Genomic DNA, 57,671 nt, shown 5'->3' with positions numbered 1-57,671 from the left:
ACGATCACGTTAAGCCCATCCGCCAGCGCTGGTTTGGCTGCGCCTGCTGCCCGCCGAACATCGCCCGCGTGCTCACCTCCCTTGGTCACTACATCTACACGCCGCGTGCGGATGCGCTGTACATCAATATGTACGTGGGTAACAGCATGGAAATACCGGTTGAAAATGGCGCGCTCAAACTGCGAATCAGCGGGAACTACCCGTGGCATGAGCAGGTGAAGATTGCCATCGACTCTGTGCAGCCGGTACGTCACACGCTGGCGCTACGTCTGCCGGACTGGTGCCCTGAGGCAAAAGTGACGCTCAACGGGCTGGAAGTGGAGCAGGATATTCGCAAAGGTTATCTGCATATCCGTCGGACCTGGCAGGAGGGCGATACGATAACCCTGACGCTGCCGATGCCGGTTCGCCGCGTGTATGGCAATCCGCTGGCGCGTCACGTCGCCGGTAAGGTCGCCATTCAGCGCGGGCCGCTGGTCTATTGCCTTGAGCAGGCCGATAACGGCGAAGAACTGCATAATCTGTGGCTACCGAAAGAGAGTGAATTCCGGGTCTTTGAGGGCAAAGGGCTTTTTGCGCATAAGATGCTGATTCAGGCTGAAGGCGAGAAGCAAAGCGCCCCAGATGCGCAGCATCAGGCGTTGTGGCACTACGATAACGCGCCGTCATCGCGCCAGCCGCAGACGCTAACCTTCATTCCGTGGTTTAGCTGGGCCAACCGTGGCGAGGGCGAAATGCGGATTTGGGTTAACGAGCGGTAATACTGTGCCGGATGGCGGCTGCGCCTTATCCGGCCTACAAGATTTGCAATATCAGTATATTGCGATGAATTTTTGTAGGCCCGATAAGCGCAGCGCCATCGGGCATTACCTCTTGCGTCAGAACAGCCCCAGCGGCTTATCGGAATAGCTCACCAGCAGGCACTTGGTTTGCTGGTAGTGTTCCAGCATCATCTTATGCGTTTCGCGCCCGATGCCCGACTGCTTATAGCCGCCGAACGCCGCATGTGCCGGATAGGCGTGATAGCAGTTGGTCCATACGCGCCCGGCCTGGATCCCGCGCCCCATTTTATACGCCAGCGATCCATTACGGCTCCAGACGCCAGCGCCCAGGCCGTATTGGGTATCGTTAGCGATTTCCAGCGCCTCCTCCATGGTTTTAAAGGTGGTTACCGCCAGCACCGGGCCAAAGATCTCCTCCTGAAAGACGCGCATATTGTTCTTACCAAACAGGATAGTAGGCTCAAGGTAATAGCCCTCTTTAAGTTCGCCATCCAGCTCCTTGCGTCGCCCACCGGTCAGAATATCGGCCCCCTCTTTTTTACCGATATCGATATAATTGAGGATAGTCTCAAGCTGGCCGTGGGAGACCTGCGCCCCCATCTGTGTACCGCTATCTAGCGGGTTCCCGCTGCGAATGCTCTCTACCCGGCGAATAGCGCGCTCCATAAAGCGCTCATAGATGGGCTCCTGGACCAGCGCACGGCTTGGACAGGTACACACCTCGCCCTGGTTAAAGGCAAACAGGGCAAATCCCTCCAGCGCTTTATCAAAGAACGCATCTTCCTCATCCATCACGTCGGCAAAGAAGATATTTGGCGATTTACCGCCTAACTCCAGCGTCACCGGAATAATATTCTGCGTGGCGTACTGCATGATCTGTTGACCCACTTCCGTCGAACCGGTAAACGCCACCTTCGCGATACGTTTCGAGGTCGCCAGATATTCACCGATCTCGCCGCCCGCGCCGTTCACGACGTTGACGACGCCCGGCGGTAACAGATCGCCAATGACTTCCATTAACAGCAGAACGGAAAGCGGCGTCAGGCGTGCCGGTTTAAGCACCACGCAGTTACCCGCCGCCAGCGCTGGCGCCATTTTCCAGCTTGCCATCAACAACGGAAAGTTCCACGGGATTATCTGCCCCACGACGCCAAGCGGTTCGTGAAAATGGTAGGCCACAGTTTCGCTATCAACTTCGCTGATCCCGCCCTCCTGCGCACGTATACAGGAGGCGAAATAGCGGAAATGATCGATCGCCAGCGGTACGTCGGCGGCGCTGGTTTCACGAATCGGTTTACCGTTATCCCAGGTTTCCGCTGTCGCCAACAGTTCGAGGTTTTGTTCCATCCGATCGGCGATCTTAAACAAGATAGCGGCACGGTCTTGTACTGACGTATGCGCCCACTTATCTTTCGCCTTATGCGCGGCGTCGAGCGCTAAATCGATATCTTTTTTACCGGAGGAAGCGACTTCACATAGCGGCTGGCCGGTCACTGGCGTCAGGTTTTGATAATATTCGCCGTCGGCGGGCGCAACCCAGTCACCGCCAATAAAATTGTCATAGCGGGCTTTTAACTTCAGTGGGTACCCGTATTCACCTGGCTGAATACGTGTTGAAGGGGGATTGTTCGTCATGACCAACTCCTTATTGTAAAGGTACTCCACAAGGGTAGACGGTACTGGTGAATTTTTCGCCAATGGTTTCCCGCTTTACGACAGCAATCACGAATTACTTTCCTTTACGTTTCTCCGTCTGGTTTTAGCCATACTAAACAGGTGCCTGTTTAACGTACGGAGAACACTATGCAGCAATATATCGGTATTGATGTGGGAGGAACTCACGTCAAATATGGCGTGATTAACAGTGACGGCGAAGAATTAACCCATCATCAATTCGATACGCCAGAGGACGCCTCCACGTTTACCCGCAAATGGCAGGATGTGGTGGCGCGTTGCCAACAGGACTATGACATTGCGGCAATCGGGGTCAGTTTCCCCGGCCATATTAATCCCCATAACGGTCATGCGGCAAAAGCGGGCGCGCTGGCTTACCTGGATGACGTCAACCTGATGGAGTTGTTCAGCGGGCTGACCGATCTGCCGCTGGTCGTGGAGAACGACGCGAACTGTGCGGCGCTGGGCGAAATGTGGCGAGGTGCCGGGCAGCATTATGACAATCTGGTCTGTATTACCATTGGAACCGGCATTGGCGGCGGTATTATCGTCGGACGAGAACTGTATCGCGGCGCGCATTTTCACGCCGGTGAATTCGGCGTCATGCCGGTCGGGAACAATGGCGAAAGTATGCATAAAATCGCGTCAACCAGCGGATTAATGGCGTCGTGCCGCCAGGCGCTGGCGCTGCCTGCCGAAGAGATGCCGCCTGCGGATGTGATCTTCGAACGAATGGCGACCGATGTTCATCTGCGTGAGGCGGTCAATGACTGGGCGCGTTATCTTTCACGCGGCGTTTACAGCGTGATCTCTATGTTTGATCCGGGCGTGGTGCTGATCGGCGGAGGAATAAGCGAACAGGAAAAGCTCTACCCGCTCCTGACGCGGCATCTTGAAACGTTTGAAATGTGGGAGGCGCTCCAGGTGCCGATTCAGCCCTGCCAACTGGGAAATCAGGCGGGCAGGCTGGGCGCCGTCTGGCTGGCGCAGCAAAAGCTCGCCCGAAGCTAACGAGTTACGCCTTATCCGGCCTGCATCGTCTACGCAGGCCCGGTAAGCGTCCGCACCACCGGGCAAAGGCGTTACATCGCCGCGCGATAAAGTTCCACAATCTCGTCGTGAGTCGCCTGAATAAGGCGCAAAGAATACGGGTGAAATTATCCTGATAACAGGTTCACGCTGGCTATTTTAAGAAGCCAGAAAAATAAAAAGCAACGCAATAATTGTATTGCTTCATTTGTTATTTAATTTAACCATTTCATTCTTTTTGCGGAAATAATAACGCATCACGTAATAAATGATCATTCCCACGACGTCGTGTAAATCCAATCCGGTCAAAATATTCAAGGATCTGAATGGCCAGTTTCCGCCCTACATTCAGCCTGTCGCGAAAATCCGCCGCACACGTTGATCCTCTCTCTTGATCCAGCTCGCGGATCATATTGGCGAAAGCGACAATCCGATCGTTACGATAGTACCGATCTTTTACGATCGCGGTAATGATGCCTTGCTGTGCCGCCTGCCGCAGCACCAGCCGCATAAATTGTTCTTCCGTTCCGGTCTCTTTCGCCAGATCGCGTACCCACCAGGGCTCATCGCCAAATAGCGGTTCAACTTTTTGCCAGACGGCCTGCTGCTCATCGCTAAATCCTGCTTTATGATCCGGCAGATGCAACCAACCGTGATGGCTATGAATCAGGCCGTCGTCGCGCATCCGCTCGATCAGCATCAGGACCAGCGCTTCATCTTCCATTGGCAGGGCCATGCGGCGTAAACGCTCGCGTCCCGGCCCCGGTTCATCGCGGTGCTGTTCGTGGTAGGTCGCCAGCGTATCAAGAATCTTACGCTGCCAGCGGGCGGCGACGGGCGCGCTTAACAGATTGTCTCCGGCCTGGATAAAACCATGTTGCTCAATAAGCTGACGCATACCGAGAGGATTAAGCTGACGCGCCCAACCGAAATCCGGCAGGTTGACGGCGCCGCGTTCCAGATGAATGGCCAACGCCGCGCTATCGTCCTGCGCGGCGGCAAGCGTTGAAAGCCAGTGCAAATAATCTGGCTTACGTTTACCGCGACGCGGCGCCTTAAGCGTCACCACGCGTGCGCCGGCAAGGGTGGCGCGTGCGGAAATATCACGCAGCACCAGTCTGTCATTATCGGCCAGCCACAACGGCGTATCAAAGATCAGCTCGGCCAGCCCGCCTTCCAGCAAAGAGACGCGACCGGTCACATGGCTGGCGGCATGGTGAATATGTAGCGGCTGCCATTGGGAAAGCGGCGCATGAAGCGCCAGAGAAACGATCACCCGGGAAAAAGCCTCCCCCACCGGCGCATCCGAAAGCAGCCAGTCGCCTCGGTTAAGCTGCTCCTTCTCCGCATCGCCCGCAATATTGAGCGCAATACGTTGCCCGGCATACGCATGGTCGGTGGGCTGATTTTGCGCGTGTAGACTTCGTACGCGCATCGGCGTATTAACGCCGGTCAACCATAGCGTATCGCCCACGTTTACCTCTCCGCTCAGCGCCGTTCCGGTCACCACCAGTCCCGCCCCTTTCACCGTAAACGCACGGTCGATAGCCAGACGGAAACGATGCTGCGCGGCGTGCAAACGTGCAGGAAGCTGCTGTAAATGAGCGCGAAGTTCTGCAATACCGCGTCCTTCATTGGCGGCGGTGACAAATAAAACGGTATCGGCGAAGCCATAGTTGTCGAGCGCCGCCAGTACCTCTTCACGTACTTCACCGATACGCGCCTCGTCCACGCGATCGGCTTTGGTCAGCGCGACGGTGAGCTGGAGATTGCCCGTCAGTTGCAGGATCTGTAAATGCTCGCGCGTTTGCGCCATGACGCCGTCATCACAGGCGACCACCAGCAAAGCGTGATCGATACCGCCTACGCCCGCCAGCATGTTAGAGAGGAATTTTTCATGTCCAGGCACATCGATAAAGCCCAGCACACGACCATCCGGCTGCGGCCAATAGGCGTAGCCCAGATCGATAGTCATCCCGCGTTTTTTCTCTTCCGGCAGGCGATCGGCATTGACTCCGGTAATCGCCTGGAGCAACGTCGTTTTACCGTGGTCTACGTGTCCGGCAGTTGCAATAATCATTTCAGCATCATCTCCATAAACCGGCTTTCGTCTTCAAGACAGCGCATATCCAGCCATAAACGGCCATCATAAATTCGGCCAATGACCGGTACAGGCAGCGTGCGCCAGCGGGCCGCCAGTGCCTCCAGCCGACTACCACGCCCGTCGTGCGGGGTAAAGGTCATGGCGGCGCTGGGAAGGCGGTCTACCGGTAATGAACCGCTGCCGATTTGCGACAGGCAGGGTTTAACCTCCAGCGCAAATTCATCGCCGTAACGTGCCGCCAGCCGCGCCTGTAACCGCTGCGCTTGCTCGCGAATCGACGCTTCACTGCGGGTTAACAGACGCAGGGTGGGTAATTTCTCCGCCAACGCTTCCGGGTGCAGATACAGACGTAACGTTGCCTCCAGCGCCGCCAGCGTCATTTTATCCGCGCGCAGAGCGCGTTTCAGCGGATGGCTTTGCAGTTGGGCAATCATCGCTTTTTTGCCGACGATGATCCCGGCCTGCGGCCCGCCCAGCAACTTATCGCCGGAGAAGCTTACCAGGCTGACGCCTGCGGCAATGAGCTGCTGTGGCATCGGCTCTTTGGGTAAGCCATATTGACTTAAATCCACCAGCGAACCGCTGCCCAGATCCGCCACCACCGGAATATCCAGCTCTCGCCCGATTTCCGCCAGTTCCGCTTCCTCTACCGTTTTGGTAAAGCCCTCAATGCTGTAATTACTGGTATGCACCTTCATCAACAGCCCGGTATTTTCATTTACCGCCTGACGGTAATCTTTCGCGTGCGTCCGGTTGGTGGTGCCTACTTCATGCAGCGTACAGCCCGCCTGGCGCATAACATCCGGAATACGAAACGCGCCACCGATTTCGACCAGCTCGCCACGCGAAACTACCACCTCTTTGCCGCTGGCGGTCGCCGCCAGCATCAGCAATACCGCCGCCGCATTGTTATTGACGATACAGGCGTCCTCCGCCCCGGTGATACGGCATAACAGCGTCGCCAGCGCCCGGTCGCGATGCCCCCGCCCGGCGCCATCTAAATCGTATTCCAGCGTCACCGGCGCGCGCATCGCCTGCGTTACCGCCTCAATCGCTTCTTGCGCCTGCAATGCGCGGCCAAGGTTGGTGTGCAGCACCGTCCCCGTCAGGTTAATCACCGGGCGCAGCGCGCTTTGCGCCGCATTTTCCAGCCGGAGTTTCGCCTCTTGCGCCCAGTCTGCGTACCAGTCGGGAAGCGTTTGCGTATTCCGTATGACGTCGCGCGCGTCGTCAAGCATCCGCCTAAGCAGATCAACCACCTGGGTATGGCCATACCGATCGCGCAGAGAAAGAAAAGCGCTATCGTGCAATAAGCGATCGATAGCAGGAAGCTGGCTGTAGAGTGTACGCGTTTCGCTTGTCATGAAAATGCCTGGCTGTTGGTGGCCCTCTCCTGGCGGGAGAGGGATATCGACATAAGGGGGATTGTAACGTGAGTTTGCTCAGGCGGACATAATGCGCGTCAAGCCTTTGGCGCTTCGGTGCGGGCAAAGCTTTCGCGTTGAAAAAGCGTTTCGACCAGTTTGACCAGGTGGGGGCGGCTAACACACCAGCCAGGCGCGACCCGGCGGAAGTTGAGATAGCCTACCGCACAGGCAATCGCGATAGTCGCCAGATTGACCGTATCCGTTTTTAGCGTCCCGTCGCTCAGATAACTTTCGAGCATATCCAGGCTGCGGTTGATTTTTTCCCGCTGGCGCAGCAGTTCCGTTTCCGATTGTTGCGCCGCCGGACGCGCCTGTTCGCGTACAGAAACCAACGCTGCATCCATAATGCCGTCAGCCAATGCTTCAAGCTGGCGAACTTTAAGCGCTGCCATCGGGTCACGCGGGAGCATCGCTGGCGCGATATCCAGCAGTTCAATATATTCCGCGATGATCGGCGAATCGAACCAATACTCGCCCGCATCGGTGACCAACGCGGGTACTTTACCTAACGGGTTATAGCGCGCCACCCCGCTATCCGCGTTGTAGGGAAGTTCATTCACAAATTCGAAGGTGATGCCCTTTTCCAGTAACAGAATCGAAATTTTACGCACAAAAGGGCTGGTATAGCTGCCAATGAGTTTCATGCCGGGTCCTTTTTGCCAACAAAAAAGCGGTGCCCAATGATAGTGGGGCACCGCTTAGTATGGCTCAGGTCACTGAAAATGGCAGGTGATGACCGTCTCAATGATCCAAATAAAGGTAATGCATCCAACTGGTCATGCGCAGCAGTACTTTACGCATTACCGACACGTGGGCGAAATGGTCGGAATAGACTGCGACCTGGGCATAGATACCGTCCGGCAGCGCATCCACATCGGCATTCGGATCCAGCTCAATCGTGGCCAGCACGCCATCGGTACCCGGCACCACCGTTAAGGACTGTAATGCGCCCTGCGCCTGATAAGAACCACCCGGAACGACAGGAAGAATACTGGTCAGCTTGCCGGTGAAAACCTGACCAGGCAGCGCGTTAAACACCACTTCCGCTTCATCGCCTGGTTTAAGGCGCAGCAGCGAGTTCTGGCGGAATTGCGCCACGATTTGCCGTTTTTGTTCAGGAATAAACACCATTACCGGACGCAAAGGTAATGCTGCTGCGTAAGTCCCCGGACGAATTAAAATCTGCGTGGCATAACCGTTGCTGGGGGCACGAACTACCGTCTGTTCAAGATTGTATTTAGCCTCGGCAAGCTGGGCACGTAGGGACGCAACCTGAGATTGCTCACCGTTGACCATACTGTCTAATTGGCTCTGAATCTGCGTCTGTTCTGCAACCGAGCCTTTGACCAGCGCATCCTGTGCCAGATAGTTTTGCCGAGCGTTATCGATATCGCTTTCAGAGAACGGGTTAACCTTCGCCTGACTGCCTTTCAAATAGCGTTGATAATCTTTATACAGACGGTCACGTTCAGCAGATACACGGGTGGTATTGGCGACCGCTTCCGACAACTGTGCTTTCAGGTTGTCGATGTTGTGCGTAGCGGTAACCAGATCAGCCTGCAGCCTGTCGACACGCGCCTGATACCGTACCGGATCGAGCTTAAACAGCACATCACCTTTTTTAATTAGCTGATTATTTTTATCTGTTACCTCACTAACAATTCCCGTGACTTGCGGAGTGACCGGAATTGAAATAACCGCTTTTTGCGCCGTAAAAGTATACGGGTGGTTATAGTTCATTAATAAAATCAATCCCGCAACAATGAACACCCCACCTAATGCAGCGGTAGCAAGTGTCCATTGGTTTACCGGAATACGGAATATTTTAAAGATGGCCCAGGCAAAGGCCACATAGGTCAGGACTATCAACAAATCCATGATTAAATCTCCGGAAAGGTGGAGCTATCGTTTTTTTTCTCCCCATCCAGTCTTTTTTCCAACTGGGTGATTCGCGCTGCCAGCGCGGCAATCTCAGGGTCTGACTCCTTTCCGGTCGGTGTGATGTGTGACTGCATTCCCCATCCCTTTTCAGGCTGGTAGAGCGTGGCCCAGATCCACAGGAACGGCCAAATAACATGAAGAGTGAACAGGCTCACCCATCCCGCAGTATGGATGGCATCGGCATGGGGATGGTTACGTTTTTTAGCCATGTTATAGGGAATATCGTGAATGGCGATGATTCCGTAAAACAGAACCAGAAAAACGAAGATCAGCACGCCCAACGCGAAATAATTTAGAAACATGCCTGCCTCGAATTCACGCTAATTAGAGTTTTTTATGCCGGCAGCCGTATGCACCCTGGCTGATGTTTTGAACATAACTGCAGTTTGGGGTTTTCGCCATACCACAAAATAAATATTTTTTCTGGTGAGAAGTTGCTTTGTTTTGCAATAAAAAATGTCGGGGGTAGAACCTGCCGCAGATCACATCTGCTCAAATCCAGATGAAAATAATTTGCGATCCACATCACAAAAATTCAACAAACAGCAAAACCAAAAATGTGAATCAGTTCACATTTAATCCTCATTTGCAGCGAATTATTGCACTGTGATGTTTTTTTGTACCGTTATTTTGTGATTAAAATCACATTAACTAACGCCATACACCCTATATTTACGTGACGAATATCACATAAAAGACCGTCGACTGGACAGTTGAACGATTCAGTGCCAGATTGCGCAGTATCTACACTACAGGGTCCGGCTACCTCTGCCGCTACATTAACAAACCTCGGGCTTTCAGCCTGCGCGACAGCAACATAAGAAGGGGTGTTTTTATGTCATCCGATATTAAGATCAAAGTGCAAAGCTTTGGTCGATTCCTCAGCAATATGGTGATGCCTAATATCGGCGCGTTTATCGCGTGGGGTATTATCACCGCATTATTTATTCCAACAGGGTGGTTGCCTAACGAAACGCTGGCGAAACTGGTTGGTCCGATGATCACCTACCTGCTGCCGCTGCTCATCGGTTATACCGGCGGTCGTCTGGTTGGCGGCGAACGCGGCGGCGTGGTGGGCGCTATCACTACCATGGGCGTTATTGTCGGCGCGGATATGCCGATGTTCCTCGGCTCAATGATCGCCGGTCCATTAGGCGGCTACTGCATTAAGAAATTCGACAGTTGGGTAGACGGTAAGATCAAATCCGGTTTTGAGATGCTGGTGAACAACTTCTCCGCTGGCATTATCGGTATGATCCTCGCCATCCTGGCGTTCCTCGGTATTGGTCCGGCGGTTGAAGTCCTGTCCAAAATTCTGGCGGCGGGCGTTAACTTCATGGTGGCGCACGATATGCTGCCGCTGGCGTCCATTTTTGTTGAACCGGCGAAAATCCTGTTCCTCAATAACGCGATTAACCACGGCATCTTCTCACCGCTGGGTATCCAGCAGTCCCATGAGATGGGTAAATCCATCTTCTTCCTGATTGAAGCTAACCCGGGTCCAGGGATGGGCGTCCTGCTGGCGTACATGTTCTTCGGTCGCGGCAGCGCTAAACAGTCTGCGGGCGGCGCGGCAATTATCCACTTCCTGGGCGGTATCCATGAGATCTACTTCCCGTACGTGCTGATGAACCCACGCCTGATTCTGGCGGTGATTCTCGGCGGTATGACCGGCGTATTCACCCTGACCATCCTGAACGGCGGTCTGGTTTCTCCGGCCTCTCCTGGCTCCATTCTGGCCGTACTGGCGATGACGCCAAAAGGCGCTTACTTCGCTAACATCGCTGCCATCGTGGCGGCAATGGCGGTCTCCTTCGTGGTTTCTGCAATTCTGCTGAAAACCAGCAAAGTGAAAGAAGAAGATGACATTGAAGCGGCCACCCGTCGTATGCATGACATGAAAGCGGAATCTAAAGGCGCCTCTCCGCTGGCGGCTGGCGACGTGACCAACGACCTGAGCCATGTGCGTAAAATCATCGTGGCTTGCGATGCCGGTATGGGTTCCAGCGCGATGGGCGCAGGGGTACTGCGTAAGAAAGTACAGGATGCGGGCCTGAGCCAGATCTCCGTCACCAACAGCGCCATTAACAATCTGCCGCCGGATGTGGATCTGGTCATTACTCACCGTGACCTTACCGAGCGCGCGATGCGTCAGGTACCGCAGGCGCAGCATATTTCGCTGACCAACTTCCTGGATAGCGGCCTGTACACCAGCCTGACCGAACGTCTGGTTGCTGCACAGCGCCACAATACTAATGAAGAGAAAGTACGCGACCATCTGAAAGACAGCTTTGAGGAGGGTGATAACAACCTGTTCAAACTGGGTGCGGAGAATATCTTCCTGGGCCGTAAAGCCGCTAACAAAGAAGAGGCGATTCGCTTTGCCGGTGAACAACTGGTGAAAGGCGGCTATGTTGAGCCGGAATACGTCGAGGCGATGCTGGACCGCGAAAAGCTGACGCCGACTTACCTCGGTGAATCCATCGCAGTACCGCACGGTACAGTGGAAGCGAAAGATCGCGTGCTGAAAACCGGCGTGGTGTTCTGCCAGTATCCGGAAGGCGTACGCTTCGGTGAAGAAGAAGACGATATTGCCCGTCTGGTCATTGGTATCGCCGCACGTAACAATGAGCACATCCAGGTCATCACCAGCCTGACCAACGCGCTGGATGATGAATCCGTGATCGAACGTCTGGCGCACACCACCAGCGTGGATGAAGTTCTGGAACTGCTGGCAGGTAAAAAAGCTTAACAGTTAAGTATCCCCAAAATAGTTCGAGCTGCAGGAAGGCGGCAACGCAGTGAATCCCCAGGAGCGTACATAAGTACGTGACTGGGGTGAGCGAGGAGAGCCAACGCATCTGCAGTTCGAAATATGAAGGCGATATCCTCTCCCTTGTGGAGAGGGTTAGGTTGAGGGGAAATCTATGCAGTCCCTCACCCCAGCCCTCTCGGGTAAAAACATTAATGAAGGTTAATACTATGAAAGCATTACATTTTGGCGCAGGTAATATCGGTCGTGGCTTTATCGGCAAACTGCTGGCTGACGCGGGGATACAACTGACGTTTGCGGATGTAAATCAGGTCGTACTCGATGCCCTGAATGCCCGTCATAGCTATCAGGTTCATGTTGTGGGTGAAAATGAGCAGGTTGATACGGTTTCCGGCGTCAACGCTGTCAGCAGCATCGGCGATGATGTTGTCGACCTGATTGCCCACGTTGATTTAATCACTACTGCCGTGGGTCCGGTTGTGCTTGAGCGTATCGCTCCGGCCATCGCTAAAGGGCTGGTAAAACGTAAGGCGCAGGGCGTGGATGCCCCGCTGAATATCATCGCCTGTGAAAATATGGTGCGCGGCACAACGCAGTTGAAAGGCCATGTGATGAATGCCCTACCGGAAGACGCCAAAGCATGGGTAGAAGAACATGTTGGCTTTGTCGATTCCGCCGTTGACCGCATCGTGCCGCCTTCTGCGTCGGCAACCAACGATCCGCTGGAAGTGACGGTAGAAACGTTCAGCGAGTGGATTGTTGATAAAACTCAGTTCAAAGGCACACTGCCAAACATTCCGGGGATGGAGTTAACGGATAACCTGATGGCATTTGTCGAACGTAAACTCTTCACGCTGAACACAGGTCATGCTATAACCGCGTACCTCGGCAAATTAGCCGGTCATCAAACCATTCGCGACGCCATTCTCGATGAGAGTATTCGTGCGGTGGTGAAAGGCGCGATGGAAGAAAGCGGCGCGGTGCTGATCAAACGCTACGGTTTTGATGCCGACAAACATGCGGCATACATTCAGAAAATCCTCGGTCGTTTTGAAAACCCGTATCTGAAAGATGACGTCGAACGCGTAGGTCGTCAGCCGCTACGCAAACTCAGCGCGGGCGACCGTCTGATCAAACCGCTGCTTGGCACCCTGGAATATGGTCTGCCGCATGTGAATCTGGTCAAAGGGATCGCGGCGGCGATGCATTTCCGTAGTGTTGAAGATCCGCAGGCGCAGGAGTTGGCGGCTCTGATTACCGAAAAAGGCCCGCAGGCCGCGCTGGCGCAAATTTCCGGGCTGGATGCCAATAGCGATGTGGTGGCGGAGGCGGTTAACGCATATAACGCGACCAAATGACGCAGAATCCGGCGCAGGTTAGCCTGCGCCCAAATAACAGATTGTCAGATATGCAGGCAATAATGGAACAAACCCAGGCCTTTGAAAATCGTGTGCTTGAGCGTCTGAATGCTGGCAAAACCGTACGGAGCTTCCTGATTACCGCCGTCGAGTTATTGACCGAGGCGGTGAATATTCTGGTGCTCCAGGTGTTTCGCAAAGACGACTATGCGGTGAAATACGCTGTGGAACCGTTGCTGGACGGCGACGGGCCGCTGGGCGATCTTTCGGTACGTCTGAAACTTATCTATGGTCTGGGCGTACTCAGCCGCACCGAATATGAAGATGCGGAGCTGTTAATGGCGCTGCGCGAAGAGCTGAATCACGACGGCAATGAGTACGCCTTTACCGACGATGAAATCCTCGGGCCGTTTGGCGAACTGCACTGCGTCATGGCGCTACCGCCGCCGCCGCATTTTGATACGTCCGACGCGGCGCTATACGCCATGCAAATTCAGCGCTACCAGCAGGCGGTGCGTTCGACGATGGTCCTCTCTCTGACCGAGCTGATTTCTAAAATCAGCTTAAAAAAGGCCTTTCAAAAGTAAATCCCGCCGTTAACCTCTTTCTTCTTCTTTTGGTCGGTACAGCCGTCGGTAATATTCCAGACGCTGCAAATAAATGGGCGCGCTCTCCGACGGCACTTCGGAAGGAACATAATCACGCGGCGGCGTTTTATTCAGGTATTCACGGAACGCCTGGCTGGACGCCATAAAATCGACGGCTTTATCAATAAGAAGTGGTACGTTCTCACCTATTTTTGCCATGATAGATCCTCCATGTGGGACCCGCGTCTGACTCCCGCGGTCGCTTATTTGAGTTTAGGATCAATTTAGCGTTGTCATTGAGGAAAATGTGCTTAATCGCTTTTCTTGCCGACAAAAGGGCGCTTCATCTTTTCTTTCGACAAAAAGGATTTTATTCTCAACGAGATAATTAAATAGTGAGCAGTGTAATACTTGCCATAATTGATTATCTTTACGTCATGAGTTGTGAAGAATCACTCACTGCGCGCATACTATAAGGTATCTATCCCATTTCTATCAGAAGCTATCCCATGAAAGAAGTCGAAAAAAACGAAATTAAACGCCTGAGCGATCGTCTTGACGCTATTCGCCACCAGCAGGCAGGTCTCTCTCTGGTTGAATCCGCCGATAAATACGCGGAGCTGGAAAAAGAAAAAGAGACGCTGGAAGCAGAAATTATCCGTCTGCGCGAAGTACACAGCCAAAAACTGAGTAAAGAAGCGCAGAAGCTGATGAACCTGCCGTTTCGCCGCGCGATCACTAAAAAAGAGCAGGCCGATATGGGCAAACTCAAAAAAAGCGTACGCGGCCTGATCGTGGTCCACCCGATGACGGCGCTGGGCCGGGAAATGGGGCTCAAAGAGATGACAGGCTTCGCGAAGAGCGAGTTCTAAACCTTCCGCATCCCAGGTTCTCAGGACACCCGTTGTACGGAGGGTGTCTTGAGAGCATCGGGCTATATTCCGAATTTTTCCTGGAAGTATTTACACCGCTTATATACAAGTTCATTTTTAACGGTAGTCCCTGCTTTTTCAGGATGAAAAATTCCACTATCATGCCTGTTTGTATTTATACAATGAATTTTTTTCATCCTCTTTTCTTATATCCCGCAGAATATGATTGACCCGCAAAATTAAATAACATTATCATCCCTGAAAAAAATCCCCATACATAAACATTATAATTATATTTTTATAAAGCATTGCTATGAGTAATTGATAAACAACGTCGGGTATTTGCACACTCCTATAGAAGCAATGAATGTTTTAATTATAACCATATATTATGGTTATTGGCAATGCTCGCAATATGATGAGTTAGCTGTATAAATAACAGGTTAACTATTTATATTATATAAATTATTAACAAGGATATTTTATATGCACAAAAATGGAAAATTTATCCCCCTGCTTGCTTTGGGATTCACATTCTTTTTATCTGGTTGTGACTACTTTGCAGATAAACACCTTGTTGAAGAGCTGAAAAAACAACAAAAAGAACAAGAAACAAAGATAAACCTGTTAGAAAAACAACAAAAAGAACAAGAAGCAAAGATGAATTTGCTAGAAAAACAACAAGCTACGGTTATCAACACGACTCAAAAGATCGCCGAAGTCGTTGGCCGCGTTGAACGCAAACAACGGCTATTCGACTATACAGAACTGGACCCATCACAAACGCACTATTTTATTATTAACAACGGCAATATCGGATTAGCCGGGCGTATTCTATCTATTGAGCCAATAGATAATGGAAGTGTTATTCATCTTGATTTAGTTAACTTACTCAGCATTCCCGTATCAAACCTTGCGTTTAATATGACATGGGGTACGAAAAAACCTTCCGAGGCAAAAGATCTGCCTCGATGGCGACAACTCCTGCTCAACACAAAAATGGATTCGACAATCGAACTCTTACCGGGAGCATGGACAAACGTCACGCTAACATTAAAAGGCGTATCGCCCAATAATCTTAAGTATCTAAAAATAGGTATTAATATGGAGAATGTCATATTCGACAGTATACAGCCTATTAATGATACGAAAAAGAAGCCAAAAAAATAATAGCCATTGATACAATTATTTTAGAAAAGGAAAGCACTTATTCATGAACAGAATATTTAGAGTCCTCTGGAATGCCGCTACGGGAACATTTGTTGTCACCAGCGAAACCGCAAAAAGCCGCGGCAAAAAAAGCGGCCGCAGAAAGCTGGCGGTTTCCGCACTCATCAGTCTTAGCAGCATTATGGTTTCTGCGGACGCACTGGCCAATGCCGGGAACGATACTGGCGACGGCGTTACTCCAACGGGTACCCAGACTGGAGGAAAAGGGTGGATTGCAATTGGTACCGATGCCACAGCCAATACTTACACTAACGTTGATGGCGCAAGCGCCGCTATGGGTTATAAAGCCTCCGCGATGGGGAAATGGAGTACCGCCATTGGTTCATACAGCCAGTCCACCGGCGACTCTTCGTTAGCGCTTGGCGTAAAATCGGTTTCTGCCGGTGACCGGGCCATTGCAATGGGCGCCTCATCCTCAGCCAGTGGAAGTTATTCAATGGCAATGGGCGTGTATGCCAATTCGAGCGGCGCAAAATCGGTTGCGTTAGGTTATAAATCTGTCGCGAGCGGAGCAACTTCCTCTGCATTAGGTTATCAAGCCACTGCGAGCGGCGACGACAGCGCTGCATTTGGTAATGGCGCAAAAGCGATAGGCACCAACTCAGTTGCCCTTGGCTCGGGCTCTATCGCCCAGGAAGACAATTCCGTCGCCGTGGGTAACAGCACCACTCAGCGGCAGATCACCTACGTTGCTAAAGGCGACATCAATTCCACCAGTACCGATGCCGTTACAGGTGCGCAAATCTATTCTTTAAGTCAATCCGTCGCCGACCGACTCGGCGGAGGGGCTTCCGTTAATAGTGATGGTACAGTGAATGCGCCCCTCTACGAGGTAGGCACAGGCATCTACAATAACGTAGGCAGTGCATTAAGCGCACTTAACACTTCTATCACTAACACAGAGGCCTCTGTCGCAGGATTAGCCGAAGACGCGCTGCTGTGGGATGACAGCACCAGCGCCTTTAGCGCTAGCCACACGGGAAACGCCAGCAAAATCACCAATCTGACGGCGGGTACCCTGGCTGCGGACAGCACCGACGCCGTTAACGGCTCTCAGTTGTTTGATACGAATGAAAAAGTAGATCAGAACACTGCTGATATCGCCACCAATACCGACAGCATCAACCAAAACACTGCCGATATTACCGCTAATACCGACAGCATTAACCAGAACACAACCGATATCGCCGCCAATACGACCAGCATCAATCAGAACACCACTGATATCGCCGCCAACACCACCAATATCAACAGCCTGAGCGACTCCGTCACCACGCTCACCGACGATGCCCTGCTTTGGGATGCAGCCTCTGGCGCATTCAGCGCTAAGCACAACGGAAGCGACAGTAAAATCACCAATCTGGCGGCGGGTACCCTGGCTGCTGACAGCACCGACGCCGTTAACGGCTCTCAGCTATTTGCCACCAACGAAAATGTGTCGCAGAACACAACCGATATCGCCGCTAATACGACCAGCATCACTCAGAACACCACTGATATCGCCACCAACACCACCAGTATCAACAGTCTGAGCGACTCCGTCACCACGCTCACCGATGATGCCCTGCTTTGGGATGCGACCTCTGGCGCATTCAGCGCTAACCACAACGGAAGCGACAGCAAAATCACCAATCTGGCGGCGGGTACCCTGGCTTCGGACAGCACCGACGCCGTTAACGGCTCACAATTGTTTGCCACCAATGAAAATGTGTCTCAGAACACCACTGATATCGCTGCCAATACAACCAGCATCAATCAGAACACCACTGATATCGCCACCAACACCACCAGTATCAACAACCTGAGCAACTCAGTTACCACGCTCACCGACGATGCACTGCTATGGGATGCAGTCTCTGGCGCATTCAGCGCTAACCGCAACGGAAGCGCCAGTAAAATCATCAATGTCGCCGCCGGGGACCTTTCTGAGGACAGTACAGACGCGGTGAACGGCTCCCAGTTGTATGAAACCAACCAGAGGGTGGATCAAAACACCTCTGCTATCGCAGATATTAATACGTCCATCACCAATCTTAGCTCTGACAACCTGAGCTGGAATGAGACAACGAGTTCGTTCTCTGCCAGCCACGGAAGTAGTACGACAAACAAAATCACCAACGTTGCTGCCGGAGAGCTGTCTGAAGAAAGTACCGACGCGGTTAACGGCTCGCAGCTGTTCGAAACCAATGAAAAAGTGGATCAGAACACGACCGATATCGCCGCCAATACCACTAACATCACTCAGAACAGCACCGCGATTGAGAACCTGAATACTTCTGTCTCCGACATTAATACGTCCATTACCGGCCTCACTGATAACGCTCTGTTATGGGACGAAGACATCGGCGCTTTCAGCGCAAACCACGGTGGAAGCACCAGTAAAATAACCAATGTCGCCGCCGGGGCGCTTTCTGAGGACAGTACAGACGCGGTAAACGGCTCACAGTTGTATGAAACCAACCAGAAGGTGGATCAAAACACCTCTGCTATCGCGGATATCAATACGTCCATCACCAATCTTGGTACCGATGCACTGAGCTGGGATGACGGAGAGGGTGCGTTCAGCGCCAGCCACGGTACCAGCGGTACCAATAAGATAACCAATGTAGCAGCAGGTGAAATCGCCAGTGACAGTACTGACGCCGTTAATGGCTCTCAGCTTTATGAAACTAACATGCTGATTTCTCAGTATAATGAATCTATTAGCCAACTAGCTGGCGATACCAGCGAAACCTATATCACGGAAAATGGTACCGGCGTGAAATACATCCGTACGAATGATAACGGGCTTGAAGGCCAGGATGCATACGCAACGGGTAACGGCGCAACGGCAGTAGGTTACGACGCCGTCGCCTCTGGCGCTGGCAGCCTGGCTCTTGGCCAAAACAGCAGCAGTAGCATTGAGGGCAGTATCGCTTTGGGCAGTGGCTCCACCTCTAACCGCGCTATTACAACCGGTATACGAGAAACGAGCGTAACAAGCGATGGCGTCGTCATTGGCTACAATACAACAGACAGAAAGTTGCTGGGCGCGTTGTCATTGGGGACGGATGGAGAAAGCTATCGTCAAATTACCAACGTTGCTGACGGCTCTGAAGCGCAAGATGCGGTAACAGTTCGTCAGTTACAAAATGCCATTGGTGCGGTCACTACTACACCGACCAAGTACTACCACGCAAACTCAACGGAAGAAGATTCACTGGCTGTCGGAACTGACTCACTGGCAATGGGTGCGAAGACCATCGTCAATGCTGATGCAGGTATTGGTATTGGTCTGAATACACTGGTGATGGCTGATGCCATCAACGGTATTGCTATCGGTTCTAACGCACGCGCCAATCATGCAAACAGTATTGCAATGGGTAATGGTTCTCAGACCACTCGCGGCGCACAGACTGACTACACCGCCTACAACATGGACACACCGCAGAACTCTGTCGGTGAGTTCTCTGTCGGCAGTGAAGACGGTCAACGTCAGATCACTAACGTCGCGGCGGGTTCGGCAGATACCGATGCCGTTAACGTTGGTCAATTGAAAGTCACCGACAGCCGTGTTGCCGCGAATACCGAAAGCATCAATAACCTGAACACGCAGGTGAGTAGTCTTGATACTCGCGTCACCAATATTGAAAACGGTATTGGCGATATCGTCACTACCGGTAGCACCAAGTACTTCAAGACCAACACCGATGGCGTAGATGCAAATGCCCAGGGTGCGGACAGCGTCGCGATTGGCTCTGGCTCTATTGCTGCCGCTGAAAACAGCGTGGCGTTAGGCACAAATTCCGTCGCAGATGAAGCTAATACTGTGTCTGTCGGCTCTTCTACTCAACAACGCCGTATTACCAACGTTGCCGCAGGGGTGAACAACACTGACGCGGTTAATGTGGCGCAACTGAAAGCCTCAGAAGCAGGCTCCGTGCGTTATGAAACCAATGCAGATGGCTCGGTTAACTATAGCGTGCTCAACCTGGGAGACGGGAGTGGCGGTACCACTCGGATCGGCAATGTTTCAGCGGCGGTGAATGATACGGATGCGGTTAACTATGCGCAATTGAAACGCAGCGTCGAAGAAGCAAACACCTATACCGACCAGAAAATGGGTGAAATGAACAGCAAAATCAAAGGTGTAGAAAACAAGATGAGCGGCGGTATCGCTTCAGCGATGGCGATGGCCGGTCTGCCACAAGCCTACACCCCGGGCGCCAACATGACCTCGATTGCTGGCGGTACGTTTAATGGTGAAAGTGCCGTCGCCATTGGTGTCTCCATGGTAAGTGAAAGCGGGGGCTGGGTGTATAAATTGCAAGGAACCAGCAACAGCCAGGGCGATTACTCTGCGGCCATTGGCGCGGGCTTCCAGTGGTAATGAAGTAACAACACTCCCGACATCAAAGGCAATGGCATAATGCCATTGCCTTTTCACTTCCCTTTGCTGTCCTCTCCCCTCAATTGGCCCTACCAATTTTAGCCCGTTACCACAGCCTACTCACATTTCACTAAATTAACTCTACAATACCGTTGCCAATAAATAACATCTGGTTAACTATTTGTTGTCATTATCCATACACAACAATATTGGCAGGACCACTTTTACACATAATGTGACTTCAACGAGATGAGCAAAGATTCATCCCATTATGCGTGTGGTTCTCAGGAGACCTGCAATGAACCTCTGGCAACAAAACTATGACCCGGCGGGTAATATCTGGCTTTCCAGCCTGATCGCATCGCTCCCAATCCTGTTCTTCTTTTTCGCCCTGATTAAACTCAAGCTGAAAGGCTATGTTGCCGCTTCGTGGACGGTGGTTATCGCGCTCGCCGTCGCGCTGCTGTTCTATAAAATGCCGGTCGATCACGCGCTGGCATCGGTCGTGTATGGCTTCTTCTACGGGCTATGGCCGATAGCCTGGATAATCATCGCCGCAGTCTTCGTCTATAAAATTTCGGTCAAGACCGGGCAGTTTGACATTATTCGCTCATCAATTCTGTCGATTACCCCCGACCAACGTCTGCAAATGCTGATTGTCGGCTTCTGCTTCGGCGCGTTCCTTGAAGGCGCGGCGGGTTTCGGCGCGCCGGTGGCGATAACCGCCGCGCTGCTGGTGGGTCTGGGCTTTAATCCGCTGTATGCGGCAGGGTTGTGCCTGATTGTAAACACCGCGCCAGTCGCCTTTGGCGCGATGGGGATCCCGATTCTGGTTGCCGGACAAGTCACGGGCCTGGACAGCTTTGAAATCGGTCAGATGGTCGGCCGCCAGTTGCCATTCCTGACCATTATCGTCCTGTTCTGGATTATGGCGATTATGGACGGCTGGCGCGGCGTGAAAGAAACCTGGCCTGCGGTGATGGTCTCTGGCGGTTCGTTTGCTATCGCCCAGTATCTCAGCTCCAACTTTATCGGGCCGGAACTGCCGGACATTATCTCTTCGCTTGTGTCTCTGGTGTGCCTGACGCTGTTCCTCAAACGTTGGCAGCCGGTGCGCATCTTCCGCTTCGGCGATATGGGCGCGTCACAGGTCGATCAGACGCTAGCCCGTACCCGCTATACGACAGGGCAAATTGTTCGTGCCTGGTCGCCGTTCCTGTTCCTGACCGCCACGGTCACTCTCTGGAGCATACCGCCGTTCAAAGCGCTGTTTGCCCCTGGCGGCGCGCTGTATGACTGGGTAATTAACGTTCCGGTACCGTATCTCGATAAACTGGTCGCCCGTATGCCGCCGGTCGTACACGAAGCGACCGCTTACGCGGCGGTGTATAAATTTGACTGGTTCTCCGCCACCGGCACGGCGATCCTGTTTGCGGCGCTGTTATCTATCGTCTGGCTGAAAATGAAACCCTCAGCCGCAATCCAGACCTTTGGCAGCACGCTGAAAGAGCTGGCGTTGCCGATTTACTCCATCGGCATGGTGCTGGCGTTCGCGTTTATCTCGAACTATTCCGGGCTTTCTTCTACGCTGGCGTTAGCGCTGGCGCACACCGGCAGCGCCTTCACGTTCTTCTCGCCGTTCCTCGGCTGGCTGGGGGTATTCCTGACCGGCTCGGATACCTCATCTAACGCGCTGTTTGCCTCTCTACAGGCTACCGCGGCGCAGCAAATCGGCGTCTCTGATGTGCTGATGGTGGCGGCGAATACCACTGGAGGCGTAACCGGGAAGATGATCTCGCCGCAGTCTATCGCCATCGCCTGCGCGGCGGTGGGACTGGTAGGGAAAGAGTCCGATCTGTTTCGTTTTACCGTCAAACACAGCCTGATCTTCACCTGTATGGTGGGCGTGATCACTACGCTTCAGGCCTATGTTTTAACCTGGATGATTCCGTGATTGTGATACCAAAACGCCTGTCAGACGAGATTGCCTCTCGCGTGCGGGCGCTGATTGAAGAACAAAACCTGGAAGCGGGCATGAAATTGCCCGCCGAGCGCCAGTTGGCTCTACAGCTTGGCGTATCACGCAACTCTTTACGCGAAGCGCTGGCGAAGCTGGTCAGCGAAGGCGTGCTGGTGAGCCGTCGCGGCGGCGGGACATTTGTCCGCTGGCAGCACGAAACCTGGTCTGAACAGAATATCGTACAACCGCTGAAAACCCTGCTGGCGGACGATCCGGACTACAGTTTCGACATTCTGGAAGCCCGCCACGCCATTGAAGCCAGTACGGCCTGGCACGCCGCCATGCGTGCCACCGCTGCCGACAAAGAGAAAATCAGACTCTGCTTTGATGCGACGCTCAGCGAAGACCCGGATCTCGCCTCCCAGGCCGACGTGCGCTTTCATCTGGCGATCGCGGAAGCCTCGCACAATGTGGTGCTGTTGCAAACCATGCGCGGTTTCTTCGACGTCCTGCAATCCTCCGTCAAACAGAGTCGCCAGCGTATGTATCTCGTTCCGCCCGTATTCTCAAAGCTGACGGAACAACACCAGGCAGTGATGGACGCCATTCTGGACGGTAACGCCGAGGGCGCGCGTAAAGCGATGATGGCGCACCTCAGTTTTGTCCACACCACGATTAAACGATTTGATGAAGACCAGGCCCGCCAGGCGCGTATTACCCGCCTGCCCGGCGACCATAATGAGATGACCAGGGAGAATAAATCATGATTATTTCAGCAGCCAGCGATTATCGCGCCGCAGCTCAGCGCACGTTGCCTCCTTTCCTCTTCCACTACATCGACGGCGGCGCGTATGCGGAATATACCCTGCGCCGAAATGTGGAAGACCTGTCGCAAGTCGCTCTGCGCCAGCGCGTGCTGAAAAATATGTCCGATTTAAGCCTGGAAACGACCCTGTTTAACGAAACGTTGTCGATGCCAGTGGCATTAGCGCCGGTAGGTCTGTGCGGCATGTACGCCCGTCGCGGCGAAGTACAGGCCGCCGCCGCCGCAGACGCAAAGGGCATTCCGTTCACCCTTTCCACCGTCTCCGTCTGTCCGATTGAAGAAGTTGCACCAACCATTAAGCGCCCGATGTGGTTCCAGCTTTATGTACTGCGAGACCGGGGCTTTATGCGCAACGCGCTTGAACGTGCGAAAGCGGCGGGCTGCTCCACGCTGGTCTTTACCGTGGATATGCCGACGCCGGGCGCGCGCTACCGTGACGCCCACTCCGGGATGAGCGGCCCAAACGCGGCCATGCGCCGTTACTGGCAGGCGGTGATGCACCCTAAATGGGCGTGGGATGTCGGCCTGAACGGTCGCCCGCATGATTTAGGCAATATTTCCGCCTATCTGGGTAAACCGACCGGCCTTGAGGACTATATCGGCTGGCTGGCAAATAACTTCGATCCGTCCATCTCCTGGAAAGATCTGGAGTGGATACGCGAATTCTGGGACGGCCCAATGGTGATCAAAGGGATCCTCGATCCAGAAGATGCCCGCGATGCGGTACGTTTCGGCGCTGACGGTATCGTGGTGTCGAATCACGGCGGCCGCCAGCTCGATGGCGTGCTCTCTTCCGCCCGCGCCCTGCCCGCCATTGCCGATGCGGTGAAAGGCGATATCGCCATTCTGGCGGATAGCGGGATTCGTAACGGGCTGGATGTCGTGCGTATGATTGCGTTGGGGGCCGATACCGTACTGCTGGGTCGGGCCTATCTCTACGCGCTGGCGACGGCAGGAAAAGCGGGTGTCGCCAATCTGCTGGACCTGATCGAGAAAGAGATGAAAGTCGCCATGACCCTGACCGGCGCGAAATCCATTAGCGAAATCAGTGGCGATTCACTGGTGCAGGAACTGGGGAAAAGTTTGCCCGCCGCGCTGGCGCCAATGAGCAAAGGCGATGCCGCCTGAACGCCTGGCGCGTGAGAGCCCGGTAAATTTCTGCTATTCTGCCCCCCGCATTTAAGGGGGCATCATGCTTAACATCGTACTCTTCGAACCAGAAATCCCGCCGAATACCGGCAACATCATTCGTCTTTGCGCCAATACCGGCTTTCGTCTGCACATCATCGAACCGATGGGGTTTACCTGGGATGATAAGCGCTTACGCCGCGCAGGGCTGGACTATCACGAATTCGCCGCGGTTCAGCGCCATCACGATTATGCCGCCTTTGTCGCCGCCGAAAACCCGCAGCGCCTGTTTGCGTTGACGACAAAGGGCACGCCCGCCCATAGCGCCGTAAGCTATCAGGATGGCGATTATTTGATGTTTGGCCCGGAAACGCGCGGCCTGCCCGCCAGCATTCTCGATGCGTTGCCTAAAGAGCAGAAGATTCGCATTCCGATGATGCCGGATAGCCGTAGCATGAACCTGTCGAATGCGGTGTCGGTGGTGGTGTATGAAGCGTGGCGCCAGTTAGGATACCCCGGCGCGGTATTGCGGTCGTAATATATTCAATGCCGGATGGCGGCTAACGCCTGATCCGGCCTGGCCGATCCCGATGGCATGTTCCCGTTTATGCGGACTCTCGCTCAATCAAATGAAAGCCAATATCCACAATAGCTTCTGCGCACGGTTTCTGTTCAATACGATCGGCCAACAGCGTAGCGGCGCGCTGGCCAATGGCGCGTCTGTCAACGCTTACGGTAGTAATTGATGGTCGATTGCTGGCGGCAAAATCAAGGTCGCCAAAACCAATAACCGCTAAATCATGCGGAATGCGCAAACCACGGCTTTCCGCCTCCATCATCGCCCCCTGTGCCAGGGTATCAGAACTGCAAACAATGACATCAAACGTCCCTTCGTCAAAAAGCTGGCTTAAACCGCTGCGCCCCAGCGAAAGCGATGCCGGAAGGGGGACATCTACCTGCGGTACGGCATGAATAGCGTGGCGTTGAAGAACACTACATAACCCCTGCTTACGTTGCGCGGCTCGGCGATCGGCGGTCCACAACAAGCCGGGACGACGATAGCCCTTACTCAGAAGATACTCCCCCGTCGCCTGCCCGACTTTTTCATGGGAAAAACCGACCAGCATATCAAGCGGCGTGGGCGTTAAGTCCCAAATTTCCACCACCGGAATAGCCGCGTTCAGGATGACCTTTTTCAGTTCTATCGTGTGATGGATCCCGGTAAGCACCACGCCATCGGGGCGGCGGGAAAGCAGTGTCGCCACCAATTCCGCTTCCGTTTGTTCGGTATATCCCGCCACGCACAGCAATATGTGATATCCGCGTCGGGCCAGTTCATCGCTCAGCGACTGGATGGTATCGACAAACATGTTGTTGTTAATTTGCGGCACGACGACAGCGATTAATTTACTCCGTCGCGACGCCAGACCACCGGCTAACGCGTTGGGTATGTAGCCTGTGACGCGAACCGCCTGCATGACTTTCTCAACCGTTTTGGGGCGAACCAGTTGTGGCGAATTCAATGCCCGGCTGACTGTCATCGGAGACAGCCCGGCGCTACGTGCTACATCTTCCAGCGTCGGCGCACGAGGTGATTTGGTTCTCTTCACGTCTGATGCCCCTGCAAAGATTGGCTGATTTATCCGCGCATTATTCATCATGCCTGCGGCTATTGCCAGCTTCGCATCAGGAAAGGCCGTAAATACAGTAGCTTATCAAGCTCAGTCATTACAAAATGATAGCGCCATCATTTTGTATTATGCATTTCCCCAGATATTTTTGGATCGTGATCCATTTTGCAATAAATCCTGCTTTTTATACGACATATGTGATCAAATGTTCAAATCAACATCAACTTTCTGGATCCTGTGCTCGCTTAATAATAAAAATGTTAGCGCAATCATTTTGTGATTATCAGGAGAAAAAAATGGCTTTAAGCGCGAATTCCGACGCCGTAACGTATGCAAAAGCGGCGAATACCAGAACCGCGGCAGAAACCGGCGATCGTATCGAATGGGTGAAGCTATCACTGGCTTTTCTACCGCTGGCGACGCCAGTGAGTGACGCGAAGGTACTGACCGGTCGCCAGAAACCTTTGACCGAAGTGGCAATCATCATTGCCGAAATCCGCAGTCGCGATGGCTTTGAAGGCGTTGGTTTTAGCTACTCCAAACGTGCTGGCGGCCAGGGTATTTATGCTCACGCCAAAGAGATAGCCGACAATCTACTGGGCGAAGATCCCAATGATATCGACAAAATATACACTAAGCTGCTGTGGGCCGGAGCCTCAGTGGGGCGTAGCGGGATGGCGGTACAGGCTATCTCCCCTATCGATATCGCCTTATGGGATATGAAGGCTAAACGTGCCGGTCTGCCACTGGCAAAACTGTTGGGCGCGCACCGCGACTCCGTTCAGTGTTACAACACCTCAGGGGGGTTCTTGCATACACCGCTCGATCAAGTGCTGAAAAATGTGGTGATTTCCCGCGAAAATGGCATTGGCGGTATTAAGTTGAAAGTCGGACAACCCAACTGCGCTGAGGATATTCGCCGCTTAACCGCAGTACGTGAAGCGCTTGGGGATGAGTTCCCGTTAATGGTTGACGCTAACCAGCAGTGGGATCGCGAAACGGCTATCCGCATGGGGCGTAAAATGGAACAGTTCAATCTTATCTGGATTGAAGAACCATTAGATGCTTACGACATCGAAGGCCACGCCCAGCTTGCTGCCGCGCTGGATACGCCTATCGCCACCGGGGAAATGCTGACCAGTTTCCGGGAACACGAGCAGTTGATTCTGGGCAATGCCAGCGATTTCGTTCAGCCAGATGCGCCGCGTGTCGGCGGTATCTCTCCGTTCCTGAAGATTATGGATCTGGCGGCGAAACACGGGCGTAAGCTGGCGCCGCACTTTGCGATGGAAGTACACCTGCACCTTTCCGCAGCGTATCCCCTGGAGCCGTGGCTGGAACATTTCGAGTGGCTGAACCCATTATTCAACGAGCAACTTGAGCTGCGCGATGGCCGCATGTGGATTTCCGATCGTCATGGTCTGGGTTTCACGCTCAGTGAACAAGCGCGCCGCTGGACACAATTAACATGTGAATTTGGCAAACGCCCTTAACCCGACTGGCGGGAATCCGTCCCGCCTCTCTTACCTTACAGGATGCATTCTGCCCTTATCTGAGGAGTAGATAATGAACACAATAATAAAGCGCACAAAAGTGCGTCATACCATTCTTATATTTTTATTTCTTGCTACCGTATTTAATTATGCGGATCGCGCAACTCTATCCGTAGTTGCCCCAATAATGAGTAAAGAATTAGGTTTTGATCCGGAAGCGATGGGCCTGGCCTTCTCCTCATTTGGTATTGCCTATGTCATTATGCAACTACCCGGCGGTTGGCTATTAGACCGCTACGGTTCACGACTGGTTTACGGTTGCGCATTGATTGGCTGGTCGTTAGTAACCATGTTTCAGGGAACGATCTATTTGTATGGCAGCCCATTAATTGTACTGGTTATTCTACGTCTGCTGATGGGCGCGATTGAAGCGCCTGCCTTTCCGGCGAACAGTCGTTTAAGCGTACAATGGTTTCCCAATAATGAACGAGGTTTCGTTACTTCAGTTTATCAGGCTGCGCAATATATCTCGCTGGGCATTATCACCCCGCTAATGACGATCATTCTGCATAATTTAAGCTGGCATTTTGTCTTCTATTATATTGGCGCTATTGGTGTGATGCTCGGTATATTCTGGTTAATGAAAGTCAAAGATCCGATGCACCATCCAAAAGTTAATCAAGCGGAAATTGACTATATTCGTAGCGGTGGTGGCGAGCCCTCTCTGGGCTGTAAAAAGGAGCCGCAGAAAATAACGTTCGCGCAGATTAAAACCGTCTGTGTTAACCGGATGATGATCGGTGTTTACATCGGGCAATTCTGCGTCACCTCTATCACCTGGTTCTTCCTGACCTGGTTCCCGACCTACCTGTACCAGGCGAAAGGCATGTCGATTCTGAAAGTCGGTTTCGTGGCCAGTATTCCAGCCATTGCCGGTTTTATTGGCGGCCTGCTCGGCGGCGTGTTCTCCGACTGGCTACTCAAACGCGGCTATAGCCTTACCGTCGCGCGGAAACTGCCTGTTATCTGCGGTATGTTGCTCTCTTGCGTAATAGTGATCGCCAACTACACCTCTTCAGAATTTGTGGTCATTGCGGCGATGAGTCTGGCCTTTTTTGCCAAAGGGTTTGGTAACCTGGGCTGGTGCGTACTCAGCGACACCTCGCCGAAGGAAGTTCTGGGTATTGCCGGCGGCGTATTTAACATGTGCGGCAATATGGCAAGCATCGTTACGCCACTGGTCATCGGCGTGATTCTTGCCAATACTCAGTCGTTCGACTTTGCCATTTTATACGTTGGCTCGATGGGACTTATTGGTCTCATTTCATATCTGTTTATCGTCGGCCCGCTGGATCGTATCACGCTGACATCATCCGCAGCCTGATTGTCCACATTGCGAATTCTTCGCTCCGCTGTTCCGGGATTGCACTCCATCGGAACAGCGTTTTTTAGTTGTACCGCGCAATTCAGATGCCGTCGCCATACTCAAACGTATGGTGTATCCCGTTGAAATGCTGGTCCATATCCATCGACGGCTTATCGCTGCCCGGCTTGCCGACAATACGCGCCGGAACGCCTGCGGCGGTAGTGTGCGGCGGGACAGGCTGTAAAACGACGGAACCTGCGCCAATTTTCGCGCCGCGCCCCACCTCGATATTGCCGAGAATTTTCGCACCCGCGCCAATCATCACGCCTTCGCGGATTTTAGGATGACGATCGCCGCTTGTTTTCCCGGTACCGCCCAGGGTGACGGATTGCAGGATCGACACATCATCCTCAATAACCGCCGTCTCCCCCACCACAATACCGGTGGCATGGTCGAGCATAATCCCGCGGCCAATTTTCGCTGCCGGGTGAATATCCACCTGAAACGAGACCGAAACCTGATTTTGCAGGAAGATAGCCAGCGCGCGGCGACCTTTATTCCACAACCAGTGACCAATGCGGTAGGCCTGTAGCGCATGAAAGCCTTTCAGATATAACAGCGGCGTGGAGTATTTATCCACCGCCGGATCGCGAGTGCGCACGGCCTGAATATCGCAGGCTGCCGACGCGATCATTTCCGGGTCGGCGGCATAGGCTTCTTCAACTACTTCACGGATAGCGATAGCGGGCATGATGGGCGAAGCCAGTTTATTTGCCAGCATATAGCTCAGCGCACTGCCCAGATTTTCATGCTTGAGTAGCGTGGCGTGATAAAAACTGGCCAACATAGGCTCACAGTCAGCTAAAGCGCGGGCTTCAGCTTTAATATTCTTCCAGACGATTTCCAGTTCTTCACACGGCATGGCTTACTCCAGACGGGCAGAAAACGACCAACCCGTTCTGTGCGGGTTGGGTCGTTTATGCAAACAGTTCCTTACGGCTAGTGGCGACTCAGCTCTTCCTTGCGGGCGCGACCTAATAACGTTAATGCTGCCTCGCGCGCGTTTTTTCCGCAATACAATACTTGATAAATTTCCTCGGTTATTGGCATTTCAACACCAAAACGGTGCGCCAATTCACGAACTTCTTTCGTATTGCGATAGCCTTCGACCACCTGGCCAATCTTATCCTGCGCGCCTTTAACGTCCATGCCCTGGCCAAGCATCATGCCAAAACGACGGTTGCGCGACTGGTTGTCGGTACAGGTCAGCACCAGATCGCCTAAACCCGCCATCCCCATAAAGGTGGCGGGATCGGCGCCAAGCGCTGCGCCAAGCCGCGACATTTCGGTCAGCCCACGCGTGATTAGCGCCGTGCGGGCGTTCGCGCCGAAGCCGATGCCGTCAGACATCCCCGCGCCAATCGCAATCACGTTTTTCACCGCGCCGCCAAGCTGCACGCCGATAAAATCCGCATTGATATAGACGCGAAAACTTTTTCCGCAGTGCAACAGTTGCTGGAGATCGTCGGCAAAGGTCTCATCGGTTGAGGCCAGCGAGATTGCCGTCGGCAAACCCGCCGCCAGCTCTTTAGCGAACGTCGGACCGGAAATCACCGCCAGCGGGATTTGATCGCCTAACGCCTCGCGAGCGACATCCTGCAACAGGCGCCCCGTTTCCGCTTCCAGCCCTTTGGTCGCCCATACCAGACGCGCATCCGGACGCATCAGCGGTTTAATCTGCCGCAGCACGTCGCTGAAAACATGGCTTGGCACCACCACCAGAATGTTACGACTGGCCGCCAGCGCGGTTGCTAAGTCGCTTTCCAGGTGTAACGTATCGGGAAAAGGCACATCGGGAAGGAACGCGACGTTGCAGCGATCGTGCTCCAGGGTCGCGATATGTTTTGGGTCGTGGCCCCACAGGACAACCTGGTGGCCGTTTCTCGCCAGAGTGATGGCAAGAGCGGTGCCGTACGAGCCGGCACCGATGACTGTCATTGACGCATTACTTTGGTTCATCAGGCATCCTGATGTTCTTCAGTACCTTCGCCAGCCTGCTGCTGCAAATAGTTCATGAACAGCGCATCAAAGTTGACCGGCGCAAGGTTCAGTTGTGGGAACGTACCGCGTGAAACCAGACTAGTGATGCACTCGCGAGCATACGGGAACAGAATGTTCGGGCAGTATGCGCCCAGGCAATGCGCCATCTGAGTGCCTTCAATACCGCTGATGGAGAAAATACCGGCCTGCTGAACTTCGCACAGGAACGCGGTTTCTTCCCCCAGGGAAGCCGTTACGGTAACACGCAGCACAACTTCATAAACGTCATCCGCCAGTTGGGAAGATGCCGTATCAAGATCCAGTTTAACCTCTGGCTGCCAATCTTTCTGGAAAACATGCGGTGCGTTTGGCGCTTCGAAAGAAACATCCTTGGTATAGATACGTTGGATCTGGAAAGCCATTTCAGTGTTATTTTGTTCTGACATGTGTAAAACCCTTTAGTGTTGTCCTTAAATACTTGAGTACGCCTTAACGCAACAGCGGATCCAGTCCACCACGCGCATCCAGCGCATACAAGTCGTCACAACCGCCAATGTGCTGTGCATCAATAAAAATTTGCGGAACCGTCGTTCGGCCACTACGTTTGATCATCTCTTCACGCTTCACGGCGTCGCCGTCAATCGCAATTTCCTGGAAACTCACGCCCTTGCTGTTTAACAGCGCCTTTGCACGATGGCAAAACGGACAGGTTGCTTTGGTGTAGATTTCAATATTGGCCATGACTTCGCTCCTGTTTTTTACCCGATGGATCTCATGTCGACGCAAGGGCAAGTCATTCCCCTTGCGCCATGAAAACGACGGGTAATCACTTACCGCGCACCAGAGGCAGATTCTCGCCGCTCCAGCCTGCTACGCCTTCTTTCAACACAAAGACCTTTTCAAAGCCGGCTTTTGTCAGCGCGTTAGCGGATTCCTGGCACTGCATACCTGAACCGTCGACCACGATAATCGGCTTGTCTTTGTGCTTTTCCAGTTCGCCAACATTGTTGGCTTTGATTTCGCTCGGCAGCAAATTGGTCGCGCCAGCGATATGGCCTTTACGGAAATCGTCACGTTGACGTAAATCCACAACAACGGCGTCCTCTTTGTTGATAAGGCGCGTGGCTTCGCCGCGTGTAATCACCTTAACTTTTGAAGTCAGACCTTTGAACGTGGTAAATAAAACCGCCACCAGTAACGCAATCCAGGCGATACTCAGTATGGGATGACGGCCAACAAATTGCATAATTTCTTGCATGGGGGGTAACAACTCCCGACGTAGTGATTAAAAAACCAGGAAAGGAGTATACCTGTGCAGTGGCGCAAATACAGCCAGAGCGTGCACTGGAATGCATTTTTGCGGGGCGCTACGAAAAAAAATCACGCTATTACTTGCCTTCTCACGCCAGCGCGATCCCTTTCTTTGATCTTCTGAGGCTATTTTATCGATTCAGCTGTAGTAAAATTACGCAATTATTTTGTCTATTGAGTATGAGGTTGTCGCAATGTCGGTTTCTAAAAAACCTATGGTACTGGTGATTCTGGATGGCTACGGCTACCGTGAAGAACAGCAGGATAACGCTATCTTAAACGCCAAAACCCCGGTGATGGATGCTCTGTGGGCAAAACGTCCGCATACCCTGATCGACGCATCCGGTCTGGAAGTGGGTCTGCCTGACCGCCAGATGGGCAACTCCGAAGTGGGCCACGTTAACCTGGGCGCAGGTCGCATCGTTTATCAGGACCTGACGCGTCTGGACGTTGAAATTAAAGAACGTACTTTCTTTGCTAACCCAGTCCTGACCAATGCGGTAGACCAGGCGAAAAACGCCGGTAAAGCGGTTCATATTATGGGTCTGCTGTCCGCGGGCGGCGTCCACAGCCACGAAGATCACATTATGGCGATGGTGGAACTGGCCGCAGAGCGCGGCGCAGAAAAAATCTATCTGCACGCCTTCCTCGACGGTCGCGATACGCCGCCGCGCAGCGCTGAAGCCTCGCTGAAAAAATTCGAAGACAAATTCGCCGCGCTGGGCAAAGGCCGCGTGGCGTCTATCGTCGGTCGTTACTACGCTATGGACCGCGACAACCGTTGGGATCGCGTGGAAAAAGCGTATGATCTGATGACCCTGGCCCAGGGCGAATTCCAGGCGGATACCGCTGTGGCTGGCCTGCAGGCCGCTTACGCTCGTGATGAAAACGATGAGTTTGTCAAAGCGACCGTTATCCGCGCCGAGGGCCAGGCTGATGCGGCGATGGAAGACGGCGACACGCTGATTTTCATGAACTTCCGCGCTGACCGCGCGCGCGAAATTACCCGCGCTTTCGTTAACGCTGATTTCGACGGCTTTGCGCGTAAGAAAGTGGTTAATCTGAACTTCGTGATGCTGACCGAATACGCCGCCGACATCAAAACTGCCGTTGCCTACCCACCAGCGTCGCTGGCGAACACGTTCGGCGAGTGGATGGCGAAAAACGACAAAACCCAACTGCGTATTTCCGAAACGGAAAAATATGCGCACGTAACCTTTTTCTTTAACGGCGGCGTAGAAGAACCGTTTGCTGGTGAAGAGCGCATTCTGATCAACTCCCCGAAAGTGGCCACTTATGACCTGCAACCGGAAATGAGCTCTGCAGAATTGACTGAAAAATTGGTCGCGGCGATCGAAAGCGGTAAGTACGACACCATCATTTGTAACTATCCAAACGGCGATATGGTCGGTCATACCGGCGTGATGGAAGCCGCCATCAAAGCGGTGGAAGCGTTGGATAACTGCATTGACCAGGTAACAAAAGCGGTTGAGTCCGTTGGTGGACAACTGTTGATTACCGCGGACCACGGCAACGCGGAGCAGATGCGCGATCCGGCGACCGGCCAGGCGCATACCGCCCACACCAACCTGCCGGTGCCGCTGATTTATGTCGGCGAGAAAAACGTGAAGGCGGTTGAAGGCGGCAAACTTTCAGACATTGCGCCTACCATGCTGTCGCTGATGGGGATGGAAATCCCGCAAGAGATGACTGGTAAGCCGCTGTTCATCGTGGAATAATCCCTCCCCATGAGGGGAAAGGCGATTAACACCATTCAACAGGCCGTGAAACCAAGAACGTTTTCAGTCAGGCCTTTGTTCTACGCCAGCGTACTTAGCGCTGGCGTATTGTTGTGCGCCTTTTCCGCCCACGCGGATGACCGTGATCAACTCAAATCTATTCAGGCCGATATCGCCGCGAAAGAACGCGACGTACGCCAGCAGCAGCAACAGCGCGCCAGCCTCCTGGCACAACTTAAAGCCCAGGAAGAGGCCATCTCGGCCGCAGCACGTAAGCTGCGCGAAACGCAAAGCACTCTGGATCAGTTAAACGCGCAAATTGATGAGATGAACGCCTCAATTGCCAAACTGGAGCAGCAAAAAGCCAGCCAGGAGCGTAATCTCGCCGCACAGTTGGACGCCGCTTTCCGCCAGGGCGAACACACCGGCATTCAGCTTATTCTTAGCGGAGAAGAGAGCCAGCGAGGGCAACGCCTGCAGGCCTACTTCGGCTATCTGAACCAGGCGCGCCAGGAGACTATCGCCGAACTGAAACAGACTCGCGAACAGGTCGCCACGCAAAAAGCCGAGCTGGAAGAGAAGCAAAGCCAGCAACAAACGTTGCTGTATGAGCAGCGCGCCCAGCAGGCGAAGCTGGAGCAGGCTCGTAATGAACGTAAGAAAACGCTTGCCGGACTGGAGTCGTCTATTCAGCAAGGCCAGCAACAGTTAAGCGAACTACGCGCCAACGAATCACGTCTACGCAACAGTATCGCGCGGGCGGAAGCGGCGGCCAAAGCGCGAGCGGAGCGTGAAGCCCGCGAAGCGCAGGCGGTACGCGATAAGCAGCAGGAAGCCTCGCGTAAAGGCAGCACCTATAAGCCGACGGAAAGCGAGCGCTCGCTAATGTCCCGCACCGGCGGTCTGGGCGCGCCTCGCGGTCAGGCATACTGGCCGGTACGCGGCCCGATATTGCATCGCTATGGCGAACGGCTGCAGGGTGAGCTACGTTGGAAGGGGATGGTGATCGGCGCGTCGGAAGGCACCGAGGTCAAAGCCATCGCCGACGGCAGGGTGATTCTGGCGGACTGGCTGCAAGGCTATGGCCTGGTGGTGGTCGTGGAGCATGGTAAAGGCGATATGAGCCTTTACGGCTATAACCAGAGCGCGCTGGTCAGCGTAGGCGCGCAGGTGCGCGCCGGACAACCTATCGCCCTTGTGGGCAGTAGCGGCGGTCAGGGCAGACCCTCGCTTTATTTCGAAATTCGTCGCCAGGGTCAGGCCGTCAATCCACAGCCGTGGTTGGGAAGATAAGTTTTGCCTCAGTTTCGTCGCTCCATTCTCACGCTGGCCACTTTGCTGGCGTTTGCACATCCCGTTTTCGCTGGCAAGCTCGCCATCGTGATTGATGATTTTGGCTATCGCCCGCATACGGAAAACCAGGTTCTGGCGCTGCCGCCAAACATCTCCGTCGCCGTACTGCCCAACGCGCCGCACGCGCGCGAAATGGCAACTAAAGCGCACAATAGCGGGCATGAAGTGTTAATCCATCTGCCGATGGCGCCGCTAAGCAAACAGCCGCTGGAGAAGGATACGCTGCGACCAGATATGAGCAGCGATGAGATCGAGCGCATTATCCGCGAGGCGGTAAACAACGTGCCGTATGCCGTCGGGCTTAATAACCACATGGGCAGCGCAATGACTTCCAGCCTGTTCGGTATGCAAAAAGTTATGCAGGCGCTGGAACATTACAATCTCTATTTTCTCGACAGCATGACGATTGGCAATAGCCAGGCGATGCGCGCGGCATCCGGTACGGGTGTGAAAGTGATCAAGCGCAAAGTGTTCCTCGACGATACGCAAAACGAGGCGGATATTCGCCGTCAGTTTAATCGCGCTATCGAACTGGCCCGTCGCAACGGTTCCGCTATCGCGATTGGTCATCCGCATCCCGCAACGGTTCGCGTGCTGCAACAGATGGTTTATCGCCTGCCGGCGGATATCACCCTGGTACGCCCAGGCAGCCTGCTCAACGAACCGCAGGTAGATACGTCCCGACCTGATTTGACGCCGCAGAAAATTGACGCGCCGCGCAATCCCTTTCGCGGCGTGAAGATGTGCAAGCCGAAAAAACCGCTGCAACCGGTCTACGCTACGCGCTTTTTCAGCGTCATCGGCGAGAGCATTACGCAAAGTTCCGTGGTTGTCTGGTTTCAGCACCAGTGGCAAGGCTGGGGGAAAATCGCCGCGCCTAAAAACATGAGCGCTAAGACAGATTGAGCGCCTTACGGGCCATACGACGGTGCGACAAAGTTTTGTCGCGCCATTGCCACAGCCGGAAAGACCAGATTAGCGTCTGATAAGCCGCTTTCGCGCTGCGGACGTTAGCCATCATCCGTCTATACATGCCAGAAGTAAAAATTTCGGCAATCATACGCTGGCGGGTCAAAATATCAGGTTCTTTACGCACCGCATGACAAACGCGTAACGCTTCCCAGGTAATTTGCTGGCGAAATTCCGGGTAAATCGGAATACGATGGGCATAATCACGATTGAGCTTTTCTAATAATCGCGTAATTTTAATATAATGCCGCTGATAATTAAGATTTTTATTGCCTTGTCTTTGCAAACGGCTTACCGAATTATCATGCAGGAAATATTTATATAATGATTGTTCGGTATAACGTACGCGCGTGGCATTAAACATGACTTCCGTCGACCATAATATGTCCTGATGATGTAGTCCGGGAACGAAAGTAATATTGTTATCGATAATCAGCGCACGTCGATAAACGCCCATCCAGACAACATGCGTCCAGCGCCGCGAGGCCAGCGCCATACGCAACCAATCCGGTCCACTTAATACTCCGGTGGAGCGCAGACGATCGGTCGGAATAGATTGCCAGGCGTGCCCGGTTTTTCGGACGCACCAGTCCGCGTTGCACTGCGCAACGTCCAGATCATCGTTAAGCGCCATGGTCATCAGCGTTTCATACATCTTCGGATAGACCAGGTCATCTGCATCAACAAAGGCGACGTAATCGCCGGTCGCCGCTTGCAGGCCAAGATTACGGGCGACAGATGCGCCAGCATTGGCCTGATGAAGCAGTCGAACATGCGGGTAATGTTCCGCGTAATGTTTTGCTATCTCAACGGAATGATCCGTCGATCCATCATTCACAATAATAATTTCCAGCGCCGACCACGTTTGCGCGATTAACGACGCCATGCAAGCATTAAAATCCGCTCCCGCATTATATAACGGGACAATGATACTCACTTTGGTTTTACTATTTTTCATAACGATTACCAGAAAAACCTTAATTTACCCTGCCTTTATACTGTGGCTCTATTAAGAAACTATTAAGCCGCCATAATTAATTTTTACAGTAAAAAGCAAGCACAAAACTCAGAGTAGAGCGTGACGTTAGCGAGTAAAATAAGAGTAAAGCGCAATTACGAATGCTTGATGTCTATGACAATTCTTTACGGCTTTCCAGATTTTCCCTAACAAAAAAGGTTGGTGAATGACACCAACCTTTTACGATGAAACGTATATCAGACCCGATAAATATCATCGGGTCTCTATACATATTAATCCCAGCTCAGAATAACTTTTCCTGACTGGCCTGAACGCATGGCGTCAAAACCTTTCTGGAAATCATCAATAGAGAAACGATGGGTGATAATCGGTGACAGATCCAGACCGGACTGGATCAGCGCCGCCATTTTGTACCACGTTTCGAACATCTCACGACCATAAATACCTTTAATGAACAAGCCTTTAAAGATAACTTTTGTCCAGTCGATAGACATATCTGATGGCGGAATCCCCAGCATCGCAATACGACCGCCGTGATTCATGGTGTCCAGCATGGTACGAAACGCCGGCGGCGCGCCGGACATCTCCAGACCCACATCGAACCCTTCGGTCATTCCCAGCTCCGCCATGACGTCGTTCAGGCTCTCTTTCGCGACGTTGACCGCGCGGGTGACGCCCATTTTACGCGCCAGCTCCAGACGGTATTCATTGACGTCAGTAATCACCACATGACGCGCGCCGACATGTTTCGCCACCGCGGCGGCCATTACGCCGATTGGCCCCGCCCCCGATACCAGTACATCTTCGCCGACCAGATCGAAAGACAACGCCGTATGCACCGCATTACCAAACGGGTCGAAAATAGAGGCTAAATCATCAGAAATGTTATCCGGGATTTTAAACGCATTGAACGCCGGGATGACCAGGTATTCCGCGAAGCAGCCGGGACGGTTGACGCCCACGCCGGTGGTGTTGCGACACAGGTGAGTACGACCGCCACGGCAGTTGCGGCAATGACCGCAGGTGATATGACCTTCGCCGGAGACGCGATCGCCGATTTTAAAGCCTTTCACTTCCTGACCGATGCCGACCACTTCGCCGACATATTCATGCCCCACGACCATCGGAACCGGGATGGTTTTTTGCGACCAGTCATCCCAGTTATAGATGTGAACGTCAGTGCCGCAGATGGCTGTTTTACGGATTTTAATCAGCAAATCGTTATGGCCGACTTCCGGTTCCGGAACGTCGGTCATCCAGATGCCCTCTTCCGCTTTCAGTTTGGATAACGCTTTCATCTTACATCCTCAGGCAATCACGCCCAGTTGTTTACCAATACGCGTGAACGCGTCTACCGCACGCGTAATTTGCTCAGGCGTATGCGCCGCAGACATCTGGGTACGAATACGCGCCTGACCTTTTGGTACGACCGGATAGAAGAAACCGGTAACGTAAATGCCCTCTTTTTGCAGTTCGCGGGCAAATTTCTGCGCGACAACCGCATCTCCCAGCATTACCGGGATGATGGCGTGATCCGCGCCTGCCAGCGTAAATCCCGCGGCAGACATCTGCTCACGGAACTGCCGGGCGTTCGCCCACAAGCGATCGCGCAGTTCTGCGCCCGCTTCCACCATCTCTAACACTTTAATAGAAGCCGCCACGATCGCCGGCGCCAGTGAATTGGAAAACAGATATGGGCGGGAACGCTGACGCAACCACTCAACGACCTCTTTGCGCGCCGCGGTATAGCCGCCGGATGCGCCGCCTAACGCTTTGCCCAGCGTACCGGTAATAATATCTACGCGGCCCATTACGTCGCAGTATTCATGGGAACCGCGACCGTTTTCGCCGACAAAGCCTACCGCGTGAGAATCATCAACCATCACCAGCGCATCGTATTTATCGGCCAGATCACAGACACCTTTCAGATTGGCGATGACGCCATCCATTGAGAACACCCCGTCGGTAGCGATCAGGACATGACGCGCGCCGGCCTCACGCGCCTCTTTCAGCCGAGCTTCCAGCTCAGCCATATCGTTGTTGGCATAGCGATAGCGCTTCGCTTTACACAAACGCACGCCGTCAATGATAGACGCGTGGTTCAGCGCGTCGGAGATAATGGCGTCTTCCGCGCCCAGCAACGTCTCAAACAAGCCGCCGTTAGCGTCGAAACAGGAGGAATACAGAATCGCATCTTCCATGCCGAGGAAGCTTGCCAGCTTTTGCTCCAGCGCTTTGTGGCTGTCCTGGGTGCCGCAGATAAAACGCACGGACGCCATACCGAAACCGTGGCTGTCCATTCCCGCTTTTGCGGCATTAATCAGCTCAGGGTGATTCGCCAGCCCGAGATAGTTATTGGCGCAAAAGTTAATAACGTGGCTTCCATCCGCCACGGTGATATCCGCCTGCTGCGCAGACGTAATAATGCGCTCTTCTTTAAACAATCCTTCCACCCGGGCGGTTTCCAGATCGTTGGTTAACTGTTTGTAAAAATCCCCACGCATTGCGATTCTCCAGACTGGGCAAATTTCAGCACATATTACCCAAAGCGATACGTTGATACGAGATGACGCGTCATCACTTCTTTAAAATGCAGCATAAATCACGCGTATCCTCACGGGTTATCAGTGAATGGATGAATAGTGTTATGATAAGAGCATTCATGTCTGAGACAGTCTCTGACACCATAATTCAAAGGTTACAGTTATGATCATCGTTACCGGCGGCGCGGGCTTTATCGGCAGCAATATCGTTAAGGCCCTGAATGATAAAGGTATCACCGATATTCTGGTGGTGGATAACCTGAAAGACGGCACCAAGTTTGTAAACCTGGTGGATCTGAACATTGCTGACTATATGGATAAGGAAGATTTCCTGATCCAGATTATGTCCGGAGAAGAGCTCGGCGATATCGAAGCTATTTTCCATGAAGGCGCCTGCTCTTCCACCACCGAGTGGGACGGCAAGTATATGATGGATAATAACTATCAATACTCCAAAGAGCTGCTGCACTATTGTCTTGAGCGCGAAATCCCGTTCCTCTACGCCTCTTCTGCCGCCACCTATGGCGGTCGCACGTCTGATTTCATCGAATCGCGCGAATACGAAAAACCGCTTAACGTTTATGGCTATTCTAAATTCCTGTTTGATGAATATGTGCGCCAGATCCTGCCAGAAGCGAACTCGCAGATTGTCGGTTTCCGCTATTTCAACGTCTATGGACCACGTGAAGGCCATAAAGGCAGCATGGCAAGCGTGGCATTTCATCTGAATACACAGTTAAACAACGGCGAAAGCCCGAAACTGTTTGAAGGCAGCGAAAACTTCAAGCGCGACTTCGTTTACGTGGGCGATGTGGCCGCCGTTAACCTGTGGTTCCTGGAAAGCGGTAAGTCCGGCATCTTTAACCTGGGCACAGGCCGTGCGGAATCTTTCCAGGCCGTCGCCGACGCGACGCTGGCATACCATAAAAAAGGCAGCATTGAATACATTCCGTTCCCGGATAAGCTGAAAGGTCGCTATCAGGCGTTTACGCAGGCGGATTTAACCAATCTACGCAACGCGGGCTATGACAAACCCTTTAAGACCGTCGCCGAAGGCGTCACGGAGTATATGGCCTGGCTGAACCGCGACGCGTAAGTATGAAAATTTTGGTCATTGGCCCGTCCTGGGTGGGCGACATGATGATGTCGCAAAGTCTCTATCGCACGCTTAAAGCGCGCTATCCCCAGGCGATAATCGACGTGATGGCGCCAGCCTGGTGCCGTCCGTTGTTATCGCGTATGCCGGAAGTTAACGAGGCGATACCCATGCCGCTGGGCCACGGCGCGCTGGAAATCGGCGAGCGCCGCAGATTGGGCCATAGCCTGCGAGAGAAGCGCTACGATCGCGCCTGGGTGTTGCCAAATTCGTTTAAATCGGCGCTGATTCCTTTCTTTGCCAATATCCCGCACCGTACCGGCTGGCGCGGCGAAATGCGCTATGGCCTGCTGAACGATGCGCGCGTCCTTGATAAAGACGCCTGGCCGCTGATGGTGGAGCGCTACGTGGCGCTGGCCTATGACAAGGGCGTGATGCGCACGGCGAAAGATCTGCCGCAGCCGCTGCTCTGGCCGCAGCTCCAGGTTAGCGAGGGTGAAAAGTCGCTGATGTGCAGCGACTTTTCACTATCTTCTGAACGTCCTCTGATCGGCTTTTGCCCCGGCGCGGAATTTGGCCCGGCAAAACGTTGGCCGCACTATCACTACGCCGAACTGGCAAAACAGCTCATTAACGAAGGGTATCAGGTCGTGCTGTTTGGCTCGGCAAAAGACCATGAAGCCGGAAATGAGATCCTGGCGGCGCTGAATAGCGAGCAGCAGGCATGGTGTCGCAACCTGGCGGGGGAAACCCAGCTGGAACAGGCCGTCATTCTGATAGCCGCCTGTAAAGCCATCGTCACTAACGATTCCGGGCTGATGCACGTCGCGGCGGCGCTCGACCGCCCGCTGGTCGCCTTGTATGGCCCAAGTAGCCCGGATTTCACGCCACCGCTGTCTCATAAGGCCCGGGTGATTCGTCTCATTACGGGTTATCACAAAGTGCGTAAAGGCGATACGGCGCAAGGCTATCACCAGAGCCTGATCGATATCACGCCGCAGCGGGTTCTGGAAGAGCTTCATTCGCTGTTGTCGGAAGAGGGCGTTTAATGCGGGTTTTGATCGTTAAAACATCATCGATGGGCGACGTATTACATACCCTGCCTGCGCTTACCGACGCGCAACAGGCTATTCCAGGGATTCAATTTGATTGGGTTGTCGAAGAAGGGTTTGCGCAAATTCCGTCCTGGCACAGTGCTGTCGATCGCGTGATTCCCGTCGCTATTCGCCGTTGGCGCAAAGCCTGGTTTTCCGCGCCCATTAAAGCGGAACGCACAGCCTTTCATCGGGCGGTATGCGCATACCAATACGACGCTGTGATTGATGCGCAGGGGCTGGTGAAAAGCGCGGCGCTGGTGACGCGTCTGGCGCATGGGATAAAGCACGGTATGGACTGGAGTACCGCCCGCGAACCGCTGGCCAGCCTGTTCTATAACCGTAAACACCATATCGCAAAGCAACAACATGCGGTTGAGCGGACGCGCGAGCTGTTCGCCAAAAGCCTGGGATACGATAAACCGCAGTCGCAGGGCGATTATGCCATCGCAAAACATTTTCTGCATTGCCAGCAGGCGGTTAGCGATCCGTATGCGGTGTTTTTACATGCCACGACCCGCGATGATAAACACTGGCCGGAAGCAAACTGGCGCGAGCTTATCGGTATGGTGGGCAACACCGGATTACGGATAAAACTTCCCTGGGGCGCGCCTCATGAGGAGGCCCGGGCTAAACGACTGGCCGAAGGCTTTGACTATGTGGATGTGTTACCGCGCATGAGCCTGGAGGAGGTCGCCAGAGTGCTGGCTGGCGCAAAATTTGTCGTATCGGTTGATACCGGCCTGAGCCATCTCACCGCCGCGCTCGACAGACCGAATATTACGCTATATGGCCCAACGGACCCTGGGTTAATTGGAGGTTATGGGAAGAACCAAATGGCATGCTGCTCACCAGAACAGAACCTGGCGAATTTAGATGCCACAAGCGTATTTGGAAAGATTCATTAAAGAGACTCTGTCTCATCCCAAACCTATTGTGGAGAAAAGATGCTAACCACATCATTAACGTTAAATAAAGAGAAATGGAAACCGATCTGGAATAAAGCGCTGGTTTTTCTTTTTGTTGCTACGTATTTTCTGGATGGTATTACGCGTTATAAACATTTGATAATCATACTTATGATTATCACCGCGATTTATCAGGTCTCACGCTCACCGAAAAGTTTCCCCCCTCTTTTCAAAAATAGCGTATTTTATAGCGTAGCAGTATTATCATTAATCCTTGTTTATTCCATACTCATATCGCCAGATATGAAAGGAAGTTTCAAGGAATTTGAAAATACGGTACTGGAGGGTTTCTTATTATATACTTTATTAATTCCCGTACTATTAAAAGATGAAACAAAAGAAACGGTTTCGAAAATAGTACTTTTCTCCTTTTTAACAAGTTTAGGACTTCGCTGCCTTGCAGAGAGTATTCTATATATCGAGGACTATAATAAAGGGATTATGCCATTCATGAGCTATGCGCATCGACATATGTCCGATTCCATGGTTTTCTTATTTCCAGCATTATTGAATATTTGGCTGTTTAGAAAAAATGCACTTAAGTTGGTTTTTTTGGTGCTTAGCGCTATCTATCTTTTCTTTATCCTGGGAACCCTATCGCGAGGGGCATGGTTGGCGGTGCTCATAGTAGGTGCGCTGTGGGCAATACTGAATCGCCAATGGAAGTTAATAGGAGTCGGTGCCATTTTATTAGCCATCATCGGCGCTTTGGTTATCACTCAACATAATAACCAATCAGATTCAGAACATTTACTTTATAAATTACAGCAGACAGATAGCTCATCTCGTTATACTAACGGAACCCAGGGCACCGCGTGGATACTGATTCAGGAAAACCCGATCAAGGGCTACGGCTATGGTAATGATGTGTATGATGGTGTTTATAATAAACGCGTTGTCGATTATCCAACGTGGACCTTTAAAGAATCTATCGGTCCGCATAATACCATTCTGTACATCTGGTTTAGTGCAGGCATATTGGGTCTGGCGAGTCTGGCCTATTTATATGGCGCTATCATCAGGGAAACAGCCAGCTCTACCTTCAGGAAAGCAGAGATAAGCCCCTACAATGCTCATCTCTTGCTATTTTTATCTTTCGTCGGTTTTTATATCGTTCGTGGCAATTTTGAACAGGTCGATATTGCTCAAATTGGTATCATTACCGGTTTTCTGCTGGCGCTAAGAAATAGATAAAAAAACGCGCTGATACTTATTACGGTATCAGCGCGTTTTTCATCATCCGGACTCAATCACTTATCAAACCAGCTTTTCATTTGTTCCTCGAAACGCTGCGCTACATTTTCCCAACTGTATTTTGAAAACACCAGGGATTTTGCTTTTTCGGCAATCTGGTGGCGTTCCTTATCAGCAAGCGCACGGTTAATATCATTAATTATACTTTCGCTCGACATAGGCTCTGCGAGGTGATAGCCCGTTATGCCATCTAACACAAATTCGCTAATCCCCCCTTTTTTGCTGGCAAGAACCGCTTTTCCTGCTGCCATCGCTTCTACAGCCACCATGCAAAATGCTTCTTCAACCTGAGATGGCACAATAACCAGATCGGCTATATGATAGAAGTTATGCATCTGGTCAGGAGATTGCCCCCCAGCCATAATACAATCCGTTCCAATCTCTTTTGCGGCATCCAGTACTTTCTTTTGATACTCTGCTTTTTCACCCTTGCGGCTTGCATAAGGGTCGCCAACAACGGCAAGTTTAATATTACTTCTTAAGGTACGTAATTTTTTGAACGCCTGCAAAAGCAACAGGATGCCTTTATCAGGCGAAATTCTCCCGGCATATAAGAGAACGGTGGCATCTTCCGCAATATTTAATTGCTGACGAAGATTATCTTGTGGGTTTCTTTTATAAGTCTCAGCACAAAAACCATTAGGCACAATACTAACAGCAGCGGCAGGCAATCTTTCTTCATAAAACGCTTTAAGAAACTGACTGGGCACGATAATTTTTGCATCGTTATCAGGAAGTTCTGGTTCAAATGCGTTATGCATGTGCATAACCAGTTTTGCATTTGGATTGCGCTCTCTGATCTGCCGATACAGTTTCATACTATTATGAATAACAATGACGCTATCTTCCTGGGTAGTCACTTTATCTCTAATATTAAGGACGCGCTGGGAATAGGGTAATGGGTCGAGACGAGTCCATTTCTGAAAAAGACGCTTATAAACTTTACTAAACCCAATGTAATGAATATCACAGTTATCGTTTATTTTATTATATTCAGGATAGCCAGCATTCTTTATACAAGCAATAGCATTCGGTATTGATAGTCGTTTTGCAACCTGGTAAATCCAGGTTTCTACCGCAGCCGCGCCACGTGGAGGAATTGAAAATATAGGAGTAACAGTAAATATGATTTTTTTAATCATAATAGCTATAATCCAGAATAGTTAACTTTATAGAAAAAGAAATGTTATAGAAAAAGAAATGCGTGCCGAAGCAACGCAAAATAATGATTTATCTAGTATCTAGACAATTTTATCGTAATATATTTCATCCTCAAGTTCCGAGGCTGTAATATATGGAATAATATCGTAATGAATTGCAGTATCATCTGATAAATTAAAGATATTTAAATCACTCACATTTTTTCTCATAAAAGTAAAAAATGGCAGTATTTTAAACAGGTCTTTACTAAGCTCAGATGGCATAGGGCTGGTAGATTCGTCATAGAAACGTGGGCAACTCCCTGTTAAGTCAAGCCCAGAACATATAATACGGCCATACTTGAGGGAATAGGCAACCTGAATAGCGGTATAAGCAATAGTATGGCAAGAGCAATACCCGATGCTGATATCCTTGCAAAATCCAGCCAGTCTCCCTCTTTTCGAAAGGGGAACTGAAATAAGTAATGCTTTATGAACCCGCTTGAGGATATTAAATTTAATTTTCTTTAAAAAGCCCCCTTTTTCTCGGCGATAAAAGGAGCGAATAATTAAACAGTTTTCTTCAATATATTTTTGATCATCCACTGAAGCCTGTTCGTACACATCAAGATTGACGATAGTAAACTGACTGTTACGGCTAAAGTTATAAAAATCTTCGCGCCGGCGATGGAGGAAGCGAACATCCGTCAGAAGGTACAAAAATGGCTTGACGTTATTGTTTAGCAAATATTGAACAGAACCATTGACTGCAATGACATCTTTCATTCGTAACAAGGACAGCGGCGTCTTTCTGGACGTAGGACCAGAAAGAAAAATAATACAATCTTCAGCCGTTCTTTTCGCAATAAGTTGCAGAACATCGGCGTGAGTTATGAAGTTAACGCTGCCCATAAAAAACTCGTATGTTTATCATGCAACCTATAAATAAATGTTATATTCAATAACTAATATTACATCTCAAATTCTCTCAAGTATGTCATAACGCTGCAGCAAATAAAAGTCAGTCAGCCCCTTAAATTAAACCAAACGTGCTACATTGATCAGCGCTTTTCCTTACCCTTAATACGACGCAAGAAATTTCGAAGTTTTTTCTTATAAATCAATAAGTAAAATCCGATATCTCTCACATTATTTTTGATACCATAATGTCTTTCTAAATCAATACGATCCTTTGCTTTTCGTTGTCTGGAAGGTCTTTTTCCGGACAAATCGATAATTCTGATCTCATTGCCTTGCAGGATAAAGTTACCTTTATGGGGATCGCCCGAAACCATACCATGCTGATGCAGAGAATATATCGACTGTTTGATTTTCCCTCTCACCTCGTCAGAAATTTCTGGCATATCAACAAGTTCAATACCTTCAATATACTCAATTATCATCACGTATGTTTTTACATAGCGTAATGTTTTAATTTCCGCCAGCAGGTAAAAATCATTAAGCGCCGTAAACCCTTCACGCCGCACACGATCTGTCTGATGAAAAAGCTTTTCGTAGTAATCTCCTTTTACTAACGATTTGAAAAAGCGTTCAGTATTTTTTACTTTTGGACTAAATACTTTGAGAATATATTTTCCGTAGTCTGTATTAATCAATACAACTTTTGTATCTTCTATATTACGAAAGACTTTAATAACCTGATGATTATAAGATAGAAAATCTTTGAATATCTCAATGTATTTTTCACCGTCTTTTTTGACAAAGACGGTATAGTTTTTAATCTTTTTTTCAATAATCATAATGGAGATTTGGGGAGGGGAATTATTTGTGGAAAAGTTTACGATAAAGATATGCGCTTCCAGCCATAAGGCCTTTAAAATAATGACCCTGCACGAGAAGATGTTTATATCGCTTCTTAAATTCGACTATGGTACGCGCATCTTTTGCGGGAAAATCCTTCCAGGGCGAGTTCAGTCGTGCATTTTTATAATAGATAACTGAAGGATAATTTGCCCAGGCATGCCATGGTTTTGTAGCGCCCGTATAATGAATTAAAACAGTATTATCATTAATTATATCGCTATATTTTTTATGTGACTTATCTTTCAACTCACTTTTGATAGTATAAATGGTATTATATGGTCGCGGTAGAAAAATGACTTTGTCCTGTAGGAGAATATTCAAAACATCCTGATCGGGATATTTAAAAGAGTCAGCTTCTTTACCTGCCAGAAGTAAAAATGCCTTTTCAGTTAAGGCATTCTCTTTCCATAATTTCAGGTTAACAAAAACCACGCCGGAGTTAAAATAACCACCTTGTAAATTAAATGCTCTTAATCTCTCATTTACCTTATTCTGGATGGAATCAACATCTTTTACGACCGCAGCAATCTTCTCTGTCAAATCAAGTTGTAGAAGATCTTGCAAAGATCCTTTGCATACAACATCGGCATCCAAATAAAGTAAGGTGTTTACCTTCTTGCTGAGATAATCGAAAGCAAATAAACGAAAATACATTGCTCTCGACCATACTTTAGTTTGAGGCAATACTTCAAGGCTTTCTACTTTAATAAGATAAAGAGAAATTTTTATGTGATGCTGTACGGCTAAACGCTCTATATATTTTACAAAACACGGAGAGTATGAGTCACAAATAATGTGAAAAGCGAGCGGGATATTATTGTTTAATACAACTGAAGCGATTGATACCCCCACACCATCAAGATAGTTTTCATCAACACCATAAGAAATGTTTAATACGTTATCATCATTATTATTATTACTTTCATCAAAAACTTTATATTCAGCTATTTCTATCTCAGGAAATGAATCCATTACATCACCTATGGGTTTTATTCAAGAAGTTTACGTTTAAAGTAGGCTATATAGTAATTTATACCCGAAGTATAATGCTTCTGATTAAACATATGCTTTGCCGCATAACGTAACTGATGGCTAGTGACTGGATTTAAAAGTGCACAATGAGACCACGGTGAGTTGCTCTTAGCCTGTAAAAAATATTGTGACACAGGGTAAGCCCCCCAACTATGCCAGGGCTTCGTTGGTCCGATATAATGAACAAATACAGTCTCAGCATCGACTGGATTAATAACTGAATCTTTTAATTCATAGTTAAGACTAAATTGTGTATTAAATTTTTTATCAACAAAACGCGCTTTATTCACTAACAATATATTTAATACATCCTGATCAAGGTGCGTTATGCGCTGTACTACCTCCGGATCTTTTAGCATTTCAATCGCTTTCTTAGAGATATTTTCTGCGGTCCAAAGAGGTATGTTAATTAAAATAAAACCGGCATTAAAATAGCCAGAAACCAGCCCAGGCGTTGCCAGGCTAACCGAGCGCTTAGTCCACCATTCCAACTCGCCTTCAGCAACGACAGCTGCAATCTCATTTTCAGCAAAATTAAGATCAATAAGTTCCTGAATACTCCCCTTACATGCAATATCTGCATCCAGATAAAGTACTCTATCTGTTTTATCTGAAAAATAATCGGCAATAATGAATCTAAAGTATGTTGCATAGGTCCAGTTTTTGGTACTGGGTAGCGATTTTAAGCGCTCACAGTCGATTAGGTAAACAACAATCTGCGTAGCGTACTGTTTTGCTAATGCCTCAAATCGCTGCTGATCTTCAGAGCCAAAGAAATCGGTAAAAACATGGAAAGCTAACGCCTTCTCTGGGTTAGCGAGGAGAACCGATGCAATAGAGACACCACAGCCAAAAAGAAAGTTTTTATCAATCCCATAAGCTATATTAAATTTATCAGCATCACTATGTTGTGCATAGTTATAATCTAAAGTCTGTTGAATGACTTCTTCTTCAAAATATTTTCTGCTCATAGTGATCACTTTTGTAATTTCGAGAATATCGCATTATTAAAATTTTTAAAATATAGCACATCGTAAAATCTCTCAATCGTGCCGGGAATAATATCATGCTGATATTTTACTTCACCAGAAATAACGCGATTAAGGTGTCCTACAAAATCATCTATAGTCCCCGGGGTGTAAAGCTCACCATTCAAACTGGGTTTAATCATATCGCGCGGACCAGACATACAATCAGAACTAATACACGGAATTCCATATGACATTGCTTCCAGCAGGGTCATAGGGAATCCCTCAAATGCAGAGGTAAGTAGTAACGCGGTGACATTTTTTATTTTTTGCTGTACAACTTGCCACGGCGCGCTTTGCCAACCATACCAGATCACACGCTGCTCAATACCAAGCTCCCGACTATAGGACTGGCACTTTTCAAAATCTGAGCCATCACCAATAATATGTAACTGCCATTCCCCTGTCGTACGAGCTAAGCCATCAAATAAATCTTTAACTCTTTTCTGCCCTTCAAATTTAAGACGCCCTACATAGAGAAATACAGCGGGTTTATCGCGCTCAGGCGGCGGCACAATGATTGTTTTAATAGAGACAGGATTATAAACGACGCTAATATCTTGCGCTGAGATACCCCGTGCCATCATCTGTTCTTTAATACCACTACTGATGGCCAGATGATAATCCGCGTACGTTATACATTCTGCATGTTTTTTATGGTCGAGCGAAAAATGCGGCCACGAGAAAATAGTAAACTGTTTACCACTTTTCTTTCGTGCTTTATTGGCATAAAGACATGAGATGACATCAATACATATCACAATATCTGGTGTCGTTTCTTTCAGCCATTGACTAAAATTATAAACATGCTTAGCTCGACGAAGAAAACTTAATTTTATATTTGAGAATGATTGCGCATATTTAATCTCTTTTAGCCATGCTTTATCCATTTTGTCATTACGACAAAAGAAAAACATTTCACAGTTGATCTTCGGAGAGCTATTTTCAAACGTATGGATAACGTTGCTAATAACAGTTTCCATCCCTCCAAAACCGGATACCGCTTCGCCAATAAAAGCTATTTTCATATATACTCCAGAGTTAAAACCTTAATCTAAAGACTTTAGATATTAAATAGCAAAAATAGTAATATAACCCTATAGAGTAATTTTTACCTGACATCTCTCTTTTGGCTTTAAGGCGTATTCAATATCTTTATTATTTTCGATAATGGAATATATTGCCACACCTGCTGGCATTATAAAACCATGATCAAAGCAAAGAGCAATGTCCAGTCTTCTTCCAAAAAAATCATCATGTTGAATTATGTTTTTTTGGTTTGAAATATAACTTTTAATGTTAGACATTCTGTCTATCCTTGTCTCACTCATAAATTACTCACTGAGTGCATAATTATTATAATTACAGATTTTTTCTTATTGTCCTTTCTTTAATTCGAGCGGCTTTAACATCCGCCTGATGAATCAACCCCGATTCTTTTTGCAAAATCTCTCGTAGGGGGAGAGAGAAATACTCACGCATAAACCGGAATATATCTCGCTGAGTCAGGCCAATATTCATTGAAGAAAAATAAAGCCCAATTAAATCTTTGTCACGCCAGCGAAGGGGAACGCGCTGGCGTATCTGCGCGCGATGCAGGTCGATTACGGAGATTTTTAAATCCTCTTCGCGACCAGTGAAAGGTAAATGCAGAAGAAAGTGGCAAATATAACAGTCGCGATGGTTAATTCCCCCGGCGTGCATTTTACGTACCATAGTCGCAACACGCTTAATGATCATCCACTTCACCTGCGCGTCCGGTGGATTAACAGCCCAGTCAGCACAGTAGTCTTCAAGGCTAATGGTAGGCGTTAAATCTTCGGTGATAATAAATGATGTTCTGGTTAGCGGGTTTACGCCTTTTTCACCAAAACCAACGCCGTGCATCGTATCAACGCCCAGCTCATGTAGACGATGAATAGCGTGCCATTCTCTGTCAGCGCCCAGAACAGGCATACGTAACGAAATCAGGTTCTTCACAATTTCTTTCAGCGAAGTGCCTTTATGCCACTTCAGGAAGTAGCTTTTACCGTCCAGCTCAAACCGCAATGTTCGACGCGTCTCCAGCTCTCTGAACACTTCGCCCTGTAACGTTTTCACTTCCTCAAAAGCATCTTTACCGCGCCATAGTGTGGTTAACGGCGCTTTCAGCTCAACCATCTAAATCACCTGTAATAATATCCGCGGCCTTCTCCGGTAAGCTGTATAAATCCTGGGTATCAGCATAATACCGCGCATTTTCAGCCCAGGCGTTGCGTAAGGAAGGCTGTGTCAGCGCTTTGAGTAAAACCTCATTTAGCGCATCCTGGCGGAATGGTTCAGTCATCGCTTCGCCACAGTTGGCATCCACAATATAATGTGCATAACCGCACACCGCGGTTGTCAGCACCGGCAAACCAGCAGTAATGGCTTCCAGCAAAACAATACCAGCAGCTTCCTGATAGGCTGGGTGCAGTAAAAGGTCGGCTGCCGCCATTAACTCCGCGATATCATTACGTCCGGAGAAAAAATGCACATTCGTGCCGACGCCGCTTCTTTCAGCCAGTGCTGCAAACTTCTTCGGCTTATCCTGCCCGACAACATAGAGCACCGTATTTTGCCGTAAAGATTCGGGTAGCGATGCCAGCGCTTCAATAGAGCGATCCACACCTTTACGGGTAAAGTCAGACCCTACTTGCAACAGTAATTTTTGCTGTTCTGAGATACCATTTTTCTGACGATAAATTTGACGACTGTTCGGGATCTGTTGGCTATATTTTCTGTCCGGGTAAATCCCCGGAGGAAGAATATGGAAACGCTCCGCTTCAGTCTGATAATGTTTTTGGAAGTCAGCAATCTGCTTATTCGTCAGCATTAATAGTTGCGTCGGCTTGCCGTGTTCAAACGTGGCGCGTTCAAAAGCAGCATAATGCCGATAGCGTGATGTCAGGCGATAGAAAAAACCTTTTTCCTGTGCGACTTTTTCGGCATAACACACGTCTGCGGCGTAATACACATCAAGGCCCGGCATCTTATTGAATCCAACCACCCGATCGACAGGATGGTCACGCAAATGGTGTTGCACCCAGGCATAATATTCTGCGTTACGACCGTGGTTCGTCCGGGATTTAACCGGCACGCGGATTAATTCAAAGTTATCCGGGCATTCCCCTTCCCATGACTGAGTATAAACACGAACCTGATGACCTCGCGCCGCCACGGTTTGGGCAATGCGCATAAAATCACGCTGCAGACCGCCAAAAGGAAAATACTTATATAAGCAAAAGGCAACTCTCATAGCAGGCTGTCCAAATCTATGGTGCGTGCCTCATGCGGCAGCATTTTTTCCGTCGCGGCGATAACATCTTCAGCCGGAATCACGGAAAGGTATTTTTTATTACGATCAAGCTCATGCCGTTCAGGCATCGGCTGATAATTGCCTGCCCAAAACTGAATGATGTCGTCGGTCCAGGGACGCCAGAACACATGATCCGTCGCGCCGAAAAGGCAAATGACCGGCGTTTTGACTGCTGCGGCAATATGACCAGGGGCCGAATCAACGCCGATAAAGAGATCCGCATGGTCAATCAACGCGCCCAATTCAGGAAAGCGAGTTTTACCCGCCAGACCAGTAACCGGTTTTGTTTCACAGCCGCGTGCAATAGCATCCACGCAGGCCATCTCGTCTGCGGCCGGGCCTGACGTCAGTACAACTTGATAACCGCGGCGCTGCACGGCATCAATAACCTGAGAGAATTTATCATTATCCCAGCACTTAAATAACTGCCGTGCCGTAGGCTGAATAACAACATATTGTCGGGTCACACCAAGTTGTTTGAGCTGTTGTCGCATGTTTTCCCAATGTTCCGGGCGATAGCTCATGGTGGTTTCCGTGACATACTGTTTTAGCGCTAACGGCTTTAGCGCGGATAATGTGCGCTCAACAGCATGTTCTCCCGCATAAGGTACTAAATGCGTAAAGCTTTTTTTCCATAAAGCAGACTGACGATTACCGAAATCCTGCGAGATTTTTATTTTTGCGTTTAAAAAACGCACAATAAGCGCCACGCTCCACTGATCGGTGAGATTGACGACCAGATCATACGAGTTAGCACGCAATTTTTTGATTAACGATAGCGCGTTTTTGATCTTCTCTTTTGTTCCTGCGCCTTTGTTACTGATGCCGTAGAGTGCATTAATCTCCGGATTTTCCGACAATATCGGTATGGTGTTCTGGTAAAGAAGCACATCGATTTTTGCATCGGGATAATTCTGCTTCAGCGTGCTGATGACAGGAGTGGTAAGTAACATGTCTCCATGAAAACGCATTTTTATAATCAGAATTCTTCGAAATGGCTTTTCCACAAGCGACTCTTTGGTTGAAATTGTCCGGATAAATAAGCAGAAAAAAGCACGCTACCGCCCCAGGCTTCACAGCAACCCGATGGCTAATATCGCACTCATTTTAGATGCGCTAGTGTAACACTTCTTTCGCAGCAATCCGATACGAATAATTTTTATACACAATCATTTTTTTAATCATAAATTCAAAGAGATATTAATTTATCCCTCTCTTGTGAATGGTCATTCCCATTGTCTGGGGCGACAAGGGCGGCAAATTTCAATGGATTGCGTAAAAATGCAAAAATAATGGGGTTCAGCGCCAGGAATCCTCGCTTCTGAGCCAATTTGGCGCAAAAATGGGAAAAGTAATGGTAAAGCCCAGGCTAAATACATAGAATCCCCAGCACATCCATAAGTCAGCTATTTACTATGCTCGAATTGCTTTACACCGCTCTTCTCTACCTTATTCAGCCTCTGATCTGGATACGGCTTTGGGTGCGTGGACGTAAAGCGCCGGCCTATCGTAAGCGCTGGGGTGAACGCTACGGATTCTACCGCCGTCCGTTGAAACCGGGCGGAATCATGCTGCATTCCGTCTCGGTGGGCGAAACTCTGGCGGCCATCCCATTGGTCCGCGCTCTACGTCATCGCTATCCCGATCTGCCTATTACCGTAACGACCATGACGCCGACCGGCTCGGAGCGCGTCCAGTCCGCCTTTGGCAACGATGTTCAGCACGTTTACTTGCCTTATGATTTGCCCGATGCGCTCAATCGTTTCCTCAATAAGATTGATCCTAAGCTGGTATTGATCATGGAGACTGAGCTCTGGCCAAATCTGATTGCTGCGTTGCACAAACGTCATATTCCGCTGGTTATCGCTAATGCGCGGCTTTCCGCCCGCTCCGCCGCGGGTTATGCGAAGCTTGGCAAGTTTGTCCGTACGCTCTTGCGCCGTATCACCCTGATTGCCGCGCAAAACGAAGAAGATGGCGAACGCTTTGTGACATTGGGCGCGAAGAACAATCAGGTCACGGTCACCGGCAGTCTGAAATTTGATATTTCAGTTACGCCGCAGTTGGCGGCTAAAGCCGTTACGCTACGCCGCCAGTGGGCGCCGCACCGTCCGGTCTGGATTGCCACTAGCACCCACGATGGCGAAGAGAGTATCGTTATCGCCGCTCACCAGGCGTTATTACATCAATTCCCGAATTTATTACTGATTCTGGTGCCCCGCCATCCGGAGCGTTTCCCGGATGCTATCAATCTTGTGCGTCAGGCAGGGTTAAGCTACATCACTCGCTCTTCGGGCGAAGTACCGTCCGCCAGCACCCAGGTCGTGGTAGGCGATACCATGGGCGAATTAATGTTGCTCTATGGCATTGCCGATCTCGCCTTTGTTGGTGGTTCGCTGGTTGAACGCGGCGGTCACAACCCGCTGGAGGCCGCCGCTCATGCGATTCCGGTACTGATGGGTCCGCATACCTTTAACTTTAAAGATATTTGCGCCCGTCTGGATCAGGCGAGCGGACTTATCACGATTACCGATGCGGCTACGCTGGCAAAAGAAGTTTCCTCTTTACTGACCGACGCTGATTATCGTAATTTCTACGGACGTCACGCAGTTGAAGTGCTGTATCAAAATCAGGGCGCGCTCCAGCGTCTGCTGCAACTGCTGGAACCTTATCTGCCACCGAAAACGCATTGAGGACTGTCATGCAAAAACGGGCGATTTATCCAGGTACGTTTGATCCGATTACTAACGGTCATCTCGATATTGTGACGCGCGCAACGCAGATGTTCGACCATGTCATTCTGGCCATCGCCGCCAGCCCCGGCAAGAAACCCATGTTCACCCTGGACGAACGTGTGGCGCTGGCGCAAAAAGCGACCGCACACCTGGGTAACGTAGAGGTGGTGGGCTTTAGCGACCTGATGGCCAATTTCGCCCGCGACAGACAGGCGAATATCCTGATTCGTGGTCTGCGCGCGGTGGCGGATTTTGAATATGAAATGCAGTTGGCGCATATGAATCGCCATCTGATGCCGCAACTGGAAAGCGTTTTCCTGATGCCGTCCAAAGAGTGGTCGTTTATTTCATCGTCGCTGGTCAAAGAAGTGGCACGCCATCAGGGCGATGTGACCCACTTTCTGCCGGACAATGTGCATCAGGCGCTAATGGATAAGTTGAAATAAGTTTCCTTCCTTGCCGGGCCTGGCGTTTTACTTCTGACAGTGACGGCAATAGAACGTCGCACGCTGTGCGTGTTTCGTTGCGACTATCGGCGTACCGCATACCCGACACGGCTCGCCTTTGCGCCCGTACACCTGCAACTCCTGCGCAAAATAGCCCGGTTTCCCATCGCTTTGCAGAAAATCCTTCAGCGTTGTCCCGCCTTGTTCAATAGAGCGCAGCAAAACGGCTTTAATCACCCGTGCCAGCAGATCGCACTCCTCTGTCGAGAGTGACGACGCCAGGCGGTCAGGGTGAATACCAGCGGCAAACAGCGACTCGCTGGCGTAGATATTCCCCACGCCGACCACCAGCTTGTTATCCATCAGCCAGGGTTTAATCGCCGTCTTCTTCTTCGCGCATTTCTGCTGCAAATATTCGCCATTAAACTCATCGCTTAGCGGCTCCGGTCCCAGATGCGCCAGTACGTTATGCCCTTCCAGCTCTTTGGTCCATAACCAGGCGCCAAAGCGGCGAGGATCGGTATAACGTAGAATTTTGCCATTGCTCATCACCAAATCGACATGGTCGTGCTTTTCCGCCGGCAGCGCTTCCGACAGTATCCGCAAGCTTCCCGACATCCCCAGGTGAATAATTATCCAGCCGTCAGGCAGCTCCAGCAGTAAATATTTAGCACGACGCTGAACGCTAAGGACGGGTGTATCGCTCAGACGATAAATTTCGTCTGAAACCGGCCAGCGCAGACGGCCGTTACGGATATGGGCGTGCAGGATAGTAGCGCCAACTAAATGGGGTTCAATACCCCGGCGGCTGGTTTCAACTTCGGGTAATTCAGGCATAACGTCTCCGGCTGTGTGGCAGGTCTCATTAATATGGGGACGGCCAGAAAACAAAAAACCCCGCCGAAGCGAGGTTTTTGTTACATCAAAGCGAGAATTATTTGATTTTCGCTTCTTTGTAGATCACGTGCTGACGGACAACTGGATCGAATTTTTTCAGTTCCAGTTTTTCCGGTTTAGTACGTTTGTTCTTCGTAGTGGTATAGAAGTGACCAGTACCAGCAGAAGAAACCAGCTTGATTTTCTCACGAATACCTTTAGCCATGACTTATTTCCTCTTAGTACTTAGTACTTTTCGCCACGGGCACGCAGTTCAGACAGAACTGTTTCGATGCCTTTTTTATCGATGATACGCATACCTTTAGCAGATACACGCAGGGTGACAAAACGCTTCTCGCTCTCAACCCAGAAACGGTGAGAGTGCAGGTTAGGCAGGAAACGGCGTTTAGTCGCGTTCAGTGCGTGGGAACGGTTGTTACCGGTCACCGGACGCTTGCCAGTAACTTGGCAGACTCGGGACATGTCTATTCTCCAAAAATCAAATTAGCTCGAGCTTCGTATGGGGTATCGGCGCCTCGTCAGGCTTTACAGCCTGGTCATCGCGCAGTTCTATTGAACTCTCGATTGCCAGGCCCAAATGCCAAACCCGAGATTCTCAAAGGTGGCGTAGTATACGCTGACCCGGCGATATGCTCAAGTCCCGAACAGACAAAGATCCCGATGGATCGCGCAAAGAATCTTAAATCCAGCCGCGTTCGGCAAAAGAAACGTACTCTCCGCGCCCAATTATCAGGTGATCGAGCACCCGGATATCCATAAACTGGCAACACTTTATCACGCGCTCAGTGATAAGTTTATCTGCTTTACTTGGCTCTGCGCAGCCTGAAGGGTGGTTATGCGCCAGAATGACCGCTGAAGCATTGAGTTTAATCGCTTCCCGAACAATCTCACGCGGATGCACCTCTACGTGGTTAAGCGTGCCGGAAAACAGGCGGCTGTGCTGAAGCACCCGGTGCTGGGCATCAAGGAAGATCACCAGAAAGATCTCACGCTCTTCGCCCGTCAGTTGGCTTTGCAGAAATTCCCGCGTCATTTCCGGACTCAGCAACGCACTTTCCTCATTCATGCGCACGCTGTAATAGCGCCTTGCCAGCTCAGCAATGCCTTTCAACTGCGCGAATTTCGCCAGGCCGATGCCGTTTACGCCGCGAAACTGCGCAAAGTCCGCCGACAACAGGCCATACAGCGACCCAAAGTGCTGCAATATCTCTTTTGCCAACGTCATAACATCTTTTCCCGGCGTGCCGGTACGTAAAAAAAGCGCCAGCAGTTCCACGTCGCTGAGGGAAGCAATGCCGGATCTGAGCATTTTTTCACGCGGTAATAATTCGTCCAAC

Annotated in this window: 53 protein-coding genes (2 of these 53 cut by a window edge); 23 read left to right on the top strand and 30 right to left on the bottom strand. The window is 50.8% G+C overall.

All coding sequences use genetic code 11. The features are described 5' to 3' along the window. Nucleotides 1-761, top strand: the end of a protein-coding gene (locus QEN32_RS00805) for a glycoside hydrolase family 127 protein (protein WP_001101516.1). Its footprint begins 1,195 nt before the window's first position; 761 of the gene's 1,956 nt are visible here — the last part of the coding sequence; the start codon falls outside the window, past its left edge; its stop codon occupies nucleotides 759-761. Between the two features lie 117 nt (nucleotides 762-878). Here the strand turns inward: QEN32_RS00805 and aldB are convergent, their stop codons facing one another. Next, nucleotides 879-2,417: an aldehyde dehydrogenase AldB gene (aldB, locus tag QEN32_RS00800; RefSeq protein WP_080202907.1), complete on the bottom strand. Its 1,539-nt coding sequence runs from the start codon at nucleotides 2,415-2,417 to the stop codon at nucleotides 879-881. 168 nt (nucleotides 2,418-2,585) lie between these two features. Between aldB and QEN32_RS00795 the strand changes: the two genes are divergently transcribed. Continuing rightward, a complete protein-coding gene (locus tag QEN32_RS00795) occupies nucleotides 2,586-3,467 on the top strand; it encodes an ROK family protein (RefSeq protein ID WP_001188269.1) in 882 nt (293 codons plus the stop codon). A 247-nt stretch (nucleotides 3,468-3,714) separates the two neighbouring features. Here QEN32_RS00795 and selB read toward each other — a convergent pair whose 3' ends face one another. The 5 genes from selB to QEN32_RS00770 form a co-directional block, all read right to left on the bottom strand. Continuing rightward, the gene (gene selB / locus QEN32_RS00790) at nucleotides 3,715-5,565 is read right to left on the bottom strand and encodes a selenocysteine-specific translation elongation factor (protein WP_058107991.1); all 1,851 of its coding nucleotides are present in this window, start codon (nucleotides 5,563-5,565) and stop codon (nucleotides 3,715-3,717) included. Next, the gene (gene selA, locus QEN32_RS00785) at nucleotides 5,562-6,953 is read right to left on the bottom strand and encodes an L-seryl-tRNA(Sec) selenium transferase (protein WP_000200188.1); all 1,392 of its coding nucleotides are present in this window, start codon (nucleotides 6,951-6,953) and stop codon (nucleotides 5,562-5,564) included. The genes selB and selA overlap by 4 nt, the downstream gene beginning before the upstream one ends. A 98-nt stretch (nucleotides 6,954-7,051) precedes the next feature. Further along, on the bottom strand, nucleotides 7,052-7,660 hold the full coding sequence (locus QEN32_RS00780; RefSeq protein WP_000766677.1) for a glutathione S-transferase: 609 nt from the start codon (nucleotides 7,658-7,660) through the stop codon (nucleotides 7,052-7,054). Nucleotides 7,661-7,757: 97 nt separating this feature from the next. Then, entirely contained in the window at nucleotides 7,758-8,894 is a 1,137-nt protein-coding gene (locus QEN32_RS00775) for an HlyD family secretion protein (RefSeq protein WP_003827339.1), read from the bottom strand. A 2-nt stretch (nucleotides 8,895-8,896) separates the two neighbouring features. Beyond that, entirely contained in the window at nucleotides 8,897-9,259 is a 363-nt protein-coding gene (locus QEN32_RS00770) for a DUF3302 domain-containing protein (RefSeq protein WP_000479643.1), read from the bottom strand. Nucleotides 9,260-9,792: 533 nt separating this feature from the next. Here QEN32_RS00770 and mtlA point away from each other — a divergent pair. The 3 genes from mtlA to mtlR all read left to right on the top strand — a co-directional run bounded on the left by mtlA (nucleotide 9,793) and on the right by mtlR (nucleotide 13,675). Further along, entirely contained in the window at nucleotides 9,793-11,709 is a 1,917-nt protein-coding gene (gene mtlA / locus QEN32_RS00765) for a PTS mannitol transporter subunit IICBA (protein WP_000093287.1), read from the top strand. 230 nt (nucleotides 11,710-11,939) lie between these two features. Beyond that, nucleotides 11,940-13,088, top strand: a complete 1,149-nt coding sequence (gene mtlD, locus QEN32_RS00760; protein ID WP_079897571.1) for a mannitol-1-phosphate 5-dehydrogenase — start codon at nucleotides 11,940-11,942, stop codon at nucleotides 13,086-13,088. Next, nucleotides 13,085-13,675, top strand: coding sequence for a mannitol operon repressor MtlR (gene mtlR, locus QEN32_RS00755; RefSeq protein ID WP_000193201.1), 591 nt, complete (start codon nucleotides 13,085-13,087; stop codon nucleotides 13,673-13,675). The genes mtlD and mtlR overlap by 4 nt, the downstream gene beginning before the upstream one ends. 9 nt (nucleotides 13,676-13,684) lie before the next feature. Here the strand turns inward: mtlR and QEN32_RS00750 are convergent, their stop codons facing one another. Then, nucleotides 13,685-13,894: a hypothetical protein gene (locus QEN32_RS00750; RefSeq protein ID WP_001062558.1), complete on the bottom strand. Its 210-nt coding sequence runs from the start codon at nucleotides 13,892-13,894 to the stop codon at nucleotides 13,685-13,687. A gap of 290 nt (nucleotides 13,895-14,184) precedes the next feature. Between QEN32_RS00750 and QEN32_RS00745 the strand changes: the two genes are divergently transcribed. The 7 genes from QEN32_RS00745 (at nucleotide 14,185) to trmL (ending at nucleotide 24,598) form a co-directional block, all read left to right on the top strand. Continuing rightward, complete coding sequence (locus tag QEN32_RS00745) at nucleotides 14,185-14,547, top strand: YibL family ribosome-associated protein (protein WP_000665687.1); 363 nt, start codon at nucleotides 14,185-14,187, stop codon at nucleotides 14,545-14,547. Between the two features lie 486 nt (nucleotides 14,548-15,033). Continuing rightward, the gene (locus tag QEN32_RS00740) at nucleotides 15,034-15,717 is read left to right on the top strand and encodes a DUF3251 domain-containing protein (RefSeq protein ID WP_024797492.1); all 684 of its coding nucleotides are present in this window, start codon (nucleotides 15,034-15,036) and stop codon (nucleotides 15,715-15,717) included. Nucleotides 15,718-15,760: 43 nt separating this feature from the next. After that, complete coding sequence (sadA, locus tag QEN32_RS00735; RefSeq protein ID WP_265322191.1) at nucleotides 15,761-20,146, top strand: trimeric autotransporter adhesin SadA; 4,386 nt, start codon at nucleotides 15,761-15,763, stop codon at nucleotides 20,144-20,146. Between the two features lie 298 nt (nucleotides 20,147-20,444). Beyond that, nucleotides 20,445-22,100 carry an L-lactate permease gene (lldP, locus tag QEN32_RS00730; RefSeq protein ID WP_001055308.1) on the top strand — a complete coding sequence of 552 codons (1,656 nt, stop codon included), beginning with the start codon at nucleotides 20,445-20,447 and terminating at the stop codon, nucleotides 22,098-22,100. After that, nucleotides 22,097-22,873: a transcriptional regulator LldR gene (gene lldR, locus QEN32_RS00725; protein WP_265322190.1), complete on the top strand. Its 777-nt coding sequence runs from the start codon at nucleotides 22,097-22,099 to the stop codon at nucleotides 22,871-22,873. Before lldP ends, lldR begins: the two co-directional genes overlap by 4 nt. Continuing rightward, the gene (gene lldD / locus QEN32_RS00720; protein WP_000586988.1) at nucleotides 22,870-24,060 is read left to right on the top strand and encodes a quinone-dependent L-lactate dehydrogenase; all 1,191 of its coding nucleotides are present in this window, start codon (nucleotides 22,870-22,872) and stop codon (nucleotides 24,058-24,060) included. Before lldR ends, lldD begins: the two co-directional genes overlap by 4 nt. A gap of 64 nt (nucleotides 24,061-24,124) precedes the next feature. Continuing rightward, nucleotides 24,125-24,598 (top strand): tRNA (uridine(34)/cytosine(34)/5-carboxymethylaminomethyluridine(34)-2'-O)-methyltransferase TrmL, encoded by a 474-nt coding sequence (trmL, locus tag QEN32_RS00715; RefSeq protein ID WP_000932335.1) that lies wholly within the window; start codon nucleotides 24,125-24,127, stop codon nucleotides 24,596-24,598. Between the two features lie 67 nt (nucleotides 24,599-24,665). On the opposite strand, the gene QEN32_RS00710 is transcribed toward trmL, so the two are convergent. Further along, nucleotides 24,666-25,670, bottom strand: a complete 1,005-nt coding sequence (locus QEN32_RS00710) for a LacI family DNA-binding transcriptional regulator (protein WP_001537635.1) — start codon at nucleotides 25,668-25,670, stop codon at nucleotides 24,666-24,668. Between the two features lie 317 nt (nucleotides 25,671-25,987). Here QEN32_RS00710 and QEN32_RS00705 point away from each other — a divergent pair, with 317 nt between their 5' ends. Continuing rightward, nucleotides 25,988-27,184: an L-talarate/galactarate dehydratase gene (locus QEN32_RS00705; RefSeq protein WP_001218249.1), complete on the top strand. Its 1,197-nt coding sequence runs from the start codon at nucleotides 25,988-25,990 to the stop codon at nucleotides 27,182-27,184. A 73-nt stretch (nucleotides 27,185-27,257) separates the two neighbouring features. After that, nucleotides 27,258-28,568: an MFS transporter gene (locus QEN32_RS00700; protein WP_001092104.1), complete on the top strand. Its 1,311-nt coding sequence runs from the start codon at nucleotides 27,258-27,260 to the stop codon at nucleotides 28,566-28,568. Nucleotides 28,569-28,650: 82 nt separating this feature from the next. Here the strand turns inward: QEN32_RS00700 and cysE are convergent, their stop codons facing one another. The 5 genes from cysE to QEN32_RS00675 form a co-directional block, all read right to left on the bottom strand. Continuing rightward, nucleotides 28,651-29,472 carry a serine O-acetyltransferase gene (gene cysE / locus QEN32_RS00695; RefSeq protein ID WP_001112113.1) on the bottom strand — a complete coding sequence of 274 codons (822 nt, stop codon included), beginning with the start codon at nucleotides 29,470-29,472 and terminating at the stop codon, nucleotides 28,651-28,653. A 77-nt stretch (nucleotides 29,473-29,549) separates the two neighbouring features. Then, nucleotides 29,550-30,569 carry an NAD(P)H-dependent glycerol-3-phosphate dehydrogenase gene (gene gpsA, locus QEN32_RS00690; protein ID WP_001076596.1) on the bottom strand — a complete coding sequence of 340 codons (1,020 nt, stop codon included), beginning with the start codon at nucleotides 30,567-30,569 and terminating at the stop codon, nucleotides 29,550-29,552. Next, nucleotides 30,569-31,036, bottom strand: a complete 468-nt coding sequence (gene secB, locus QEN32_RS00685; protein WP_000003370.1) for a protein-export chaperone SecB — start codon at nucleotides 31,034-31,036, stop codon at nucleotides 30,569-30,571. The genes gpsA and secB overlap by 1 nt, the downstream gene beginning before the upstream one ends. 43 nt (nucleotides 31,037-31,079) lie before the next feature. Next, nucleotides 31,080-31,331, bottom strand: coding sequence for a glutaredoxin 3 (gene grxC, locus QEN32_RS00680; protein WP_001273795.1), 252 nt, complete (start codon nucleotides 31,329-31,331; stop codon nucleotides 31,080-31,082). An 85-nt stretch (nucleotides 31,332-31,416) separates the two neighbouring features. Continuing rightward, the gene (locus QEN32_RS00675) at nucleotides 31,417-31,848 is read right to left on the bottom strand and encodes a rhodanese-like domain-containing protein (RefSeq protein ID WP_001156179.1); all 432 of its coding nucleotides are present in this window, start codon (nucleotides 31,846-31,848) and stop codon (nucleotides 31,417-31,419) included. A gap of 247 nt (nucleotides 31,849-32,095) precedes the next feature. Here QEN32_RS00675 and gpmM point away from each other — a divergent pair, with 247 nt between their 5' ends. From gpmM to QEN32_RS00660, 3 genes are read left to right on the top strand one after another with little or no spacing between them, the layout of a single operon-like run. Further along, entirely contained in the window at nucleotides 32,096-33,640 is a 1,545-nt protein-coding gene (gpmM, locus tag QEN32_RS00670; RefSeq protein WP_000116575.1) for a 2,3-bisphosphoglycerate-independent phosphoglycerate mutase, read from the top strand. A gap of 33 nt (nucleotides 33,641-33,673) precedes the next feature. After that, entirely contained in the window at nucleotides 33,674-34,933 is a 1,260-nt protein-coding gene (envC, locus tag QEN32_RS00665; protein WP_058814511.1) for a murein hydrolase activator EnvC, read from the top strand. 3 nt (nucleotides 34,934-34,936) lie between these two features. Beyond that, nucleotides 34,937-35,899, top strand: coding sequence for a divergent polysaccharide deacetylase family protein (locus QEN32_RS00660; protein WP_001135512.1), 963 nt, complete (start codon nucleotides 34,937-34,939; stop codon nucleotides 35,897-35,899). Here QEN32_RS00660 and QEN32_RS00655 read toward each other — a convergent pair. The 3 genes from QEN32_RS00655 to kbl all read right to left on the bottom strand — a co-directional run bounded on the left by QEN32_RS00655 (nucleotide 35,886) and on the right by kbl (nucleotide 39,445). Continuing rightward, on the bottom strand, nucleotides 35,886-36,920 hold the full coding sequence (locus QEN32_RS00655) for a glycosyltransferase (RefSeq protein WP_079954270.1): 1,035 nt from the start codon (nucleotides 36,918-36,920) through the stop codon (nucleotides 35,886-35,888). The two genes, QEN32_RS00660 and QEN32_RS00655, sit on opposite strands and share 14 nt — an antisense overlap. 293 nt (nucleotides 36,921-37,213) lie before the next feature. Then, the gene (gene tdh, locus QEN32_RS00650; RefSeq protein WP_000645990.1) at nucleotides 37,214-38,239 is read right to left on the bottom strand and encodes an L-threonine 3-dehydrogenase; all 1,026 of its coding nucleotides are present in this window, start codon (nucleotides 38,237-38,239) and stop codon (nucleotides 37,214-37,216) included. A gap of 9 nt (nucleotides 38,240-38,248) precedes the next feature. Then, nucleotides 38,249-39,445 carry a glycine C-acetyltransferase gene (gene kbl, locus QEN32_RS00645; protein WP_001213800.1) on the bottom strand — a complete coding sequence of 399 codons (1,197 nt, stop codon included), beginning with the start codon at nucleotides 39,443-39,445 and terminating at the stop codon, nucleotides 38,249-38,251. A 202-nt stretch (nucleotides 39,446-39,647) separates the two neighbouring features. On the opposite strand from kbl, the gene rfaD reads away from it, so the two are divergent. From rfaD to rfaL, 4 genes are read left to right on the top strand one after another with little or no spacing between them, the layout of a single operon-like run. Continuing rightward, nucleotides 39,648-40,580 (top strand): ADP-glyceromanno-heptose 6-epimerase, encoded by a 933-nt coding sequence (gene rfaD / locus QEN32_RS00640; RefSeq protein ID WP_000587771.1) that lies wholly within the window; start codon nucleotides 39,648-39,650, stop codon nucleotides 40,578-40,580. 2 nt (nucleotides 40,581-40,582) lie between these two features. Continuing rightward, nucleotides 40,583-41,629 (top strand): ADP-heptose--LPS heptosyltransferase RfaF, encoded by a 1,047-nt coding sequence (gene rfaF, locus QEN32_RS00635; protein WP_000699196.1) that lies wholly within the window; start codon nucleotides 40,583-40,585, stop codon nucleotides 41,627-41,629. Then, the gene (gene rfaC / locus QEN32_RS00630; RefSeq protein ID WP_001264617.1) at nucleotides 41,629-42,582 is read left to right on the top strand and encodes a lipopolysaccharide heptosyltransferase RfaC; all 954 of its coding nucleotides are present in this window, start codon (nucleotides 41,629-41,631) and stop codon (nucleotides 42,580-42,582) included. Before rfaF ends, rfaC begins: the two co-directional genes overlap by 1 nt. Nucleotides 42,583-42,621: 39 nt before the next feature. Then, nucleotides 42,622-43,836, top strand: coding sequence for an O-antigen ligase RfaL (gene rfaL / locus QEN32_RS00625; protein ID WP_023242050.1), 1,215 nt, complete (start codon nucleotides 42,622-42,624; stop codon nucleotides 43,834-43,836). A gap of 56 nt (nucleotides 43,837-43,892) precedes the next feature. On the opposite strand, the gene QEN32_RS00620 is transcribed toward rfaL, so the two are convergent. The 10 genes from QEN32_RS00620 to rfaQ all read right to left on the bottom strand — a co-directional run bounded on the left by QEN32_RS00620 (nucleotide 43,893) and on the right by rfaQ (nucleotide 53,263). Beyond that, entirely contained in the window at nucleotides 43,893-45,038 is a 1,146-nt protein-coding gene (locus QEN32_RS00620; protein ID WP_265322189.1) for a lipopolysaccharide N-acetylglucosaminyltransferase, read from the bottom strand. Nucleotides 45,039-45,137: 99 nt separating this feature from the next. Next, the gene (gene waaZ / locus QEN32_RS00615; protein ID WP_000536017.1) at nucleotides 45,138-45,947 is read right to left on the bottom strand and encodes a 3-deoxy-D-manno-oct-2-ulosonate III transferase WaaZ; all 810 of its coding nucleotides are present in this window, start codon (nucleotides 45,945-45,947) and stop codon (nucleotides 45,138-45,140) included. 149 nt (nucleotides 45,948-46,096) lie between these two features. Next, nucleotides 46,097-46,795: a lipopolysaccharide core heptose(II) kinase RfaY gene (gene rfaY, locus QEN32_RS00610; protein ID WP_000582810.1), complete on the bottom strand. Its 699-nt coding sequence runs from the start codon at nucleotides 46,793-46,795 to the stop codon at nucleotides 46,097-46,099. A gap of 22 nt (nucleotides 46,796-46,817) precedes the next feature. Then, nucleotides 46,818-47,831, bottom strand: a complete 1,014-nt coding sequence (gene rfaJ, locus QEN32_RS00605; RefSeq protein WP_000376873.1) for a lipopolysaccharide 1,2-glucosyltransferase RfaJ — start codon at nucleotides 47,829-47,831, stop codon at nucleotides 46,818-46,820. A gap of 17 nt (nucleotides 47,832-47,848) precedes the next feature. Further along, complete coding sequence (waaO, locus tag QEN32_RS00600) at nucleotides 47,849-48,862, bottom strand: lipopolysaccharide 3-alpha-galactosyltransferase (RefSeq protein ID WP_000088487.1); 1,014 nt, start codon at nucleotides 48,860-48,862, stop codon at nucleotides 47,849-47,851. 5 nt (nucleotides 48,863-48,867) lie between these two features. Further along, nucleotides 48,868-49,947 (bottom strand): lipopolysaccharide 1,6-galactosyltransferase, encoded by a 1,080-nt coding sequence (waaB, locus tag QEN32_RS00595; RefSeq protein WP_265322188.1) that lies wholly within the window; start codon nucleotides 49,945-49,947, stop codon nucleotides 48,868-48,870. A 69-nt stretch (nucleotides 49,948-50,016) separates the two neighbouring features. Next, a complete protein-coding gene (locus QEN32_RS00590) occupies nucleotides 50,017-50,226 on the bottom strand; it encodes a hypothetical protein (RefSeq protein WP_076736033.1) in 210 nt (69 codons plus the stop codon). A gap of 55 nt (nucleotides 50,227-50,281) precedes the next feature. Continuing rightward, entirely contained in the window at nucleotides 50,282-51,079 is a 798-nt protein-coding gene (gene rfaP / locus QEN32_RS00585) for a lipopolysaccharide core heptose(I) kinase RfaP (protein ID WP_000229830.1), read from the bottom strand. Beyond that, nucleotides 51,072-52,196, bottom strand: a complete 1,125-nt coding sequence (locus tag QEN32_RS00580; RefSeq protein WP_001261577.1) for a glycosyltransferase family 4 protein — start codon at nucleotides 52,194-52,196, stop codon at nucleotides 51,072-51,074. Before QEN32_RS00580 ends, rfaP begins: the two co-directional genes overlap by 8 nt. Next, nucleotides 52,193-53,263, bottom strand: a complete 1,071-nt coding sequence (gene rfaQ / locus QEN32_RS00575; protein WP_001526672.1) for a lipopolysaccharide core heptosyltransferase RfaQ — start codon at nucleotides 53,261-53,263, stop codon at nucleotides 52,193-52,195. Before rfaQ ends, QEN32_RS00580 begins: the two co-directional genes overlap by 4 nt. Nucleotides 53,264-53,671: 408 nt before the next feature. Between rfaQ and waaA the strand changes: the two genes are divergently transcribed. Both waaA and coaD read left to right on the top strand, forming a co-directional pair. Then, nucleotides 53,672-54,949, top strand: coding sequence for a lipid IV(A) 3-deoxy-D-manno-octulosonic acid transferase (gene waaA / locus QEN32_RS00570; RefSeq protein ID WP_023243757.1), 1,278 nt, complete (start codon nucleotides 53,672-53,674; stop codon nucleotides 54,947-54,949). 8 nt (nucleotides 54,950-54,957) lie between these two features. Further along, a complete protein-coding gene (gene coaD, locus QEN32_RS00565) occupies nucleotides 54,958-55,437 on the top strand; it encodes a pantetheine-phosphate adenylyltransferase (protein WP_001171884.1) in 480 nt (159 codons plus the stop codon). Between the two features lie 27 nt (nucleotides 55,438-55,464). Here the strand turns inward: coaD and mutM are convergent, their stop codons facing one another. The 4 genes from mutM to radC all read right to left on the bottom strand — a co-directional run. Continuing rightward, nucleotides 55,465-56,274 carry a bifunctional DNA-formamidopyrimidine glycosylase/DNA-(apurinic or apyrimidinic site) lyase gene (mutM, locus tag QEN32_RS00560; protein ID WP_001114515.1) on the bottom strand — a complete coding sequence of 270 codons (810 nt, stop codon included), beginning with the start codon at nucleotides 56,272-56,274 and terminating at the stop codon, nucleotides 55,465-55,467. 97 nt (nucleotides 56,275-56,371) lie between these two features. After that, on the bottom strand, nucleotides 56,372-56,539 hold the full coding sequence (gene rpmG / locus QEN32_RS00555) for a 50S ribosomal protein L33 (protein ID WP_001051798.1): 168 nt from the start codon (nucleotides 56,537-56,539) through the stop codon (nucleotides 56,372-56,374). A 20-nt stretch (nucleotides 56,540-56,559) separates the two neighbouring features. After that, nucleotides 56,560-56,796: a 50S ribosomal protein L28 gene (gene rpmB, locus QEN32_RS00550; protein ID WP_001519051.1), complete on the bottom strand. Its 237-nt coding sequence runs from the start codon at nucleotides 56,794-56,796 to the stop codon at nucleotides 56,560-56,562. 217 nt (nucleotides 56,797-57,013) lie between these two features. After that, nucleotides 57,014-57,671, bottom strand: the 3' portion of a protein-coding gene (gene radC / locus QEN32_RS00545; protein WP_000380129.1) for a DNA repair protein RadC. The gene runs 8 nt beyond the window's last position; 658 of the gene's 666 nt are visible here — the last part of the coding sequence; its start codon lies off the right edge, out of view; it ends in the stop codon at nucleotides 57,014-57,016.

The sequence above is a fragment of the Salmonella sp. SA14318 genome, from assembly GCF_029866905.1.
Lineage (GTDB): Bacteria > Pseudomonadota > Gammaproteobacteria > Enterobacterales > Enterobacteriaceae > Salmonella > Salmonella enterica.
The sequence above is the reverse complement of the archived record's forward strand: the minus strand, read 5'-3'. Positions and strand labels throughout refer to the sequence as shown.

Excerpts from the sequence above, each read along its gene's own strand:
- aldB (WP_080202907.1), bottom strand. The coding sequence starts at position 2,417 with ATGACGAACAATCCCCCTTCAACACGTATTCAGCCAGGTGAATACGGG.
- QEN32_RS00795 (WP_001188269.1), top strand. The coding sequence starts at position 2,586 with ATGCAGCAATATATCGGTATTGATGTGGGAGGAACTCACGTCAAATAT.
- selB (WP_058107991.1), bottom strand. The coding sequence starts at position 5,565 with ATGATTATTGCAACTGCCGGACACGTAGACCACGGTAAAACGACGTTG.
- selA (WP_000200188.1), bottom strand. The coding sequence starts at position 6,953 with ATGACAAGCGAAACGCGTACACTCTACAGCCAGCTTCCTGCTATCGAT.
- QEN32_RS00780 (WP_000766677.1), bottom strand. The coding sequence starts at position 7,660 with ATGAAACTCATTGGCAGCTATACCAGCCCTTTTGTGCGTAAAATTTCG.
- QEN32_RS00775 (WP_003827339.1), bottom strand. The coding sequence starts at position 8,894 with ATGGATTTGTTGATAGTCCTGACCTATGTGGCCTTTGCCTGGGCCATC.
- QEN32_RS00770 (WP_000479643.1), bottom strand. The coding sequence starts at position 9,259 with ATGTTTCTAAATTATTTCGCGTTGGGCGTGCTGATCTTCGTTTTTCTG.
- mtlA (WP_000093287.1), top strand. The coding sequence starts at position 9,793 with ATGTCATCCGATATTAAGATCAAAGTGCAAAGCTTTGGTCGATTCCTC.
- mtlD (WP_079897571.1), top strand. The coding sequence starts at position 11,940 with ATGAAAGCATTACATTTTGGCGCAGGTAATATCGGTCGTGGCTTTATC.
- mtlR (WP_000193201.1), top strand. The coding sequence starts at position 13,085 with ATGACGCAGAATCCGGCGCAGGTTAGCCTGCGCCCAAATAACAGATTG.
- QEN32_RS00750 (WP_001062558.1), bottom strand. The coding sequence starts at position 13,894 with ATGGCAAAAATAGGTGAGAACGTACCACTTCTTATTGATAAAGCCGTC.
- QEN32_RS00745 (WP_000665687.1), top strand. The coding sequence starts at position 14,185 with ATGAAAGAAGTCGAAAAAAACGAAATTAAACGCCTGAGCGATCGTCTT.
- QEN32_RS00740 (WP_024797492.1), top strand. The coding sequence starts at position 15,034 with ATGCACAAAAATGGAAAATTTATCCCCCTGCTTGCTTTGGGATTCACA.
- sadA (WP_265322191.1), top strand. The coding sequence starts at position 15,761 with ATGAACAGAATATTTAGAGTCCTCTGGAATGCCGCTACGGGAACATTT.
- lldP (WP_001055308.1), top strand. The coding sequence starts at position 20,445 with ATGAACCTCTGGCAACAAAACTATGACCCGGCGGGTAATATCTGGCTT.
- lldD (WP_000586988.1), top strand. The coding sequence starts at position 22,870 with ATGATTATTTCAGCAGCCAGCGATTATCGCGCCGCAGCTCAGCGCACG.
- trmL (WP_000932335.1), top strand. The coding sequence starts at position 24,125 with ATGCTTAACATCGTACTCTTCGAACCAGAAATCCCGCCGAATACCGGC.
- QEN32_RS00705 (WP_001218249.1), top strand. The coding sequence starts at position 25,988 with ATGGCTTTAAGCGCGAATTCCGACGCCGTAACGTATGCAAAAGCGGCG.
- QEN32_RS00700 (WP_001092104.1), top strand. The coding sequence starts at position 27,258 with ATGAACACAATAATAAAGCGCACAAAAGTGCGTCATACCATTCTTATA.
- cysE (WP_001112113.1), bottom strand. The coding sequence starts at position 29,472 with ATGCCGTGTGAAGAACTGGAAATCGTCTGGAAGAATATTAAAGCTGAA.
- gpsA (WP_001076596.1), bottom strand. The coding sequence starts at position 30,569 with ATGAACCAAAGTAATGCGTCAATGACAGTCATCGGTGCCGGCTCGTAC.
- secB (WP_000003370.1), bottom strand. The coding sequence starts at position 31,036 with ATGTCAGAACAAAATAACACTGAAATGGCTTTCCAGATCCAACGTATC.
- grxC (WP_001273795.1), bottom strand. The coding sequence starts at position 31,331 with ATGGCCAATATTGAAATCTACACCAAAGCAACCTGTCCGTTTTGCCAT.
- QEN32_RS00675 (WP_001156179.1), bottom strand. The coding sequence starts at position 31,848 with ATGCAAGAAATTATGCAATTTGTTGGCCGTCATCCCATACTGAGTATC.
- gpmM (WP_000116575.1), top strand. The coding sequence starts at position 32,096 with ATGTCGGTTTCTAAAAAACCTATGGTACTGGTGATTCTGGATGGCTAC.
- QEN32_RS00655 (WP_079954270.1), bottom strand. The coding sequence starts at position 36,920 with ATGAAAAATAGTAAAACCAAAGTGAGTATCATTGTCCCGTTATATAAT.
- tdh (WP_000645990.1), bottom strand. The coding sequence starts at position 38,239 with ATGAAAGCGTTATCCAAACTGAAAGCGGAAGAGGGCATCTGGATGACC.
- kbl (WP_001213800.1), bottom strand. The coding sequence starts at position 39,445 with ATGCGTGGGGATTTTTACAAACAGTTAACCAACGATCTGGAAACCGCC.
- rfaD (WP_000587771.1), top strand. The coding sequence starts at position 39,648 with ATGATCATCGTTACCGGCGGCGCGGGCTTTATCGGCAGCAATATCGTT.
- rfaF (WP_000699196.1), top strand. The coding sequence starts at position 40,583 with ATGAAAATTTTGGTCATTGGCCCGTCCTGGGTGGGCGACATGATGATG.
- rfaC (WP_001264617.1), top strand. The coding sequence starts at position 41,629 with ATGCGGGTTTTGATCGTTAAAACATCATCGATGGGCGACGTATTACAT.
- rfaL (WP_023242050.1), top strand. The coding sequence starts at position 42,622 with ATGCTAACCACATCATTAACGTTAAATAAAGAGAAATGGAAACCGATC.
- QEN32_RS00620 (WP_265322189.1), bottom strand. The coding sequence starts at position 45,038 with ATGATTAAAAAAATCATATTTACTGTTACTCCTATATTTTCAATTCCT.
- waaZ (WP_000536017.1), bottom strand. The coding sequence starts at position 45,947 with ATGGGCAGCGTTAACTTCATAACTCACGCCGATGTTCTGCAACTTATT.
- rfaY (WP_000582810.1), bottom strand. The coding sequence starts at position 46,795 with ATGATTATTGAAAAAAAGATTAAAAACTATACCGTCTTTGTCAAAAAA.
- rfaJ (WP_000376873.1), bottom strand. The coding sequence starts at position 47,831 with ATGGATTCATTTCCTGAGATAGAAATAGCTGAATATAAAGTTTTTGAT.
- waaO (WP_000088487.1), bottom strand. The coding sequence starts at position 48,862 with ATGAGCAGAAAATATTTTGAAGAAGAAGTCATTCAACAGACTTTAGAT.
- waaB (WP_265322188.1), bottom strand. The coding sequence starts at position 49,947 with ATGAAAATAGCTTTTATTGGCGAAGCGGTATCCGGTTTTGGAGGGATG.
- QEN32_RS00590 (WP_076736033.1), bottom strand. The coding sequence starts at position 50,226 with ATGTCTAACATTAAAAGTTATATTTCAAACCAAAAAAACATAATTCAA.
- rfaP (WP_000229830.1), bottom strand. The coding sequence starts at position 51,079 with ATGGTTGAGCTGAAAGCGCCGTTAACCACACTATGGCGCGGTAAAGAT.
- QEN32_RS00580 (WP_001261577.1), bottom strand. The coding sequence starts at position 52,196 with ATGAGAGTTGCCTTTTGCTTATATAAGTATTTTCCTTTTGGCGGTCTG.
- waaA (WP_023243757.1), top strand. The coding sequence starts at position 53,672 with ATGCTCGAATTGCTTTACACCGCTCTTCTCTACCTTATTCAGCCTCTG.
- coaD (WP_001171884.1), top strand. The coding sequence starts at position 54,958 with ATGCAAAAACGGGCGATTTATCCAGGTACGTTTGATCCGATTACTAAC.
- mutM (WP_001114515.1), bottom strand. The coding sequence starts at position 56,274 with ATGCCTGAATTACCCGAAGTTGAAACCAGCCGCCGGGGTATTGAACCC.
- rpmG (WP_001051798.1), bottom strand. The coding sequence starts at position 56,539 with ATGGCTAAAGGTATTCGTGAGAAAATCAAGCTGGTTTCTTCTGCTGGT.
- rpmB (WP_001519051.1), bottom strand. The coding sequence starts at position 56,796 with ATGTCCCGAGTCTGCCAAGTTACTGGCAAGCGTCCGGTGACCGGTAAC.